This window comes from Geobacillus sp. ZGt-1 (genome assembly GCF_001026865.1).
In the GTDB taxonomy this organism is placed as follows: Bacteria; Bacillota; Bacilli; order Bacillales; family Anoxybacillaceae; genus Geobacillus; species Geobacillus thermoleovorans.
This window is the reverse complement of record NZ_LDPD01000006.1, coordinates 173,188-219,104: the sequence shown is the minus strand read 5'-3', so window position 1 is coordinate 219,104 and position 45,917 is coordinate 173,188. Positions and strand designations below refer to the sequence as shown.

Sequence of the window (45,917 nt, the reverse complement as noted above, 5' to 3'; positions counted from 1 at the left end):
CTCACCGAGGAAAACAAGGGGGTGACGATCGGTGGCTAAGCCGATTACCACCATTCAAAAGCGCCAAATGACGGAGGAAGAAAAACGAACTGAAGCGCTGGCCAAGCTAAAAGCCGCTGTCGGCGACAGTGAAGAGGCAGTTCGCGAGCTCTTGGCGTTCATCGAGCAGCTCCATGAAAGCGGCCTGCTCGAAGCGGCCAACGCCTTGTTAAAAGCGCGGGAAGACGTGGCGAAAATCGTCGTCGGCCAGCTCAACCAAAAACCGGTGACAACGATGATCAACCATGCGTTCGCCATAGCTGGCCTTGTTGCTTCACTTGATCCGGAGAAAACGGCGAAACTGCTTGAGCACATCGCCGCCGGCGCGCTGGAGGCGTACGAACAAAACTCCGCCGAAACAAAAAAAATCGGGTTGTTTGATTTGCTTAAAGCGCTCAATGACCCGGACATCAACCGCGCGATCCGCTTTTTCCTGTCCGCTCTCAAAGCGATCGGCAAACGGTTCAGAAATGACGGCTAATCGATCGGCTTGCAGAGAAAAGGACAGTTGACCAATGAGCCGCCAAAAGAACGGATGGTGAACCGATCTTCCATCAGCATGGAATGCTCCCCACTTACACCTATATAGACGTTGAAGTGGGGAGCTTCTCGGTCCGAGATGATCAACAAAACGTCCCGCCTCATGCGGGGCGCTTTTCGTTTTTGGTTGAAGCGCTTCCCTTTTCGTCTGACGAACGGCTTGCTTCCTGTTTCTTTTTCTCACTCCACTGTCTATCAATCGTTTCCTTTTTTGAATCGTTGTGAAATTGGTCGTTCCGCCTCTCGCCAACGATTGTCGCTCTATGATACACTAGCCATAACCTTGTTTGTCTCTCGCCTCCTTTCGGCCAATGCCTCAAACGGTTATTGGCTGAACACAAGGTGGGGCATACTAATAGTTGCATGAAAAAGAAAGATGTGCTCCGGCCGAGAGACAACAGACAGTTTCCATCCGAACATGCAACGATGCTGCAAGAAGGAGGCGCCTTCACGTTGGATACAGGCACACATGTTTTGATGGGGGTGGCGCTCGGCAGTCTTGCTTCACTTGACCCTGCGATCGCCCATGATCCGCTCTTATCCCACGCTGTGTTGATCGGCGCGCTCGCTGGCTCGCAAGCGCCGGATATCGACACGATTTTCAAATTGCGCAACAACGCCCAATATATTCGCAACCATCGCGGCATCACCCATTCGATTCCCGCCGTCGTTCTTTGGCCGTTGCTCATCGTCAGCGTGATGGCTGCCATCTATCCGAAAACGGATTGGCTTCGCGTTTGGCTTTGGACGTTTGTTGCCGTCGCCTTGCACGTATTTGTTGACATTTTTAACTCTTACGGAACCCAGGCGTTGCGTCCGTTTACAAAAAAATGGATCGCCCTTGGCGTGATTCATACGTTTGATCCGGTCATTTTTGGGCTTCATTTGGTCGGCGTCGGCGGCTTGTTTCTCGGCGCCCATCCCGGTTATACGTTTCTTGTCGTCTACGTGCTTATCGCTGCGTATTATGGGCTTCGCTTCCGCCAGCAGGCCAACATCAAACGGCTCGTGCACGCCTCGATCGCCGGGGTGACCGAGATCATCACCGTACCGACATGGCGGCCGCGCGAATGGCATTTAGCCATTTCAACCTGCGACAAATTTTACGTCGCCCGCGTCAAACGCGGCGAGCTCATCATCCTTGACCGCTTCCAAAAGCGTGCGCTTCCCGACCATCCGGTGATGAACGCCGCCAAACGCGACGAAAATATCGCCGCTTTCTTATCTTTTTCCCCGGTTTACCGTTGGGAAATGAACGAATACGATGATTACTACGAAGTGCGCTTTACTGATTTACGCTATCGAAGCAAAGGGTATTACCCGTTTGTCGCTGTCGTCCAGCTCGACCGCGATCTCAATATTGTCAGCTCATACACCGGCTGGATTTTCAGCGAAGGCAAACTGCGCAAAAAGCTCGAACTTGCTCCAAACGGCTGATGGGCTCCGCCCCAATCATTGCCACACATAAGCGCTACAGGGTGTCCCATAATAAAAATACGTGTTGGCCATCCAACACGAGCACGCCGTTAAGGAGGGAATGTGCCGTGCGGAACAAAGCGCACAACTTCCCGAACCAAAACAACAACAAGCTCGAAGGCGAACCGCGCGCCAAGGCCGAGTACGCCTCGAAGCGGGCCGACGGCACGACCAACACCCACCCGCAAGAACGGATGCGCGCCTCCGGCGAACGAAGCGATTTCTTTTAACATGAAGGGGGAGCGCGGCATCGTTCGCCGCACTCCCCCGGCACATTCCGCAGCGAGGTGAACAATCATGGGTCACCATCGGCACAAAAAATTTTATGACAACTTTTATTCGAACCCGTTTCAGCAGCCGTGGGCCAATCCAAAACACGCCCACTCGCAAGTGAACGGCGAAACGCAGCAAACGCTTGACCTCATCATTTTAGAGCGGCAGACGCGCAAGCAGTCGTAGCGGAACAACCTAGGGAGACACCCTCCCTAGGTTTTTAGGCTCGCTTTCCGTCCGACTGTGAACTTGTCCCGCCCGTCATGATTGAGGCAAATTCGGTTTACGAAGCAGTGAAATCGGCAGCGCCTCCTCCTCTCCGTTTCCTTTCAACCGCCATCCCCAGGCAAACACTCCTTTTAAATAGCGCACTTTAAAATACTCTCCAGGCGCCCCTTCAATTTCATAAATCTCCCCAGGATGAAAATCAGCTGGATTAAGCATATACGCCTTCGCCATGGCGATTTTCCGCTCGTAGACGGCGTATTCGTTCACCATCCCCATCTGCTCCGCCTTGCGTGCCTTTTCCGTCAACATGGCGATTTCTTGTTGCAGTTCTTCTTTCGTCATTTCGCTGTACCGTTTTTGTTCTCCTTTGATCATAGGCAAGCCTCCTTTTTGAGCATTCCCGATGGATCGTTTTCATCCACATGGAACTCGGCAAAAGGCTCAGAACATCTCTTGATTTATGGAACTGGAACGATTTTGTGATCAACATTTAACAACAAAACTGATAATATATCCCATTTTTTCAAATCCTTTCATTCGAGATCACTCGTCATTACCGTGCATGCGCAGCCATTCATTGATCAAGTCAAGTGCGAATCCTTTTCGGTACAGGGCTTGGCGCATCTTTTGCTCATAAAGCGGCCGCGGGTGGTGCGCATAACGGCGGTGCGCTTTCTCCGCCTGAACACTGAGCGCCTCCCGTTCTTCTTGTTCAGTATGAGTGCCGCCATCCGCCAAAACGGCGGCAATCACCTCATGCGGAAATCCTTTGCGCATCAGCTGCTGCCGCACCCGTTCCAAAAACGCGCGAGCCGATTCATCCCGGCGCTGTTTTTTCGCTTTTTCGTAAAGCGAGCGGGCGATGGCCATCTGTTCATCCAACGTATACTCCGCCAAACTCTGCTCGATCAAGCGGTCGGGAACGCCGAGCCGTTCCAGTTCGGCGCGCACAAGAAGCGGCCCTTTCGCCGCCGTCTTTTTTTGCGTGCGCACATAAGCGGCGGCAAACGCCTCGTCATCGACATACCGCTCGGCGCGAAGTTTTTTGAGCACTTCATCAATCACCGAATCCGGAGCGCCTTTTTTTCGCAAGTGTGCGGCGACCTCATGCTCCGAACGCATCCGGTGCGCCAAAAAGTAAAGCGCCTGTTGATACGCCTTTTTCACCTCATCGGCATACACAATATGTTGAAGCAGGTCGTCGCTGATCTCCATCCCTTTTTTCAAGCGGAATTGAAGCAATACATCTTGATCAACTGTCAATCTCAACGACGGTGCGCCGTCACGGTGCACGACAATCCAAAATCGTTCAGCATTTTGTTCGGTTGCGGCAATGTCGGCAATCGTTCCCATTGTTTGTCCCCCTTATCTTTTATCGTATCATAAGCAGGAACTTCTGACACCAAAAGCGAAGTCATAAAATAAACCAATGGAAGGGGAATCAAGATGCGCATCGCCATCAACGGCGGCACTGGGCTGATCGGCCAGGCGCTCGCCCGCCATTTTTCCAAACAAGGACATGAGATCTACATTTTCACCCGCTCTCCCAAACCTTCCGAAGGCAACATTCATTACCTTTCCTTCGACAACCACCGAAAGCCTGAAGCTGTCGATGTCGCCATTAATTTAGCCGGGGAGCCGCTCAATCGAAAACGTTGGACGGCGAAGCAAAAAGAGATCATCCTTGACAGCCGCCTTCGCGCCACCGAAGCGATGGGCCGCTGCATCGATTCACTGTCCCGCCCCCCGTCGTTGTTTATCAACGCCAGCGCCATCGGCATTTACGGCACTTCGGACTCCGCAACATTTACCGAGCAAACGACCGATTACGGCGGCGACTTTCTAGCCCAGACCGTCCAAGCATGGGAAGCATCGGCCCGTCCGATTGAGCAGCTTGGCATCCGCACCGTCTACGCTCGCTTTGGCGTCGTGTTTGCCCGACATGGCGGCGCCTTGCCGATGATGATCAAGCCGTATCTGCTGTTTGTCGGCGGCCCAATCGGCAGCGGACGGCAATGGCTGTCGTGGATTCATCTTGAAGACGTCGTGCGCGCGGTCTCGTACATCATCGAACACGAGGAATTGTCCGGCCCCATCAATTTCACCGCGCCCCATCCAGTACAAATGGAAGAATTTGGACTGACCGCCGCCCGGCTTCTTCACCGCCCGCATTGGCTTCCGGTTCCCGCTTGGGCGCTTCGCCTTCTCCTTGGCGAAATGAGCATGCTTGTCACCGAAGGGCAACGCGTCATTCCAGAGAAGCTATTGCAAGACGGCTTCCGCTTTTCGTTTCCAACGTTGGAAGGCTGTCTCACCGATTTGCTTTTGCCCCATGACCGACAAAAAATATCCAAAAAAAATTAACAAAAAAACAATTCCCTTTTTTCTTCCGATCGTGTATGATAAAGGAGACCTTAGGCTAGTTGTCGTCATAATCGCATACGGACAGGAACAAGGGGAAGGCAAATGGTGCGTCACCAGCGCTCGCGCTGGTCCTAGTGGGTTCGATTCCCACCCCGAAATTTTTTTAATGAAGTTTTAATAAAAAAATTTCGAGGGTGGGTTCCCGCTGGGAGGCTGCCCTCGGCATCCAAAGGAGGGATTGGCCATGTTGAAAAAACGCGAGCTGCAAGACTGTCATGCGCTGTACGAGCTGATGGTGCACCCGGATGTCTTCCCTTTTGTGCGCCAAAAAGCCGGCTCGTATGAGGAGTTTTTGTTCATGACGAAACAGCTCATCGAGGCGGAAGAACGAGGCGAGCTCATTTCGCGCACGATTTTGGACGAATGGGGAAACCCGATCGGCACGATCAGCCTCTTTGACATTCAAGACGGCGCCGGCTTTTTAGGAACGTGGCTTGGCAAACCGTACCACGGGCGCGGCTACAATCAGCGCGCCAAGGAAGCGTTTTTCCACGAACTGTTTTATGAGCTTTCCATCGAAACGGTGTTTTTGCGCATCCGCAAAGTCAATGTGCGCTCGATCAAAGCGGCGGAAAAACTGCCGTACGTCACGCCGGCCAATGAAACGCGGCGGGCGCTGCTCGAGCAAATCGGCGCGGATGTATACAATTTGTACGAAATTACAAAAGACAACTACACGCTCTATACAATGCGCCATCCTTCCTTTGCCCACAATGAAGAACAGCGCAAAGAGGCATAAGCCGCGCAAGAGCGCATCTGATGCAAAAAGAGGCTGTCCAAACGGACATCCTCTTTTTTACGCATAAAAACGGCTGGTTTTGCGCAAAATGGAACTAAAGGAATATTGATGCAAAGCGAGGGAACGAGCGATGGCGGAAAAACGAAAACGTGAAAAAGTGAAGCATACGTTGACAAGCGCCCAAGAAGTAAGCTATGCCCGCGATTTTAAAATGGCGGACCAAGCGGGCGGTTACACTGCCAAAAAAGCGCGCCATTAGAAATGATTGCTATTTATATGGCGGCGCCGTCCATGCCATGCTAATGAATGAATCGTACGATTCACACTTCTTTATAGGGGGCATGGACGATGGGCCGATCTCGCGGACAACGGACGCGCGACAAAAACAAGGCAACTTTGCCGCAGGTTCCCAAACAATTGAAATCTGACGGCATTGACGTCGAATATTCGGCGGAATTTGCCGACCATGAAGACCTCGAGGCGCAGGCGCGCGCGGCCGCTGCTGGCATCCGCCGGCAAGAGCGCAAACAGTAATCGAACATGGCGCCCGCTTTGATGGGGCGCCTTTTTCCTGTGAACCGCTTCCACTTCGCTTTGCTTGGAGTGAGAGACTTTCTTTGTGAAACGCGTCTCTCAAGCCGCGCTACACCGTCGCCTCGCCCTCGAGCTCCAACACTTGGCTGTACCGTTTGTAAAACCGCCCCAACTCCCCTTTGTAATTGTCTTTCCACGGTTTTTCCTTGCCGCAATAATGGATAAAAACGGTGTTTTCCTCAATCCAAGCTAAATCGTGTTTCGGGTTGGGCAAAAGCTGCAAAAAGTCATAATAGCGCGCGTCGTAGTTGTAGCGGTAGCAGTCGACCGGTTTAATTTTGTCCCAGTACAACCCATTTAACACGTCTTGGTCAGGAAGAACAAGCTTGAACCGGTTGTCGCGAATGAACTGGTAAATGTCCGCAAGCCGAACGTGTTCGCGCATCATCGCAATGTTCATCATCATCACACCCGTGTTGAAATACCCTTTCGCGTTCGGCGTTTTTAACCGCAACTTGTTGAACAAGTTTGCCACCTTCGTCGAATGGGTATGCTCAGCCGCAATGAACAAGTTCCCTTCGAAATCCATGTCATACAGCTCATCCATCGGGTTGATCGCCACAATATCCGGATCAAGGTACAAGACACGGTCGACGTCTGGCGGCAAAAACAAATGCGCCGCCAGACGGTAATACATCTCCACCGTATAGTGGCGGAAAACAGGCGCATCATGAAACAGTTGCGGATCAACGTAAATCGGCACGAGCTCATGCCCCTGCCGGCGAACAAACTCGCCAAGCGCCTGAATCTCTTCCTCGGCAATGCGCGAGTAAAGCAAGTAAAACGTAAACGGGCGCCGGTTGTTGCAAAACAGCGAATGCATCAAGACTCTCAGCGGCGGAAGATAATTGGCGTCTGTCGTCACTAACACATGGAACACGCACCATCACTTCCTTTTTTGCGTCATCGATTCCCCTTTCTCTACAATTATATAGAAATTTAGGTGAATGTTGCGCTCTTTTCATGCCAAATTGTCCGACCGCGCGATCGATTTCTTTTCATTCATTTGTATCGAAGAGCTATTCACGCGGCTACGTGCATCTTCTCCTCGCCAGCCGGCTTTCGCTGGCGAATTTCTTGTTCGACTATTTACAATTATCAAACAAATCACTATAATAAACGTATAAGCCGTCTCCTGCCAGCTTGGCCGCTTGTGCAGACCGGACGGCCCCTGCCATCTGTCCGATAGCCCCGTTGCCTGACAGGCAGCGTTGGCAGCTTTTATGCATCGACCACAAAAAGAACTGTACGGCCTGACGGCATCTCCGCGCCGGAATGCCTTCTCAGTCCGTTCAAGCCGGTTCCTATCTTGCACGCTGTATAGGAACCGGCTTTTTGCATGTAAACAGAAAGGAGGGAAATCGATGCCAGGAGCGCTCGATGGCGTGCGCGTGCTCGACTTGTCGCGCGTGTTGGCTGGTCCGTATGCGACGATGATTTTAGGCGATTTAGGCGCTGATGTCATCAAAGTCGAAGCGCCCGGGGGGTCGGATGACACCCGGTTTTGGGGGCCGCCGTTCCAAAACGGCATGAGCGCTTACTATACCGCCGTCAATCGAAACAAACGAAGCATCACCGTCAATTTAAAATCGGCAGAAGGACAAGAGACGATTCGCCGCCTCGCCGAAACAGCTGATGTCCTCATTCACAATTTTAAGACCGGAACGATGGAACAGTGGGAACTTGGCTATGAATCGTTGTCACGCCTCAACCCACGTCTCATCTACTGCTCCATCACCGGGTTTGGCGAGACAGGACCACTCGCTCCATTAGCCGGCTACGACTATATCATTCAGGCAATGAGCGGCTGGATGAGCATTAACGGCACTGCGGACACCGGCCCGCTCAAAGTCGGCGTCGCCGTCACGGATGTGTTCACCGGCCTGTATGCCGCCATCGCGATCGAAGCGGCGCTTTTGGCCCGCGAGAAAACGGGGCGCGGGCAAAAAATTGATCTCGCACTGTTTGACTGCGCCGTGAGTGCGCTTGTCAATGTCGCCGCCAATTATTTGTTATCCGGCGACGTCCCGAAGCCGCTCGGCAATGAACACCCGAACATCGTGCCATACTCAACGTACATGGCAAGCGACGGTCCGATCGTCATCGCCGTCGGCAATGACCGACAATTTCAAGCGCTTTGCTCGTTGTTGTCCGATCACTCGCTTGGAACCGATCCGCGCTTTCAAACCAATCCCGGCCGAGTCGCCCATCGCGAAGAGCTAAACCGGCGGCTGAACGAGGAAATCAAGCGGCGGACGCGGGCCGAGTGGCAGCGCCTTCTCGCCGAGAAAGGCATTCCATGCGGACCGGTGCAGACGCTCGATGAACTGTTCCGCCATCCGCAAACGGCGGCGCGCAAGATGACAGTCACGGTGCACCATCCAATCGTCGGTCCGTTAACGCTTGTCGCCAGCCCACTGAAACTGTCTGACACGCCGGTGTCTTATCGGCTGCCGCCCCCGCTGGCCGGCGAGCATAACCGCGAGGTCGAAGCTGGATGGCAAGGCAAACCGGCCGCTGAAAACGGTCCGTACGACAAAAACCAATGAATAAACCGTTGTTCTCCTCAACCGCTTCAGCGCCCGCTGAAACAAGGGAAACGAACGTTGACACGAAAACCATGAAAAACAAACAGTTGCATAGGGGGATGGAAACGATGATGAACTTCGACTTTACACCCGAACAAGAAATGCTGCGGCAAACGGTGCGCAAATTCGTCGATAAAGAAATTATGCCTTATATCAAAGAATGGGATGAGCGCGGCGAATTTGACCGCAACATTTTCAAGCGGCTCGCTGAGCTCAATTTAATGGGCATCTGCATTCCCGAAAAATATGGCGGCATGGGCATGGATTACAACTCGCTTGCCATCGTCTGCGAAGAGCTCGAACGCGGCGATACGGCGTTTCGCACCGCCGTATCGGTTCACACCGGGCTGAACAGTTTGACGCTCCTTCAGTGGGGAACTGAAGAACAAAAGCAAAAATATCTCGTCCCACAAGCGCGCGGGGAAAAAATCGGCGCATTCGGCCTGACCGAACCGAATGCCGGCTCAGACGTCGCTTCCATCCAGACGACAGCCGTCCGCGACGGAGATGACTACATTTTAAACGGACAAAAAACATGGATTTCCCTCGCTGACATCGCTGACCATTTTCTCGTATTCGCCTATACGGACAAATCGAAAAAGCACCGCGGCATTTCCGCCTTTATCGTCGAACGGACGATGCCCGGCTTTTCGTCGCGCCCGATTAAAGGGAAACTTGGCATCCGCTCTGGCAATACGGGCGAGCTGTTTTTTGACAACGTCCGCGTCCCGAAAGAAAACTTGCTCGGGGAAGAAGGCGAAGGATTCAAAATCGCCATGTCAGCGCTTGACAACGGCCGCTTCACCGTCGCCGCCGGCGCGGTCGGCCTCATTATGGCATGTCTTGAGGCGAGCGTGAAATACTGCCACGAACGAAAAACATTCGGCAAAGAAATCGGCCGCCATCAGCTCGTCCAGCAAATGATCGCCCGCATGGAAGCTGGTTTGCAAATCAGCCGCCTGCTCGTTTACAAAGTCGGCTTTCTCAAAAACGAAGGCCGGCGTTGCACGAGAGAAACATCGCTCGCCAAATGGATCGCCTGCGACTACGCGAACCAGGCGGCCGACGATGCCGTGCAAATCCATGGCGCCTACGGCTATTCGAACGAATACCCGGTCGAGCGCTACTTGCGCAACTCGAAAGCGCCGGTCATTTACGAAGGAACACGGGAAATTCATACGATCATGCAGGCCGAATATGTGCTCGGTTACCGCCAAGACAAACCGCTGCGCAAAACGCTGCCGGCATGGCGGCCGGCTGAAAACTGAATCACCAACGAAATCATGGGCGGCCAAGCCGCTGACCCGCACCAAAACGCCGCTGCCCCCCATCAACCGATGAGGGGCAGCGGCTTATGGCTCTTTCTCCTCCATTTTGCAATATTGTTTGTACAAATCTTTTAGCGCCGCGCACAGAGCAGAATGGGCTTTCCCTAAATACCCTTCGTCAAGCTCGGCGAGCAGACCGTCGATGCCATCGCGCAGCGAATGGCCGCGAAGCAGGCGGGCCACGTAATCGCGCCCATGTTCAGTAGCCAGTGTGCATGATGCCTCCACGATCACCCCGTATTTTTTATCAATTTCCGCTGTGATCGTCAGCGTATCGTAAAGGCTTTTCGCCGCCATTCCGGCCGGCAGCCGCGCATGACCGGCGATAAACTGCGTTTTCATCCGCTTTCCCTCTTTCCTCGTCTTTCCTGTTGCTGTTATACCAGCTGCTATCTTATTTCGCGGCGTGCATCCATTTTCCCTGCCTCATTTGGCAGTCAACGAAAAAAAGCCGCCGGCCAGACAAACCCGGCAAGCGGCATATCGTTGCTTTTTAGCGCTGCTGTACCGACGCAAGACGGCCTGCCTCCCAGTTCACCCACGCCCCGCTGTCTGGGTCAATCGAGGCGAGACGGAGCCAGCCGTTTTGGACTTTGCGCCGAAATTCGCTGTTTTCATCGAGCAACCGCTCGATATAGGAAAACGGCGCTTCAATGATGACGAGCAACCGAAGCGGAGAGTGGAACCACTCACGGTCAGATGCGGCGACGGACTGCCACGGCAAGCCGGCTAGCAAGTCGCTTCCGTTCCCTTGCATGACGCCGATGCCGCCGGTCACCGTCTGGGTCGTTTTGTCGCCGCTTCCATAGTAATTCGGTGCCACTGTCGAAGCATAATATTGCAAGTTGATCCACTGCCCAACCGTGGCCGGCCCAGCGATGATGCCGGCCAGCGCCTCACCGGTCGGATCTTCGCGCCAATCGTAGCTGTGCAAAAACACCCGGCCGTCTAAATGAACGCCCTTTGTCAACGCCCGCCGCCCAATCAGGAAAGCGGCGTTCCCCGCCAATCCCCACTCCGGACGAATTTCACTCCAGTCGACGGCGCGGCGTCGGGCTTCGGCAACCGGATCGCGCGGCATGGCGCCGACATGCGGCAGCTTCGCCATCCGCTCAGCATTGGCTTGGCGGCTGACGCCGGCAAGCGCCTGTTTCAGCTGTCGAAACGCCGCCTCAGCCGCTTCGGACAACGGCGGCACTTCCACCCAACGCAACTCGTCAACGGTCGTGATATGTTCAGCGGCGACGAACACTGTCTCATCCGGGATGACGATTCCCTCTTTCGCCAATCCATCCCGCACGTGCGGCAAGTTGGCCAACGCGGCGAATACGCGGGCGTTGAACGCCCCAGCCGCGCCGCCGCACGCCCCGCAATCGAGCGCGGACGCATACGGGTTATTTGTCGTCTCGCTCTCATGGCCGCAGACGACGACAAGCGGGGCAAATGAAGACGTCAGGCCGATGTTCACGAGAAGCTGTTTTACGTATTGCACTTGCTCTTCTTTTGTCAACCCGATCGGCAGCCCAGTCGTTTCGTCATGCCCTTGGCAATCAAGCGACAGCGTCGTCTTCGGTTTTTGTTGCGCCGACATTTCCGCCTGATGAATGACTTGCCCAGCCCAAGCCGGCGCTGCGCTGCGGGCGATCGTATGCAAACCAAGCCAAGGGCCGCTCATTTCCGGAAGCAGCAAACCAGCCAGCAGATGCTGCTTGATTTTTTTAAACGTCCGGCCGACAAAGCGGAACAGATCGCGCCGCCGGCGGTACGGCGCCGCCGTTTCGGGAGAAGCGGTTTCGTTGATTTCATGCCGCGGCGCGACGATCGCCGGGCAAGACGGATGGGCGTCATCGCCGTCAAGCACGCGCGTTTGGATCGGCAAGCCGAAAAAGCCAGCGCAACCGTACGTTTCAAACGGGCCGACCGCCTCTACATGACGGCGGAACGGCTCGGAGCGCACATCAATGCAAAACAATAGCTGCGCTGCCGCCTGCTCTTTTGGCTCCTCAGGTTGACGGGTGAGAACCGCTTCTTTCAGCTTCGCTTCATACGTATCTTCCCACGCCTCAAGCCAAAGATGGCGGCGGCCAATTCGCCAGAACCGATCGGCGAACACCAGACGAGCTTGGCGGTCTTCGAGCGGAAGGCGCCGCCAGTCGTCCAGCGTCATGCCGCCCCAGTGGATCCAGGCGGCCAACAGCGGCCCAACCGCACGATCGTCTTCGTTTTCTTCCTCCTTCAGCGGCAGATGGGGCGCTGTGAACACCCACTCCAGCGACAAACGAACGGCCAAGTAGTTGATCAGCCCGCCGATTTCGTCACCTGCACGGCGCGATTGCCAGACCATCATCCCCGCCCAGCCGGGCAGAGCTAATAAATGCGCTTCTAAATAGGCCACGGCTTCCTCATCCTGCACCCCAAGCTGCTCAAGCGCCCGTTGCAGCGCCTCCTCTGGATGGTGAGGCCAATCGAAAAGCCGTTTCCGCTCCTCCTTGGACAAGGACGGATCAAGAGGCGCCAAACGACGCCAAGACCCGTAAAAGCCGTGTTCACGATGCGGCAGCGCCCACACCGCCTCTCCCCGATCGTAAAACAGCTTGCACCATTTGATCATTTGTTGATCCAACCGCTTTTCCAAACCAAGGCGCACAGACCGCGTGCGGATGGAAACAGAGCGCAGCGGCATAGCGGCGGCCAACTCGATCAGTTTCGGCATCTGAAGCGCTTCTTCGGGCACCGCATCGTTCCAAAGGAGGGCGCGGCATAGCCGTTCCGCTTCATGGCGCGGCGCAGGAAGCGGCTCGTCATCCAACCATCGTTGCAGACGCCGCTCGATGAAGGAAACGTCAATCTCCCCTTTGGATAGCGCCGCATGAAAAACGGCCATTGGCGGATACAAGTCGATGCCGTAAGCTTCTTGCAGTCGGTCAGCCGCGTCGACAAACGACTTGTTTTCCATCCCCATCCACGGATGGCGGGCGATAAACGCGGAAATCGGCCAAAGCGGAGCGATCACCTTCGCCGCTTCGCTGACGATCGCCTCGAGCGGACAAGCGGCTGCTTTTTTTGCCTCCGTTGACCGTTCAAGTGATATGACGCTTCTACTCATGAGCCATCCCCTCCTTTAGATAGGACGCCAAATAACGCGGGTGTGCTTCGGTCGCCGCCGGACGCGGTTCACCAAGGTGAACAAGCCACATGTACAGCTGAATGGCAAGCATGGAACTGCGCCGGTTCGCGATCCATACAGCAACCAGCGCCGCGGCAACAAACAGAGCGCAGACAAGCCATTCGAACGAAGCGGGCGGCAGAAACGCGGACGGCATCCCGTTATGAAGCAGCGCCATAAATTGATGGCGCACCGTTTCGGACGCCAACGCCAAAGCAACGACAACCGCAAAGCCCAGCCAACGGCCTTCGCGAAAATCCGTAAGCCGTCCCCAGGCAACCGTTGCCGAGGCCGCAAGCAAAAGCGCGCTCAACAACCGGGCCGGTTCGTGCGGAGCCGCCTGCCAAAAGCCCCACCCAAACAGCACGCCGAGGATGATGCCGCCCGGCCACGAACTGCCTGTTTTTCGTAATCCTGCCCGACCGACTCGCGGCACGACGGACCCGGACTGCAAAAAGAGCGTCGCTTTAAACAACCCGTGCAACACTAAATGCACTACTGCGGCCCCGTAAGCGCCCAGGGCGCATTGCACAAGCATGACGCCCATTTGCGCCATCGTCGAACCGACGAGCTGGCGCTTATAGTCAACATGAACAAAGCTAACGCCCGTGCCAATCAAAATCGAGGCAAAAGCGATCAGAAACAGCGCCACATGCGCCCACGTTTCGTTAAAGAGCGGAGAAAAGCGCCAAAGCAAGAGCCCCCCAGCGTTGACAAGACCGGCATGCATCACCGCTGACACCGGCGTCGGCGTCACGGCTGATTCCATCAGCCAGCGATGAAACGGCCATTGCCCAGCTGGAATGACGGCAGCCAACATGAGCNATCCGCTCATCACCGCCCTTTCCCATAGAGCGAGACGAGCTAAACGTTCCGCCGACAACGCCGAGACGAGCGTCCATTCACCGACTCTCGCCCCAAGCCAAACAGCGGTGAGGGCCACAGCAATCCAACTTGCCAAAAACAGCATGCCCATCTGCCAGGCAACGAACTGAGCCGGCTCCCATTCTTTTTTCAACGCGGTCAACGCCACAAGCCCCACAAGCGGCAGCCCCCAGCACACTGCGATCAACCGCAAGTCGCCGGCCGCCCACGTGAGCGAAGCGGCAAATGACGTCCATGTCAAGAGCGAGAAATACAGCCGATAGCGGCGGTCGCCGTGCAAATAGCGAACCGCAAACCGTTGAATCGCCCAGCTGAGAAGCGAAATATAAACGGCGGACAGCCAGCTCGTCGCATCAAACCGCCATGGGCCGATGTCGACCGCGCCGCCGGCGCCGATCCATCCGAATAGCGCTGCCGCCCCCGGCAACAGCAACAGCCAAACGTGCACATGCACATATCGTTCCGACACGCGCGGAAACAGCCACACGATCGCACTTAGGAAAACGACCGCAATCGCCGCCAGCCATCCCCATGCGAACCATTCGTTCCCCATTGCCATCTCCTCCCCTCATCTGCTTGCACATCGTTCGAGAGAAAAAAGAAAAAACCGGCTATGTCAATCAGGCAAAACGGCCGAAAAAGGCCGTTCCATTGCCTATCGATTGCCCATAGCCGGTTTACCTTCAACCAATCATCGCTCGATTGTTTGAAGATCTCCCGTTCGTTGTCGCGCGGCAGGCGACGGTCGGTTTCCCTTCAACGAACCTAAGCCCACGTAGGTTTTTTGAAGGGCTCCCGACAGCATCGTCCACTATTTTATTCTATACTTACTATACAAAAGTTGTTTCAATTATACAATAACTTTGTTGATTTGTCATGGAAAAATTTATTTTGTCAACTGTTTCTCCAAATCGTTGAACAGCTTAAAGACAATAATCCGCTCACCCGTTCGGGTGCTTAAATCGGTATGAAAGCTTTTTACTTTTTCACCCGTGATTTCCAAAATCATCTTCTTCAAATCATCGACGCCCGATTCCACCAAACTCGTCCGCGACCGTTTCACCGCCAGCATCCCTTCCTTCGATTCACAAAGAGCGTACTCAGCAGGTGTCAAGATGCCATGCAGGGAAACGATAATCATATCACGCAAAATATCGGTTTTCACCGACACCGAGCCGCGGCCGAGAAAATCTTTTTCCCATTTCGTCAACGCTTTGCTGATTTCCGATTCCATCCAACCTTTTGACTTGTTCATGCCCTGATCCCCCTAACCAACCCGCGGCTTCCCGCCGCCATCCGCCACGTTGCACTGATAAACATTATTATAGCCGTAATTGGTGGATAGCGCTAGAGCAAAATGGGCAAGGCGCCGACAGAAAGCGGATTCATTCGCGTTTTGCCTGAGGCATGAGGCATCGTCTATTGGAACAAGAGCAGCGGCCCCGCACCGATCGCGCCTGGGTCGATACCGGCACACGGCCGCCCCTGTTGAAACAAGAGCGTCCGTTGTTCCGTTGGCCAGCAGGGAAAACAAACGCCCTTGCCTCACATCCTGCGGCCCTATTTTTTGTTGCAGCTGGGAAAAACAAAAACCAAGCCATTCCTCCTCCCCAATAACCCCGTAATCCAACCTGCACGGAAACGTCGCCAAGAAAAAGCAAACCGGCTTTCTCCTTTCCAAGCTGGCTACTGCTGGATACACCGGAGCGACCGCAGCCGGTTCAGCGCCGCCGCCAGCTCGAAGCGGCGCGGGCGAGCGAGTTCACCCGGATTCCCTTTTCGGAACGAAACTGAGCCTAGCCCTTGACGGTCCCATTGTTCTTCGATCGCATCAAGTAGTTGGCGGATGGTTTTCTTCCCGTCGAGCCATCCTTTTCGTTCCATATACAGCAGCGCCGCGGCAATCGCCCGAGTCTGGCTGTCATCGACCAGCTGCTCAAGCGCATAAAGCAATAGATCGGTTTGCCCGTACTGAATAACGTGCCGTCCGCGCGCGACGGCTTTTGCTTTTTTTCCTTTTTGGCTGTTCAAACTTTCGGGCAGGGGAATGCGCTCGCGAATGCGGCCGAACGACTCTCCGCCTTCCGCTTTCCGTCCCGACGGCATCTCTGCAGCGATCCGCTTCGCCTCCCCGGTCACATCAAACGGGACGTACTGCTCCATTTTGATCACGCAATCAGCGATATCCAAGTAATCCCCCAACCCGCCGACGACAAGAACCGTCGAAATGCCGTAATCGCGAAATAGTTGACGCGCCTTGTCGATATACGGCGTGATTGGTTCGGCTTCTTTCGCCACGAGCGCCTGCATGCGTCCATCGCGGATGAGCAAGTTCGTTGCGCTTGTATCTTCGTCAATCAAAAACGCCGATGCCCCCGCTTCAATCATTTCGATCATGCTCGCGGCCTGTGAGGTGCTGCCGCTCGCGTTTTCCGTCGAAAACTGCGTTGTCTCTTTGCCGTACGGCAACGCGCCAATGAGCGGCGAAATGTCAACACTGGCGACGCTCCGGCCGTCTTCGGCGCGAATTTTCACCGCCCCGCTGTCGGTGATGACAAACTCCCGCCCGTCGCCGGCGATATGGTCATACACGCCGTGCTCTAACGCCTGAAGCAGCGTCGATTTGCCGTGGTAGCCGCCGCCGACAATCAGCGTAATCCCTTTGCGGATGCCCATGCCTTTCACCGGCTCGGTGCAGTGCGGGATCGGGATCGCGATCTCCAGCTCTGGCGGGCTTTGAAACGGTACGGCCTCGCATTGCAGCGGCTTGTCGCTCACTCCGCTCTCCCGCGGCAAAATCGCGCCGTTTTTGACAAACGCCACCAAACCATGCTCGCGCAAATAACGGCGAATGGCGTGCTGCTGATCGGCCAGCTCCACCGCCGGGCGGATGTCTTCTTCCCGAAGGCCGTACACCGCTCGCTCAATGACGGATGGAATTTGCTCGAAAAAGATGGCCTCGGCTTCTTTCGCCAAAATGCGCCGTCCATTCGCCGGCAAACCGACCGATAAACAAACCGTAATCGTCTCGTCAGCCACTTGCACCGCCGTCCGCTCGAGCACTTTTTGCCCCGGCGCATCAATCAAGACGAGTCCACTTTTTCCCGACCCGCGCGCCCGCAGCGGCCATTGCCGCAATTCGCGGTGGACGCGGCGCAAAAGCAAATCCTCACAGCGAATGCGGCGCGGTTTCGTATCGGTCCACTCCGCTGCCAGCGCCGTTTTCGCCCGCGGCACGATCACCCGCACCTTGGACGGTTCGGCAAACGGATCGCCTTGCACATGGTCAATTGCAAGCGTAAACGTTGGGAACCGATACGTACCTTCGATCGCTTTATATGCCTTATAGCCTTTTTGGTCGATCGACCGCAGCCGTTGTCTCAGTGTTTCCATCCAACCATCCCTTTCTTTTTCCCTTGACTCCTACTTCTAACAGACACCTTTCAGAATTGGATCCAACTCCAAGAATGCCCAGCCATGCCTAATGGATTCTGCGTGACACTTCCATAGCAATGTTCAGTCCTTGCCTTTGTTCTAAAACGACCCCTATGCACCATTTTGATTGTACCGCAAACCCATCCTCTTCATCCATCACCAGCAAAAACAGCGGCCCGCCTATTCTTAGGGCGAGCCGCCTGCTGCCTAACGGTCTTTCATCCCCGTATAGATCCAAATCGCTTCTTTGAAAAACTCAGCCGCTCCCGGATGCACTTGGTCATAGTAAGCTTTGAACCGTCCGTCCTCGACATACAAACGCGCCAGTCCGGCATGCGCTTCCTTGGAATAATGATCCCACCAGAGGCCAAGCCACTGGCGGTGCAAATCCGCCGCCCGTTGCGCCGCCTCTCCAGCCGGGTTGCCATCTTGCATCGCTTCTTTCAATGCCTCAAGCACATCTTGACTGAGCCGTTCCGCTTCATCAAACTGTGCCTTCGTCATCTTCCGCAGTCTGTCGTTGGAACGATCGACCTGTTCATCGCCATACTTCTGGCGAATTTCTTCTCCATATTTCCGTTCGTTTTCTTCAATCAGCTGCTCCTTGAACGCAGCAAACTTTTCTTTGTCGCTCATCATGATTCCTCCTTCTTTAGCGGCAATCGTTTTTTCAACGCTCGCAATCAACGCATCCAGATGGCGTCTTTTTTCCAACAGCTGTTGGCGGTGCTCCCTTAGCGCTTTCAATTCATCAAAGGACGGGGAATGAATGATTTGTTTGATCGTTTCCAAATCGACGCCAAGTTCACGATAAAAGAGAATTTGCTGCAAACGATCGACTTCGCGCGGCCCGTACAGCCGATAACCGGCTTCGCTCCATCGCGCCGGCTTCAGCAAGCCAATCTCATCATAATATCGAAGCGTCCGACTCGTGATCCCCGCCAGTTTCGCCAGCTCATGCACCGTGTACTCCACTTCCCTCACCTCCCTATTCATGACGATACACCTTGACGCAACGTAAAAGTAAAGAGGAAAAAAGAAAAAAGGGCTCAAGCCCAGCCCCCCATTGAACAATCGCTGTTTCATTTGTTAAAAGCGATGCCTTTCATCAATTTTTCCTCGTTTCCTCGATATGCGGCATCTTCGTTATCACAATCGAATGGTTCAAATCGACGTTAGGCAACAGCTGTGGTTCGCTAGTTGTTTCCATCGCCCCTGCTTGTTTCACATGAGGAGAAAGCGGCTGATCAACCGAATCGCGGATGATGATACGCTGGCGAAACGACGCATATGGTTCTTTTGTTTTGTCCGTCTCAGCCAATTGCGAAGGAAAGACGGCATCACATACAAACAACATTCCCACCACGGCAAAGAGAAGAACACTTCGCTTCACTCACACCACCTCTATCCAAATTAGACGATGCAAAAGGTGATTCGTTTCTCCTTTGCCGCTAAACGAAAACGCCATCACCATTACGTCCCGCAAAACGTCCGGTACGGGCGGTCGGACGGCGGAGGCAGTTCCGCGTATTTCTCTTGTTCCGGCGAGTAGGCGTACGGGTCAGACAGCGCTTCAAGGAAACGCTCCATCACGCTGTAGTCGCCGTCATGGACCGCGGCGGCCAACGCCTCTTCAACCCGGTGGTTGCGCGGGATCACAGCTGGATTATGGCGGCGCATCCGCTCATACGCTTCTTCCCTTGACACCGATTCTTGGCTGAGCCTTGTCTGCCAGCGCTCCTGCCACTCCCGGAACTCAGCGGAATCAAACAGCGCCATTCCCGTATACTCGCCTAACGTCAACGCCCGGAACGTGTTCGTGTAATCAGCGCGATGCGCCTCCATCAGCCGCAATAAATCCGCAATGAGCTCCTGATCCCCTTCCTGCTCCTCGGCAAGGCCGAGCTTCGCCCGCATCCCGCTAAGCCAATGGTGGTGATACCGCTTCGGATACTCATCAAGCGCCCCTTGGGCAAGCGCGATCGCTTTTTCTTCATTCTCATCAAGCAACGGCAACAAGCTTTCCGCAAACCTTGCCAAATTCCAGCCCCCGATGTACGGCTGGTTTCCGTACGCATACCGCCCTTCCGTATCAATCGAACTGAACACCGTCTCCAGGCTGTATGTGTCCATAAACGCGCACGGCCCATAGTCGATCGTTTCCCCGCTGATCGTCATATTGTCCGTGTTCATCACCCCGTGGACAAAGCCGACAAGCTGCCATTTCGCGATCAGTTCCGCTTGGCGTTCGATCACTTGTTCAAGCAAAAACAAATAGCGGTTCTCAGCTTCCTCAAAGCCAGGAAAATGGCGCCAGAGCGCATAATCGGCCAGAGCGCGCAACTCCTCTATCGTCCCCCATTGCGCCGCGTATTGAAACGTCCCGACGCGCAGATGGCTCGAGGCGACACGGGTCAACACCGCCCCAGGCAATTCCGTTTCGCGCATAATGGTCTCTCCCGTTGTGACGACCGCAAGACTTCGCGTTGTCGGGATGCCAAGCGCGTGCATCGCCTCGCTCACAATGTACTCCCTCAGCATCGGCCCAAGCGCCGCCCGCCCATCGCCGCCGCGCGAATACGGCGTCCGGCCCGAGCCTTTCAGCTGGATGTCCACCCGCTCCCCGCTTGGGGTGACGTGCTCGCCCAGCAACACCGCCCGTCCGTCGCCAAGCATCGTAAAATAACCGAACTGATGCCCTGCATACGCCTGCGCCAGCGGCTCAGCTCCGCCTGGAATTTGGTTTCCACCGAACACAGCCACCCCATCTTCACTTCGCAACGCTTCCTCATTCAACCCAAGCTTGACTGCCAACGAACGATTGAGCACCGCAAGCTTCGGCGCGCGCACCGGCGTGGGGAGGACTTTGCTGAAAAAGCGCTCTGGCAGCCTTGCATAACTGTTGTCGAACTTCCATCCTGCGTCCAACATCGTCATCTCCTTTGCGGCCAAAACAGCCTTTTTATATGAGTTTATTGTACGGCAAAGCGGGCGGCATGATAAACCGAAAACGCGCGATCCTAAACCAAAAACCGAACCGTCAACGTTCGACGAAAACCACCATATTTTCTCTTTCTTTCTCGCCCCGTTTCTTTGTATAATACCTGTGAGGAGGTGAGAAAAAGTGGAAGAGAAAACAATCATTCAAGCGGTGCTTCAAGCGCTCGAACAGCATTCTGACAAAATTAGCTCGAAAATGCAGGAAATGGAGCAACGACTGCATCATGAAATGCAAACGATGGAACAGCGACTTCACCATGAAATGCAAACAATGGAGCAACGACTCCGCAGTGAAATGCAAGAGATGGGACAACAGCTCCGCAACGAGATGCAAGAAATGGGACAACAACTCCGCAGCGAGATGCAAGAAATGGGGCAACAGCTTCGGGCAGAAATCCACGCTGTTGAGACTCGGCTTGAGGCCAAAATCGACTCCCTTCGTGAGGAAATGCAACAGATGAACAGACAACTGAACGAACGAATCGACCACCTTGAAGAAGAATTAACAGATACTCAAGCCTCGGTCGAAGTGTTGACAACAAAAGTGCTCCACCACGACCGAAAACTTCGCCAACTGACCAAGCAAGCGTAACTCCTCTCAGTTAGCCAGCCATTTTCCCTGTCCACCGCACGTCAAAAACCGCTTCCGTTTCATCTTCCATGTTCATCTTGATGAAACGGAGCGGTTTTGGTGTTCACAGAACACCTACTCCCTATCAAAAAATGAATCGCGTTCGACATAGCATACTCTCAATGCATAGCGCTTGTGCCACTCACACGCTCCTCATTTCACCAAGCCATGCCGAAACGCGTAAATGACCGCTTGCGTCCGGTCTTGGACGCCGAGTTTGGCGAGGATGTTGCTTACATGCACTTTCACCGTTTTAAGTGAAATGAACAATTCATCGGCCATTTCTTGATTCGTTTTCCCTTGCGCCATCAACAAAAGCACTTCCATCTCCCGGCTCGTGAGCTGCTCATGCGGCAGGCGCTCTTCTTGTTTCCGATAGTTTCGCATCACTTTTCCGGCCACTTCCGGTTCGAACACCGATTGCCCGTGGAACGTGGCGCGAATGGCGTCGGCAATTTCGCTCGCTTTCGATGTTTTCAATAAATAGCTCGTCGCCCCTGCTTCAAGCGCGGCAAACACGTTTTCATCATCCAAAAAACTCGTCACGACAATGATTTTCGCCTCCGGCCACGCGCCGATGATTTCGCGCGTCGCCGCAATGCCGTCCATCGGTTCCATCACGAGGTCCATTAAAATGACATCCGGACGCAACTGGAGGGCGAGCTCCACCCCTTTTTTACCATCTTCCGCCTCGCCAATCACCTCCATATCTGGTTGGGCGGATAAATACGCCGACACGCCAAGTCGCACCATTTCATGATCATCGACAAGCAGTACCTTAATCACGGTCATCCCCCCTGTGCAAAAGCGGCACTTTCACTTCCAACCTCGTTCCTTGACCTTTTAAGCTGACAATTTTCAACATCCCACCGATTTCCGCCGCCCGCTCATACATGTGCTGCAACCCGTACGAGCCGCTTTTCGAACGTTCCACATCAAAGCCAACGCCATCGTCGGTGACGCGCAAAATGGCAAACCCGTCCCGTTCGATGAGCAATACTTCCAACGACTTCGCTTTCGCATGGCGCAGCGTGTTGGAAAGCGACTCTTGCAAAATGCGAAACAGATGATCTTCCACCCCTTTATCGAGCGGAACGTCTTCGATGTTCCATTTCATCTCGAGCGGCACTTTGCCCGCCAATTCCGTGAGCAGTTCGGTCATCCCTTCTTGAAGCGATTTGCCTTTCAGCTGCACCGGCCGCAAGTGCAGAAGCAGCGCCCGCATTTCCAATTGCGACTGGTGAATCATTTGCTCGACCATGGCCAATTGTTTGCGCTGCCGTTCATCATCCGGCGGCATCGTTTCCATAACGGCTGACATCATCATCGAAGCGGCGAACAATTGTTGGCTTACGGAATCATGCAGTTCCCGCGCCAGCCGCGTGCGTTCTTCGGAAAGAATGCGTTCAACGAGCCGTTCTTCCTGTTCGGCCTTTTCCGCCGCTAACTTTTGCACGCGTTTCGTTTGCGCGCGCCATTGCGCTTGCAGCTTCACGATTTGCCGCCAAAGCTCTTGCAGTTCCGGCGGCGGCTCTTCCCGATGCAACTCCCCCATCTCTCCTTGTTCAATGTGCCGAAGCGCCTGCACAACCGCTTGCCATTGCTGGCGAAAGAAGGAATCAAGCATAAGTCCAACAGCAATCCCCATACACAGGCTTACAGCGAACACAAACAACAAAAACGGCAACCCCATCACAGTTTGATCCCACAAAGACGACCACATTCCAGGCGGAAGGAAATAGAGAAAGGAAATGAGCAACGCCACAGCAAGCGCAAGCGCAAGCAAAACAGAAGCGAGCATCGGTCGGCTCATACGCGTGTCACCTCGACATTGCCAATGATCATCGAGGTGACGATTTTTAGCTTTTGCTCCGCTTGATCATACGAAGAAGTTTGATAAATGAGCGTCTCGTTGAACATTTTCTCCTGTTCCTTGCCAAACAGCGAGGCAACACCAAAAATGGCGGAATGAACGAGCCGTGTTTCAATTTCGTACGGAACGAGAATTCGAATGTTGCCGATCAACCCTCTCACGATAATGACCGCTTCCCCTTTCGGAAGCACAGTATAGCTGACATCAATGACCGTATCCCCGATCCCCGTTTGGATATTGACATCATTCCACTCATACACCCGTTCTGGGGTCGCTTGCCGGCCAACCCATACATTTTGAAACAGTGGTTGACGGCGCACGATTTCCTCTCCCCCATACGAGTTCTCAGCCATAGTCGGGCGGATCACCGTCGGATGCCGCTTCGACTGAAACAATTGCCAAAGGGCATAACCCAACAGCGCGACCATGACAAAACGAGCGGCCATCATCGTTAAGACATGAATGGCCAACATGATGCAGCCAAGCCAAAACAGCCATTTTCCTTTCCGCCGATGCCATTTTTTCCTTCCAACATAAATCAAACAGACCGATATACTTAACGAAAACAGCACGCCCGGGCGAAAAAACGAAATTTCGATTGCAAAAAGGAGCAGTGTCACCAAAACAACCCAACTGACATAGTCAGTTTTCTTCCGTTGATCAAGCATGTGGGGAGCCCCCTGTTGTCCAAAATGAAAAAGGCGTAACCATGTACGCCTTTAGCATATCCGGTTATTTTCCTTCCTGCAACTGCTTTTCCAGCTGAGCGATGCGCGCATCGATCGTGCTTCGGTAATAATCGGAACGAACTTGCCGCTCAAGGCGGTCAAGGTAGACTTCCGCATCAGCAAACGCCGCCAACGCCGGGCCGGCGTCCCCGTTGACCACCCGATGGATGCGGTAGTGCGCCCGAGCCGCATTCTCCCGCCCCATCAGCTCCATGCGCCGCATTTGCATATCTTTCAGCTTATGCTTCATTTCTTCATATTTCGCTTCTAACTCAAACAGCTCACGGCTCGCTTGCTCGAGCAGCTGTTTTAAGCGGGCCGCCCGCTCCGCGTATTGCGCTTGTTCGCGCCGCGCAAATTCGGCCAGCTCCATTTCCCCGGCTTGCGCCGCCACCTCCGCCTGCTTGCTTCGTTTTTCCACCATCTGTTCGGCTTCGCGATGTTCGCGGGCAAATTGCTCTTTCAGCACATATTGGCGCTCGAGCAGCTGCCGCACCCGCTCGACTTCCTGTTCACATTGGCGCAAATAGTGATTGAGAAGCGCGATCGGGTTTTTCTTTTCTTTTTCGTCAAGCCATTCATGGAGATCGGCTTCAATGATCGTTTTCAAACGTGAGAACACACTCATCATCGATTCGCTCCTTTTCCATTGATTTCATGAATAATGCTTTTGCAGCTCCGCCCATTGTTTTTCAAAGTTGACAAACGGGTCGTCTGCTTCTGGAACGACGCGCTCGTCTTTCACTCCATTCCATTTTTTATACACGACATACAACACATACGCCGCGACAAGCGCGATGAGCGCTGGCACATTCGAAGCGCTGACAACTAACGCTGCACAGCCAATCAATGCCCACACGATTTTCCCGAACGTCGACGGGGCTTTCAAACATTTCTTGAACGCATAGTACAGCACCGCCAGCGTGATTGCCAACCCGACAAGCGGCCCAAGATGAAACAGCAGCACAAGCAACGCCACCGCGCCGGCAACGAACAGCCCGATCTTTTTTGCCATCCTTTCGCCTCCTTTCGTCTTCCATCGTACCGCAGACAACCCGAATCCCATCATGTTCCAAAGATATATTTTGTCTACGACTCGAGGCGTATTTTTGCTAAGATATAATGCCTCAGCTTCCCTTTTGCTGAATTCGAAGCGGCCAGCGTCTTATTTTTCCAAATAAAAAAATCCCTTCTAACGGCGAGCCCTGTTAGAAGGAATTTCTTGTTGATGCAATAGGTGAGGCAAACGTTTCACTTGATGGCATGACCCTCCTCCACATCATGGCCATGATTGAAAAATGCGCGCTCAGCCTTGCTCTGGTTTTCTATGAGAATGTGCGCTCCTTGAGTTGCCATTTTCATGATGGAGGGAGAGCAAAAATTGCTCATGGACATCTGTATGTTCAAACAAAATAAAGGAAGTTCCGAATTTCTTAATGTTTTCTACCATGCCGGCATGATCAGGATGGAAGTGTGTCACGAACAGATATTTTATTGCCTCTGGCTTAATTCATTTTTCTCTCATTTCGATCTTTTTTCCTTGCTTTTCCAAGGGTTCCCCCACTTTTTCTCCCTCTCTTCTTTCTCCCAAAAAGGAGTGGAAGAACCCGATTTCATTTTCCATTGACACTCCACACGGCTGAAGACGTGTGGAGTGTCAAAATTGCAGCGTTAATTTCGCCACCGCTTCCACATGCGCCGTGTGCGGAAACATGTCCACCGGTTGGATGTAGTCGACGCGATATTGTGCAGCCAAGGCATCGAGATCGCGGGCGAGGCTGGACGGGTTGCATGAGACGTAGACGACTGTTTTCGGGCGGACGTGGAGAATCGTTTCAAGCAACGCCCGGTCGCAGCCGACGCGGGGCGGGTCGACGATGATGACGTCCGGCTTCCAGCCTTCGTTCACCCATTTTGGCAGCCAATATTCGGCTTTGCCGACGACATAGTGCGTGTTGGTGAACCCATGCTTTTTGGCGTTGTTTTGCGCGTCTTCGATCGCTTCCGGAATCGTGTCCATGCCGCGCACTTCTTTGGCATCGCGAGCAAGCCACAAACCGATCGTGCCGACGCCGCAGTAAGCGTCAACGATCCGCTCCGTTCCGGTGAGGGCGGCCGCTTTTTTCACTTCGTCGTACAATTTCACCGTCTGCAACGGGTTGAGCTGGAAAAAGGCGCGCGCCGACAGTTCAAACGACAAATCGCCGAGCGTTTCTTGAATGTATTCGTCGCCGGCGAGCACTTCTGTCTCGTCGCCGAAAATAAGCGACGTTTTTTCGCCGTTGATGTTTTGCACGATCGATTTCACTTCTGGAAGACGGCGGCGGATTTCCTCGATCAACAGCTCTTTGCGCGGAATGTCTTTTGTCGCTGTCACAAGCACAAGCTGGATGTCGCCGGTATGAAAGCCGACGCGGGCGACGATCGTCCGCACGACGCCCATTCTTGTCCGCTCGTTGTAAATCGGGATGTGCAAGTCTTGCAAAATCGTTTTCACGATGTTCGTGACGCGCGTCGTTTGCGGATGCTGGACGCGGCATTCCGATAAATCGATGAGCCGGTGGGAGTTGAGGCCGTACAGGCCGGCGAGCACCTTCCCTTCCTTCATTCCAACTTGAAACTGGCTTTTGTTTCGGTAATGCCACGGGTTGTCCATGCCGATCGTCGGGCGGATGTCAAGCTTGTCGACATCGAGGCGCCGGGCATGGCGGCGGAGCGCCTGGATGACAATGTCGCGCTTCGCCTCGAGCTGCGCCTCGTACGCCAAGTGCTGCAACTGGCAGCCGCCGCACTGGTCATAGAGCGGACAGGGCGGCTTGATGCGGTTTGGCGAGCGCTTGCGGATGCGCTTGATTTTCGCCTCGGCGTAGGTTGGGTGGATGTCCGTCGCCTCAACGATGACTTCTTCACCCGGCAAGGCGCCGGGGACGAAGACGACTTGTTTTTGGAAATAACCGACCCCTTCGCCGTTAATGCCGATCCGTTGAATCGTCACGGGAAATTGCTCGCCTTTTTTGATTTTGATGTTCATTTGTTGCTTTGCCATATCGGTCCCTCTCATTCAATGCTTCGCCATAAATAAAGCGCCGCATAGCTGGCGTACGGCTTCCATCGTTCGCCAAGCGCCGCCATCTCTTTTGTGGTCGGCCGCTTCGGAAGCCCGAACCATTTTTCGACCGCCCGCTGCAAACCGATATCCGCCGGCGGGAAGACGTTTGGGCGGCCGAGGCCGAAGAGGAGGAAATTTTGCACGGTCCACGGACCGATGCCGCGCACGGCGGTCAGCCTCTCCATCACCTCGCCGTCTTCCATCTGCTCGAGTTCATCAAGCCGCAGCTTCCCCTCGGCAATGAGGCGCGACACATTGACGATATATTCGGCTTTCCGCCCGCTCAGCTGCAAGGCGCGCAAGTCCTCGTACGAGCGGGCCGCGATCTCTTCTGGGCGCGGGTAAAACCAAACGCCGTCCCGCTCCTCGCCGAACGTTTTCACAAACCGCTCTGTGAGCCGATAGCCGACTTTGAGATGAAGCTGTTGGTGGATCAAACATTTGACGAGGCAAAAATACAAATCAAAATCAAGCACCAACGGCAGCCCCTCATAACGGGCAAACAGCGGCGCCAGCTCGGTCGCCTGAAAGTAGCCGTGCACCGAGGCAAGGGGCGTCCGCCATTGAAACAGATGAGAAATCCGTTCGATGATCTCCTGTTGCCGCTCGGGATGCGGCCCCGACACGATAAAGCGCGGGGCGTCTTTCGCGCCGATGCTTTCCACCACGACAGGCACCTTTACGTCATCGAGATGAAGCGGCACGGTGACGCGCTGCCGCTCTAGATCAACCGCCAGCAGCGGATCGAGCGCCAATCGCTCCAACGCATGCGCAAAATCGTACGGCGCGGGCACGGTAATCGTTTGCTTCCACATCGTTCTCACCTTTCTCATTTGTCCGTGCCCCTATTATAACGAAAAACGCCCCGTCGAACCAACTTGTTGGCAGGACGAGGCAGCGGCATATGGTTCGGTTGACAGAACGAGGCGGGTTTTCGAATGGTCCAACACACAACGTTTCGTACCACTTTTGCGCTCAAGTGATGAAAGCGGCTTATGGGCGAAACAGCCGCGGATGGAGGCCCATCTTTTTCACCATCAACTCATCTAAGCTGGCAAACGTATACCCTTGTTTGCGCAAGTCGTCGATCACCTTCGGCAGCGCTTCGGCATTGTCTTTGGACACGGAATGCAACAGCAAAATCGCCCCCGGATGGATTTGTTTCATGATTTGGTCGTAAGCATATTGCCAGCCGCGCTGGCGGTCAGTTTGCCAGTCGACGAACGCAAGCGACCAAAAGACGTGATAATAGCCAAGGTCGCGGGCGAGAGATAACGTCCGTTCGCTGAAAATGCCGCGCGGCGGGCGAAGGTACGCCATCCCTTTTTGCCCGGTCAATTCCTCGGTCTTTTCTTTTACTTTTTCCAGCTCTTCACGGAACCGCTCTTCGCTTGCCGCCGTCAAATCGGGATGGTGCCATGAATGGTTGCCGATGATATGCCCTTCCGCCGCCATCCGTTTGACTAAATCGGGCGCTGTTTGCAAATAATGACCAGTGACAAAAAAGGCGGCTGGCACATGTTTTTCCTTTAACACGTCCAAAATTTGCGCCGTATAGCCGTTTTCATACCCGTTGTCAAATGTTAAATAGATCGTTTTTTCGCTCGTGTCGCCTAAATAAAAGGCGTCATATTTGGCGAGCAGTTCATCGAGCTCTTTTCCCGCCGATGGGGGCTCGTGGTTTTCGCTTCTCTTAAATCCCCAATGGATCGGCGCATTGCTTATGGCAAAAGCAGGGGCGGGAAAAAGCGCGAGCGCTAAAACGAGAGAAATGAGCCATCTCATGCCTAGTTCCTCCTTGGCCGCCATCTTTTCCTCTTTCTTATTGTTTTCACCCCTGACCGCTTTACGCGCGCCATTTTTTGCAAAAAAAGGCCCCAAAAGCAAACGCTTTGGGGACAGAGAAGAAAACGGGATCAGCTTGTTTGAATACCAATAGCCATGTGCTTGAAATTCAGCTCTCCTTCTTACTTGAACACCGGCTCTTTGAACTGAGCCAGCTTTTCAAGCGACGATTTTTCCACATCTTCATGCAAGCTGTTGCCGTGCGAATCCATCGTGACAACAGCAGTGAAGTTTTCGACGCGCAAATGCCACATCGCTTCGGGGATGCCAAACTCCAGCAAATCAACGCCTTCCACGGATTTGATGCAATCGGCGTAATATTGCGCCGCGCCGCCGATCGCGTTCAAATACACGCCGCCGTGTTCTTTTAACGCTTGCAGCGTCTTCGCGCCCATGCCGCCTTTGCCGATGACAGCGCGGACACCGAATTTTTTCATGATGTCGCCTTGGTACGGCTCTTCACGGATGCTTGTCGTCGGGCCGGCAGCTTTGGCGTGCCAGCGGCCTTCTTCATCTTTTAACATGACCGGGCCGCAATGATAAATGATTTGCCCGTTCAAGTCGACCGGCGCGTCATGGTCCATCAAATATTTATGAATGGCATCGCGGCCGGTGTAAATGACGCCGCTGATGCGGACGACGTCGCCGACGCGAAGCTGGCGCACTTGTTCTTCCGACAGCGGCGGAACAAGGTCGATGACGCGTGTGTCGCCTTGTTCAAGCGCCGCGGCTGCTTCCGCTTTTTCCAACTCTTTTGCAAAATCGACGTCTTCGCCGTCTTGGTACAGCCATTCGATGATCTCACCGGTCGCCGGGTCGATTTTCACGCCCATGCGCCGAAACGCCCAGCAGTTGTAGGCGACCGAAACGAAGAAGCTCGCCGGGATGCGGTGCATAACGCCGATTTTACAGCCAAGCAGCGTCGATTCGCCGCCAAAGCCCATCGTGCCGATGCCAAGTTTGTTGGCGTTTTCCATAATGTATTCTTCGAGTTGGCGCAATTCTTCAATCGGATTGACATCATCGACCGGACGGAACAGCTGCTCTTTCGCCAACTCATAGCCCGATGAGCGGTCGCCGCCGATGCCGACGCCGATAAAGCCGGCGCTGCATCCTTGCCCTTGCGCTTGGTACACCGCATGCAAAATGCATTTGCGGATGCCGTCAAGGTCGCGGCCGGCGCGGCCGAGCCCCTCGAGTTCACACGGAAGGCTGTATTGAATGTTTTTGTTTTCACAACCGCCGCCTTTTAAAATAAGGCGAACGTCAATGTAATCGTTTTCCCATTGTTCAAATTTGATGACCGGCACGCCTTCCCCTAAGTTGTCGCCGCTGTTTTTGCCGGTGAGCGAGTCGACCGAGTTCGGACGCAGCTTGCCGTTTTTCGTCGCTTCGACAATGGCGGCGCGGATCGCTTTTTTCATTTCGATTTGATTCACGCCGACCGGCACTTTGATTTTAAACGTCGGCAAGCCGGTGTCCTGACAGATCGGCGACACGTTTTCGTCCGCCATTTGAATGTTCTCGACGATCGTATCGAGCGCCATGGCCGCCCGCGTGCCGGCGTTTTCGCGCACTTTCGCTCGAGCGATCGCTCGGCGAACGTCCTTCGGCAGCTTCGTTGATGTCTCAACGATCAAGTCATACATGCTTTGCTGGAATTTTTCCATGCTGATTCCACGCCCTTTCCTTTTGGATCGCCCTATTGGCAGTTGTCTCATCTTCTTCTATTATACTGCTTTTTCTCGGTTATGGAAAAAATCTTTCTTTTCTGTCTCATCAGTCCCCCGCCCGCCTCATAGGAATGGGATAGAGGATCAGCGGCCAAAACGATTGACAAGCGGAGTGACTGTTGCCGATAATGAACGTTGGGACTTTGAATGGAAAGAGGAGAAGACCATGCGCTCATCCACCATGCCAGCCATTACACCGGCGTATGACCCTTGGGAAGCGTACGTCGATATTGAAGAATATGGAAAACTACAACTGACGAATATTGAGTTTACCACAACGACGCTTTGCAATATGCGCTGTGAGCATTGTGCTGTTGGCTATACGTTGACAATGAAAGATCCCGAGGCGCTGCCGCTTGATATGTTGCTCCGCCGGCTCGAGGAAATTCCGCATTTGCGGTCATTAAGCATCACCGGCGGCGAGCCGATGCTGTCATTAAAATCCGTCGAACAATACGTCGTTCCCCTTCTCCGCTACGCGCACGAGCGCGGGGTGCGGACGCAGCTCAATTCGAACTTGACGTTGGATTTGTCTCGCTATGAACCAGTCATTCCGTATTTGGATGTGCTCCATATCTCGCACAACTGGGGGACGATCGACGACTTTGTCGAAGGTGGTTTTGCCATGATGGAGCGGAAGCCGACGCGCGCCCAACGCGAGAAATACTTCCAGCGCATGCTTGACAATGCAAAAGCGCTGGCAAATGCCGGCGTGATGGTATCGGCGGAAACGATGTTAAACAAACGAACCGTCCGCCACTTGGAAACGATCCACCGCCAAGTTGTCGAGGCAATGGGCTGCCGGCGCCATGAAATCCATCCGATGTATCCGAGCGATTTTGCCAGCGCTTTGGAGACGTTGAGCTTGGACGAATTGCGCGAAGCGATTCACCATTTGCTTGACATTCGCGACGAAAACGTCTGGATGCTGTTTGGCACGCTGCCGTTTTACCCGTGCAGCGACAACGAAGAAGATGTGCGCCTATTGAAGCGGCTGTATGAAAGCAAAAACGTCACCGTGCGCAACGATCCAGACGGACGTTCACGGCTCAATGTCAATATTTTCACCGGCGATGTCATCGTCACCGATTTCGGTGATGAACCGCCGCTTGGCAACATCATTCACGATTCGCTGCCAGACGTGTATGACAAATGGCGGCGCTCAAAGCTTGCTAGGGAGCTTCTTTGCCACTGCCCGTCGGCACGCTGCCTCGGACCGAACGTCCTTGTGAAGCAGACGTATTACCGCGGCGTCGATTTTACGAAGCGGTCCGCGCGCATTGGCCGATAAAAAACGTCAAGGAGCTTTTCCTTGACGTTTTATCTTGGCTGTTCACTCACCACATATGACATGTACAGGCGATCCTGCACCGGAATCCACGCCCCAACCCCTCTTGTCGTCACGTTTTTGACGACAATTTTCTTTTTGTTTCCTTTGAGCACGACGTACACTTCCCCGTATGTTACTTTCCCTTTTTCATTCACCGCCGGAGCGTACGCGTACAAATAACCTATTTTTTTCGCCGGTACGTTGTACGGTTGGTCTTTTTTCGTGCCAAGGCCGACAACCGTGCTGAAAGAGAGCGGCAAGTTCGTCTTTTCCATCGCTTTGTTTAACATCATCCGCTTAACCGCGTCTTCATTCGGCACTTTCACCGTCAACCCGCCGCGGACGTATTTTTGCATTTCTTGTTTATAGTACAACTTTTGCGCCGTATCGCCGCCGCGGTTATCAAGGAAATTCGTGTTGACCTTTTGATATTCCCAGTTCGTCGACGTTTCGATCGACTGGTAATTGAGCGGCCATTGGCCTAAATAAATCGTCGCTCGATAGCCAACGGCCCATGGCGTGTCGGTCGCCGAAGATTCATTAAAGAGATGGATCAATTCGGGATTCTCAATTTTCACATTCGCCGATCTTAACAGCTGTTTTGTAAACGAGCTCGGTTCCAAATGCGGCAAATCTTGCGTCGGGTTCGGATACGTATTTTCTTTCGATATATCAATCACCGCACCGGGCGCCGGTTTGCCGGCAGCCGCCAGCGCCGAAAACGCCGCCGCATAAAGAAGAAGCACGCTCACGAACAGCGAAACAGCCCACTTTTTCATCGTCTTCACTCCTTTCTTCCCACGTTATTCACTGTTAGTTTCTTTCAAAATGCGCCGTTTATCCGCGGCGGCGAAAATTTTCCCCGTTTGGCGCCCCACTTCCCGCACCCGCAAAAAAACACCCGGACGGCGAATACCCGGATGCAGTCACTTACAGCAAGTAAAAACCGATGCCCATGATCGTATAGGCAGCGAGCAATGTTGCTCCTTCAAACCAGTTCGTATCACCATCATTTGACAGCACGATCATCAAAAGGACGGAAGCAGCCATCGCCACCAGCTCAGGAAGTGAAAAGACAAGCGGCATTTTTTCCGGAAACAAAAGCGAAACGAGCACAAGCACCGGCGCAACGAACATGGCGATTTGCAATGTCGAGCCGACGGCAATTTCCACCGCGACATTCATTTTGTTTTTGTACGCCATAATCACCGCGGAAGCGTGCTCCGCCGCATTGCCGACGATGGCCACGATGATGATCCCGATAAACAGCTCGCTCCAGCCGAATGACTCGGCGACCGTTTCAAACGTATGAACGAGCCGTTCCGATAAATAGGCGACCGCAACCGTCGCCAGCGCCAAAATGGCGGTCGCTTTCCCTTTGCCCCATTCGGGCTCTTCATGTTCTTCCACTTCTTCTGATTTATGCTGATATACGCCGCGATGGGTGACAAGCCGGAAATAAAGGGCAGCGGCGTAAAGCAAGATCATGATGATCGAAATGCCAACGCTCAACGCGACTTGTTCGCTGTGATTCATATGCATGGTAAACACTTCCGGAATGACAAAAGCGATGAAGATAGCAAAAGTCAGCAGCCCGGCATTATGACGAGCATCATAAATGTTGAATTCTTGCCGCTTATATTTTAGTCCGCCGACAAAAAACGATAGCCCAGCCACCAAAAGCAAGTTCCCGAGCACCGAACCAGTTAAGGAAGCGAGCACGACGTCAACGAGTCCAGCCTGCAAGGCAAAAATGGAAATGATCAGCTCGACCGCGTTGCCAAACGTCGCGTTCAACAGCCCGCCAATGCGCGGTCCGGCGACGATCGCCAAGCTTTCCGTCGCTCGCCCCATATAGCTGGCGAGCGCAATGATCGTCAAACAGTACAGCACAAACATCAAGACAGTCGGCCAATGAAGAAACCCGCCGATGACCGACACCGGCACGCCGATCCATGTCATCCAAGCAAACACCTTGTTCATTTCTCTTCCACCTTTCCTCTTGATTGTTTTCGTTGCATTGACCGCCGTTTCTATGTACGATGGATAAGGGCATTCATTCGCCCTGGGAAACATCCGGCCTCGCTTGTTTGATCAGCCGGCGATTTCAACTGAAATGGGGATGCACGATGCGTTTTGCCATCTTAACCGGGATTGTCGCCGTCTCCGGTCTGTCGCAAGGGATGTTGCTGCCGCTTTTGGCGATGCTTCTTGATGAAAACGGCGTCTCTTCGTCCGTTAACGGGGCGCACGCCGCCGCCCTGTATATCGGTGTCTTGACCATTTCGCCATTTTTGGAACGGCCGCTGAGACGCTATGGCTATCGGCTCCTCATTCTCCTTGGTGGTTTCATTGTAATATGTTCGCTTATTCTTTTTCCACTTTTTCCTTCTCTTTTCTTTTGGCTTGTTCTTCGCTTTGCCATCGGCATCGGCGATCATATGCTTCATTTTGCGACACAAACGTGGATTACGGACTTTTCGCTGCCGACTGAACGCGGACGGCGATTGTCGCTGTATGGGTGGGCGTTCGGCCTCGGCTTCACCATCGGCCCGCTGTTGGCTTCACTCGCTTCGGTCGAGAAGGCGCTTCCGTTTTATTTAGCTGCTCTCCTTAGTTTCGCCGGTTGGATCGGCGTCTTTTGGCTGCCGAACGAAAAACCAAAGCCGCTTGAACGTTCTTCGTCGGCGGCCGGTCGGTTTATTGGCGCTTGGAAACAGGCATGGCCAGCGCTTTTGTTGCCGTTTGCCTACGGTTTTTTAGAAGCGGCTGTCCATTCCATCTTCCCGCTGTACGCCTTGCGTGAACGGATGAGCGCTGAGCAGATCGCCTTCATCTTGCCATGCTTCTCGCTTGGGGGCATCATCTTTCAGCTTCCGCTCGGAGCGCTCAGCGACCGGTTCGGGCGGCGCGAGATCATCACCGGTGCACTCTTGGCCGGCGCCGGTTGTTTTTTGATTGCCCTCACTGTCGGTGCGTCCACGGTTGGGTTGGCTGCTTGTTTGTTCACCGCTGGCATGTTTACCGGCTCGCTCTTCTCGCTCGGCATCGCCTATATGACCGACCTGTTGCCGAAAGAGCTGCTTCCCGCCGGCAATTTGTTGTGCGGGATGCTATACAGTCTCGGCAGCATGACGGGCCCGCCGCTTGCCGGCAGCGTGGTTGATCTCTCTGCTCGCGCCTTTTTCCTTGCGGTCAGCGCTGTCCTCCTCGTTCCGGCCATTTGCCTCGTCAGCCGCCGGGAACAGGAAACAGCGGCTTGACCGTTTTTTGTTTTTTATTTTTTATTTTTTTCAAAAAAATCGTTGACCATTTTGTTCCCTCTGTTATATAATAAAACCAAGATATCAAGTTTCTGTTTTAAAACAGTATAAAGGAGTGGCGATCATGAGCAGAACGGAACGGAAAAATATGATCGAGTTTATCGAAAAAGTGCGGGGATTGTCGCGCGAGGAACTCGCCTATATGACCGATGCAGAAATTGAATACATTTATGAGCGCTATTACCACCATCACGAAGAAATCGTTGAATAAAGCGGCGGCGGCTCGATGCGCCTGTGTTTGCATGAAAGGAAAGGTGCCCTCCAAAAAGGGAAGGGCACCTTTTTTTGATTTCCATCTATACACATAAAACGACCGCCGGGGCACAATATTACAATATGTTGTGCTATGTTGAACGAAGAACCACCTTTTGAGGCAGCTTCTTTCAATGATAGCCGTTTTGGCCGTTGGCACTGCCACTCGTCTTATGCTTTGGTCTGTTTTTTCCTTTTTGCTTCGTGCCCCCGTCTTTTTTCGTATGTTTCGTCATCTTGATCCCCCCTATGCCAAGATCCCCTGCATTGTTACGATATCCCGCCTCGGCACCGTTTATGCACGCTAACGCTGCCGTCTTTTCCCTTCGCGCTCACAGTCAAACATGGCGTTGAGTTCCCCGCCCAAGACAAGAATCATGCCGGACAAATAAAACCAAACCATCAACACGATCATCCCGCCAAGGCTGCCATACATCGCCGTGTAATCGGCAAAGTTGTTGACATAATACGCGAACGCCAGCGACGCCGCAATCCAGCCGGCGGTGGCAAACAGCGCGCCGCGCACGACGTTGACGCAGCGAAGCTGTTTGTTCGGCGCGAAATAATAAAGGGCAGTAAAGACAGCAAACAATAACAGCGAACTCGTCACCCAACGAAACGCGTTCCAAACCTCCAAAAACTGTTGCGACAACCCGAGAGCAGAGAACAAAAACAGCCCGATTATCCGCCCGAAGACCGGAAGCACGAGGGCAACGATGATGACAACGATCATGCCGAGCGTCAACACAATCGACAGCCCGCGTACGATCCAAAACGGCCGGTCTTCTTGCACATCATAAGCGCGGTTGAATGCCCTCATAATGGCACTCATGCCATTAGACGCTGACCAAATAGCTGCGATGATGCTAAACGACAACAATCCCCCATTTTGCTCATTCATGAGACGATAAACGTTCGTCTCGATGAGGTGAAGCGCCTCTTTCGGGGCGTATTGCCGCACGAGCGCAAGCACATCTTCATGCGGAATCGGCAAATACGCCAACAGCGTCATTAAAAACAACAAAAACGGAAAGAGCGACAGAAGAAAGTAATACGCCAATTCCGCCGACAAACGCGGGATTTCATCTTCCGTAAAACGGCGGGCCAACTCACGGATGAACGCCAAATTTACGACCATCGGCTGCCCTCCTTCCCCGTTTTTCCCTAGACGGGTGCGCCGCCCTCAAAGTCATTTTGTTTCCTCCACACCAAGTCGATGGTCGCGGATGATCCTCTCAAGCAAATGCTCGCACCCTGAGCGGACGAGGCGATACACTTCGGCAAAATTCCCGGTATAATACGGATCAGGCACATCGTCTTTTTCCCGGTCGGGAACAAAGTCAAGCAACCGGGCGAGCACCGCTTTCGAACGGGAGCCAGCCAATCGGCGCAAATCGTTCAAGTTGGCTGCGTCCATGGCGATGATGTAATCAAATTCTTCCAAGTCACGATGATTCACTTGCCGGGCGCGGATGCCGGAGTAGTCGATCTTATTTTCAGTCAAAACCCTTCTTGTCCCCACATGCGGCGGCTCACCGACATGCCAGCTGCCTGTTCCCGCCGAATCAACGGCAATCAGACCGTCAAGCCCCCGCTCTTTCACCAAATGACGGAAGACCGCTTCCGCCATCGGCGAGCGACAAATGTTTCCAAGACAAACAAACAGCACTTTAATCATCCAAACAGCCACCCCTCTCTCTATGTCCACGGTGCTTTCCACCGTTAGTTTTCCTTCATTTCTTTTCATCTAGCCCTTTTTGTCCCTAGAAGGACGGGGATGTAACGAAAAAACAACTCCAGCGGGGGAGCGTGTGCGAATGGGCCAACAACTTTTGTGCGCGTTCACGACAACCATTTTGAAGAAAACGAGGTGTTTCACCAACCTTTTAGACTGGCACTATGCATGTGCACCTACATTTTACCACATCATCCGTTTTTCATCAGAAAAGCAAGCCAGGCAATCTCTCCCCATTCTTCCTGCACCTATGGTACAATACATAGTAACTTGCCATGAAAGGAGTAAACGAATGGATTTATCAAAACGGTCGGCGGAAAACGTCGCCTACATGATCGAACAGTTGAAGCAAAAGTTGAAAGTGCTGAACTTGGATGCCATCAAGCCGTCCCATTTTTCCGAGGAATGGTACGATGAGTTGAGAGACATTTACGAGATGGTGATGAAACGCGAGACGTTCAGCCCAAGCGAAATGCAGGCGATTGTCGAAGAGCTCGGAAGCCTGCGCAAAAAATAACGCTCCCATCTGCTGCTAGGCAGGCAATGCAGCTGTTTCGTATAAAAACAATTCCTATCGAAAAACTATGATTGACATTATCGTCAATTGTGCTAAAATTTTAATCAATTAAATGACATGCGTTGCATACGTTGCTCGGGAGTGAGGGAGGAATTGGCTCAATGAACTCCGTCAACCTGCCGCCTATAGCAAAGTGCCAATTCCAGCTAAAGAAGATCTTTAGTAAAATAAGGGGCACCCTTTCTCCCGCTCTTTCTGATTCATGCAAGGAAGGATTTTCGCCGCCGAATTGCCGTTTGGCCGCTATATATCCGACTAATTACGTGGATTTTCTTTGATTTTGTGAGGAGGAGAAACCGATGCTCACGTATGATCAGTGGGAAAAGGCGGAAAAACCGTCTTTTCCGTCCGATAATGAAACAAAAGGGGCGCTTGACGTCCTTGCTTGGGCGTATCGCGAATACGGCGATGAGATCGTATACGCGTGCAGCTTCGGCATCGAGGGGATTGTGCTGATTGATCTCATCTCCCAAGTCAAACCGGACGCCGAAATCGTCTTTTTGGATACCGGCCTGCATTTTCCAGAGACGTACGATACGATCGCGAAAGTGAAAGAAAAATATCCGTCGCTTCGCATCGTGATGAAGCAGCCGCGCTTGACGTTGGAAGAACAGAAGGCGCAGTTTGGCGACGAGTTATGGAAACGCGACCCGAACAAATGCTGTGAGCTGCGCAAAGTCATTCCGCTGCGCGAGGTGCTGACCGGGGTGACGGCGTGGATTTCCGGCTTGCGCCGCGAGCAATCGCCGACGCGGCGGCATGTCGAGTACATTAACAAAGACGACAAGTTCCGTTCTATTAAAGTCTGTCCGCTCATTCACTGGACGTGGAAAGACGTATGGAATTACGTGTACAAACGCCATCTCCCGTACAATGTGCTCCACGACCGCGGCTACCCGAGCATCGGTTGCGCCCCGTGCACCGCTCCGGCTACAGATCCGAACGACTTGCGCTCCGGGCGCTGGGCCGGCCAAGGAAAGACGGAATGCGGTCTCCATCTCGCTTAAGGAGAGAAAAACGATATGCTCCTTGCCATTGCTTTGATCGCATCCTTTTTCTTCGCCATGAACATCGAGGCGAGCGGCGCGGCGGCCTCGATAGGCGTCGCTGATGAATCGGACGCCATTCCGAATCGTCAAGCTGCTGTTTGACAGCGACGTCTATACGGTCATCGCCATCTTGAGCGTCTGCTTGGCGTCATTAGCCTGAAAAAAGAACGCTTGCCTCATGAACATGGCAGCGGCATTTCACAACATCTATCAATCTAGGAGGTTATGAACATGAGCGTAAGCATCCCGCATGGCGGCACATTGATCAATCGTTGGAATCCGGACTATCCGCTTGATGAGGCGACCAAAACGATCGAGCTCTCCAAAGCCGAACTGAGCGACTTGGAGCTGATCGGAACGGGCGCCTACAGCCCTCTCACTGGTTTTTTAACGAAAACGGATTACGACGCGGTTGTTGAAACAATGCGTCTGTCTGACGGCACCGTCTGGAGCATTCCGATCACGCTCGCGGTAACAGAAGAAAAAGCGAAAGAGCTCGCCGTCGGCGATAAGGCGAAACTCGTTTATCGTGGCGACGTCTACGGCGTCATTGAGATCGCTGACATTTACCGCCCAGACAAAACGAAAGAAGCGAAGCTCGTTTATAAAACGGATGAACTTGCTCACCCAGGCGTGCGCAAACTGTTTGAAAAACCGGATGTGTATGTCGGCGGGGAGATTACGCTTGTCAAACGGACCGACAAAGGCCAATTCGCCTCGTTTTATTTTGATCCAGCAGAAACGCGGAAAAAGTTTGCTGAGTTTGGCTGGAACACCGTTGTCGGCTTCCAAACGCGCAATCCGGTTCACCGCGCCCATGAATACATTCAAAAATGCGCGCTCGAGATCGTTGATGGCTTGTTTTTAAACCCACTCGTCGGCGAAACGAAAGCGGACGATATTCCGGCTGACATCCGGATGGAAAGCTATCAAGTGCTGCTGGAAAACTATTACCCGAAAGACCGCGTTTTCCTCGGCGTCTTCCAAGCTGCGATGCGCTATGCCGGTCCGCGTGAAGCCATTTTCCACGCGATGGTGCGCAAAAATTTCGGCTGCACGCACTTCATCGTCGGCCGCGACCACGCTGGTGTCGGCAATTATTACGGTACGTATGATGCGCAAAAAATCTTCTTGAACTTTACGGCTGAAGAGCTTGGCATTACGCCGCTCTTTTTCGAACATAGCTTTTACTGCACGAAATGCGAAGGGATGGCATCGACAAAAACGTGTCCGCATGACGCGAAATACCATGTCGTCCTTTCCGGCACGAAAGTTCGTGAAATGCTGCGCAACGGCCAAGTGCCGCCGAGCACGTTCAGCCGCCCGGAAGTGGCAGCCGTCTTGATCAAAGGGCTGCAAGAACGCGAAACGGTCGCCCCGTCAGCGCGCTAAAGGAGGATCGCGATGAGCACGAACATCGTTTGGCATCACACATCGGTCACAAAAGAAGATCGTCGCAAGCGCAACGGCCATCATAGCGCCATCCTTTGGTTCACCGGGCTGTCCGGCTCCGGCAAATCGACGGTGGCCAACGCTGTCTCCAGACGACTGTTTGAGCTCGGCATTCAGAATTATGTCTTAGACGGCGACAACATCCGGCACGGGCTCAATAAAGATCTCGGCTTTTCCGCCGCCGACCGGACGGAAAACATCCGCCGCATCGGCGAAGTGGCAAAGCTGTTTGTCGACAGCGGCCAGTTTGTGCTGACGGCGTTCATCTCGCCGTTTGCCGAAGACCGGGCGCTCGTCCGCCGCTTAGTCGAAGAAGACGAGTTTATCGAAATTTACGTCAACTGCCCGCTTGAAGAATGCGAAAAGCGCGATCCGAAAGGGCTGTATCAAAAAGCTCGCCGCGGGGAAATCCGTGAATTTACGGGCATCGACTCGCCGTACGAAGCGCCGGAAGCACCGGAGCTGACGATCGAAACACACCGTTATTCGGTTGACGAATGTGCCGAGCAAGTGCTCGCCTACCTGCGCGAGCGAGGAATGATCCCGGCCGCGAAAACAGACTGATTCCCCCGTCCTCTGCCAAAAAAGAACGGGAGGTCATTTGACAAGGTCGTTTTCATCCCAAGGCAGACCATTTACAATAAAAGCAGCCGAGCATCCATGCCGCTTTCCAGCGGCTGGCTGAATCATGCACGAAGGGGCTGAAACAACGATGGGCAAAGTATATCTTGTCGGCGCCGGCCCCGGCGACCCGGAACTCATTACCGTCAAAGGATTAAAATGCATCCAGCAAGCGGATGTCATTTTGTACGACCGTCTCATCAATGAAGAGTTGCTTTCATATGCCAAGCCGGACGCCGAACTCATCTTTTGCGGCAAGCTGCCCGGCTTTCATGCCATGCAGCAGGAAACGATCAACCATGCGCTCGTCTGGCATGCCAAAAAAGGAAAAACGGTCGTCCGCTTAAAGGGCGGCGATCCGTTCGTGTTCGGGCGCGGCGGCGAAGAGGCCGAGGCGCTGGCCAAACATGGGATCGAATTTGAGATCGTTCCCGGCATCACCTCCGCCATCGCGGCGGCGGCTTATGCCGGCATCCCTGTCACCCATCGCGCGTTCAGCTCAAGCGTCGCCTTTGTCACCGGGCATCGGCGCGACGGAAGTCGTGACGAGATCAAATGGGAAAGCCTCGCCAAAGGCATCGATACGATCGCCATTTACATGGGGGTTCATCACTTGCCATACATTTGCGGCCAGCTGATGAAATACGGCAAAGCGCCGGAGACGCCGGCGGCGGTCATCGAATGGGGAACGACAACTGCTCAACGCACCGTCACCGGCACGCTCGCGACGATCGCCGGAATCGCCGCCAAGGAAAACATCCAAAATCCGAGCATGATCATGATCGGAGACGTCGTCCGGCTGCGCGCCAACATTCAATGGTTTGAGCCGTTGCTTGCGTCATCCGCAGCCGCTGGCGCAACATCGTGAGGCGATGGCGATGGAAGCTGTTTTATATGTCAGCCACGGCAGCCGCATTGCCGCCGCGCGCCATGAAGCGGCGCGTTTCGTCGAACAGTGCCGGAGGGCCATCGATATTCCGATTCAAGAGCTATGCTTTGTCGAGCTCGCGGAACCGGACATTGTCACCGGCGTTGACCGTTGTGTCGCCCAAGGGGCGACACGCGTCATCGTCGTTCCGCTTCTCCTTCTTTCTGCAGGGCATGCCAAACACGATATTCCAGCAGCATTGGACATCGCGAGACGGCGCCATCCGTCCGTTGATATCCTCTGTGGCGCTCCGTTCGGCGTCCATGAAGCAATGATCGACATCATGATCGACCGCATCAGCGAACAGTCCGCACCGCTTGACGGTGAATCGATGATCCTTCTTGTCGGCCGCGGCAGCAGTGATCCAGACACGAAGCGCGACATGTCCGCCATCGCTGCGCTTTTAAAAGAAAAAACGAACGTGCCGCACGTGGACGTTTGTTTTCTCGCTGCCATCCGCCCGACGCTTGATGAAGGGCTCGAACGGGCCCACGCATCGGCGTATCGGCGTGTGTTTGTCGTCCCGTACTTATTGTTTACCGGCGTCTTAATGAAAACGATCGAACGGAAGTTGCAGGGGTTCTCTGTTTCCGACAAGCAGTGGCATTTATGCTCTTACCTAGGCGATCACCCGCGGCTTGTGCTGCTCATTCAACAACAAGTATTATCGCTATCATCCGTAAAAAAAGGAGCTTGAACCATCAAGCTCCTTTTTTCATGTATTTTCCGCCTCATCTATTATATGATGGAAGCAGAACAACCGTAATGAAGGAGGACTCATCGGCGTGAAAAGAGTTCATGTCATCGTGGAAGGGCGCGTGCAAGGCGTCGGGTTTCGATACTTCGTCCAACACGAAGCGCTAAAACGGCAGCTGACCGGTTGGGTGAAAAACAATGATGACGGAACAGTGGAAATGGAAGTTCAGGGGAATGAAAGCGCCCTTCAACTCTTTTTGGACACCATTGAAGCCGGAACGATGTTTGCCAAAGTCGCCCGCATGCACATCGAGCCGCGCGATGTCCGCTCCGATGAAAAACAATTTCGCATTATGTACGGGAGCGGCTTTTGACAACTAGGCTCATCCCCTCAAGCAGCGGCCTTCCCGGCTTTTTCGGCCATCGGGCCGGCAGAAGCGCCGGCCCGATGGCCAAAATCCGAAGGGACAGCGTCTTCCTTGCTTTTCTGATCGCCAAACCAAAAGCGGTTCTGCCTTTCCCGCGCTTCTCGCCGCTCACGCCGGCCGCAAATGCGGCGCCGCATAGTGGAAATATGTCTCCAAGATGGCCATGTTCGCCTGCTCATTTTTTCCCCGCGCTTCGCGACAAAGCGGGTCGAACATGTCGACAGCGGAGGGCGGGTATTCGCCGCATATGTCCACGCCGAGCACTTTTTTATGGAATAAGAGCAACCGCAGGCAGGCGAGCAGCTGGGATAGCGGAATCACTCCTTGATCCCAGTTCGTGACCGCGTCTTCGCGGCGAAGAGCGTCTTTATCGATGCTGATATAGATGCTTCCGGTCGGGATGGCCTCGATGAGCGCTTTTGGCCATTCATCATGATCATCAAATGGAAGAACAGTCATGTTCGGAGATAAACGGAGTTGATGCGAAGAAGCAGTTGGGCCAACGATAACGACTTTTTGCAACCGCGGATGCTTAAGTGCATAGGAGACCCATGAGCCGCACGAAATGACATCATCCCCTCCTTCAGCATCCGTATGGCGGTCAAAAAGCACAAGCGTAAACGGTTCGTTGATTTCTTTAAGCAATAAATACGTGACATAATGATAGTTGCCGCTGCCGATCAGCACCGCCCCGCGCTTCCGCCGCCGCTCAAGCCGCCGCTCAATTTCAGCAAGCGCCGCTTCGCTGCAATACAAATTCGTCTCCGGCACGTCGGCAAGATCGACCCATTCGTGCGGAAACTGAAACAGCCGCTTTTGCGGTCGGTACACGCCGTCAAAATTCAGCATCGTGACACCATTGCCTTGAACCCCCATCGATCATCACCCTTCTTTCGTTGAATCAGCATTCAACGCTTTGTAGGTGCGGATGAGTCCAAGATGTGTCTCTTTTTTTATTATACAATAGGAGTCGAAATATTTCCGCTCACACGCCTCGGTCATGTACAATAATAGAAAAACAAACAGCAAGGAGGGAGCCGCTTGCAACCGATCGACACGGCAGCTGTACAAGAGGCGCTGAATCGTTTTGCCAATCGTGACGTGTATATTCATTTGGAAACGACGAACGGAGCATACGCCTCCCATCATAACGAAGGTTTTTATTCCGTCGGCGCCTACATCCGCAATGCCTGCATCCGCTTCACCCGCGGCAAGATCACCGGCCCCGGGCCATATCGCGTCGGACTGAAGCTTGATCTTGGCTGGGTGTACGCCGAAGGGCTGACCCATTGGGAATGGACAGAAAAAGGACAGTTGCTGCTAGCAGGCCATGATGATCAAGGGAAATTGGCCGTGGCTCTCGAACTGAGCAACGAACCGTTTGTGTAAGGAGGGAGTTCCGTTGAACGAACGACATGTGCTCGTTGTTTTTCCCCACCCGGACGATGAAGCGTTCGGTGTGTCGGGAACGATTGCCGAGCATGCGCAAAACGGCACGCCGGTGACGTACGCTTGCTTGACGCTCGGAGAAATGGGGCGCAATATGGGCGTGCCTCCGTTTGCCAACCGCGAAACGCTTCCACACATCCGCAAGCAAGAACTGGAGGAAGCATGCCGCATTCTTGGCATTCATGATTTGCGCCTGCTCGGCTATCGCGACAAGACGGTCGAGTTTGAGGATGAAGAAGAGCTGGCTGACCAGATCGCCGCCATCGTGGCAGAAACGAATCCATCGCTTGTCATTACGTTTTACCCCGGCTACAGCGTCCACCCCGACCATGATGCGTGTGGAGCCGCTGTCATCCGCGCCTTAAAGCGCTGGCCGAAAGAAGAACGGCCAACCGTCCATTGCGTTGCGTTTGCGAAAAACTGCGAACAAGACCTTGGCCAGCCGGATGTCGTGCGCGATGTCAGCTCGGTGATCGATACGAAGCTGGCCGCCATTCGCGCCCACCGTTCGCAAACCGAAGGACTGATGCAAGCGGCATCCAAACGCGGCGATGCACTTGCTTGGCTCAAAACAGAACGGTTTTGGACGTATCGGTGGGATGACTAAACGTATACAGGCGCCGGCCGCACCTCCAAGCTGGCTGANCCGGCACGGCCGGCCCGCCGCCGAAAAAAGGAAGCCCGCCTTTCACGTGAGGCTTGGGCGCCTTTTTCGTTGGCATAGGCAGTGAAGAAAACACCAGCCCGCCCAACCGGATCCGGAACAGGCATTGTTTCCGCTGGAATGTTTCAGATGGGTTGCAATCCGAAAGCGGCCTCGGCGGCCAGATCCCCTTTCAGCACGGTGATGGCTTTTCCTTCGAGCTGAACCCTCTCGCCTGCCACCATCACCCGCACAATGCCGCCGCGGGCTGAAGCTTGGTAGCCGACTAACGTCGTTTTCCCAAGCTTGTCCGCCCAATACGGCCCGAGGCAACAGTGGGCGGAGCCGGTAACCGGGTCTTCCGGCACACCGAGAGCTGGAAAAAAGGACCGCGATACAAAATCCACTTCTTCTGCCGCTGAACGGCTTGTCACAATGATGCCGCGCGCATCTACTTCTTGAAGCAGGCGGAAATCCGGGGTCAGTCTGCGCACCTCCTGTTCTGAGCCGATTTCCACCAAATAATCGAACCGGTTGCGCCCGATAAACAGCGGTTCAGCTGGCAAGGCACCAACAAGCGCAGCAGGAGGCGACTCAACCCGCACTGGCGTTTCGTTCGGAAAATCGAGCCGAATCCAACCATCGTTGTTTATAGCCGTCAATACTCCGCTGTTCGTGAAAAAGGCAATCGCTTCATCTCGGCGGTGTTCCCCTCGCTCCCACAGCACATGGGCACTCGCCAAAGTTGCATGGCCGCACAAATCAACCTCTGCTTTAGGGTTGACACTCCACACGGCTAA

General features: G+C 53.8%; 49 protein-coding genes and 2 pseudogenes. 23 read left to right on the top strand and 28 right to left on the bottom strand.

Features of this window, described 5'->3' with window-relative positions; genetic code table 11:
* Positions 1-31 precede the first annotated feature (31 nt).
* The 4 genes from VU18_RS01945 (at position 32) to VU18_RS17130 (ending at position 2,514) form a co-directional block, all read left to right on the top strand.
* Complete coding sequence (locus tag VU18_RS01945; RefSeq protein WP_011229962.1) at positions 32-520, top strand: DUF1641 domain-containing protein; 489 nt, start codon at positions 32-34, stop codon at positions 518-520.
* A gap of 512 nt (positions 521-1,032) precedes the next feature.
* Positions 1,033-2,016, top strand: coding sequence for a metal-dependent hydrolase (locus VU18_RS01940; RefSeq protein WP_011229960.1), 984 nt, complete (start codon positions 1,033-1,035; stop codon positions 2,014-2,016).
* 107 nt (positions 2,017-2,123) lie between these two features.
* Complete coding sequence (locus VU18_RS01935) at positions 2,124-2,285, top strand: small, acid-soluble spore protein K (RefSeq protein WP_011229959.1); 162 nt, start codon at positions 2,124-2,126, stop codon at positions 2,283-2,285.
* 67 nt (positions 2,286-2,352) lie between these two features.
* Positions 2,353-2,514 (top strand): YpzG family protein, encoded by a 162-nt coding sequence (locus tag VU18_RS17130; protein WP_011229958.1) that lies wholly within the window; start codon positions 2,353-2,355, stop codon positions 2,512-2,514.
* Between the two features lie 75 nt (positions 2,515-2,589).
* Here VU18_RS17130 and VU18_RS01930 read toward each other — a convergent pair whose 3' ends face one another.
* The gene (locus tag VU18_RS01930) at positions 2,590-2,931 is read right to left on the bottom strand and encodes a YfhH family protein (protein WP_011229957.1); all 342 of its coding nucleotides are present in this window, start codon (positions 2,929-2,931) and stop codon (positions 2,590-2,592) included.
* 168 nt (positions 2,932-3,099) lie between these two features.
* Positions 3,100-3,909 carry a recombination regulator RecX gene (gene recX, locus VU18_RS01925; RefSeq protein WP_011229956.1) on the bottom strand — a complete coding sequence of 270 codons (810 nt, stop codon included), beginning with the start codon at positions 3,907-3,909 and terminating at the stop codon, positions 3,100-3,102.
* A 93-nt stretch (positions 3,910-4,002) separates the two neighbouring features.
* Between recX and VU18_RS01920 the strand changes: the two genes are divergently transcribed.
* The 4 genes from VU18_RS01920 (at position 4,003) to VU18_RS01910 (ending at position 6,253) form a co-directional block, all read left to right on the top strand.
* Positions 4,003-4,920 (top strand): TIGR01777 family oxidoreductase, encoded by a 918-nt coding sequence (locus VU18_RS01920; protein ID WP_014194913.1) that lies wholly within the window; start codon positions 4,003-4,005, stop codon positions 4,918-4,920.
* A 244-nt stretch (positions 4,921-5,164) separates the two neighbouring features.
* A complete protein-coding gene (locus VU18_RS01915; protein ID WP_047757546.1) occupies positions 5,165-5,719 on the top strand; it encodes a GNAT family N-acetyltransferase in 555 nt (184 codons plus the stop codon).
* Between the two features lie 130 nt (positions 5,720-5,849).
* Positions 5,850-5,978 carry a YfhE family protein gene (locus VU18_RS17125; RefSeq protein ID WP_078172606.1) on the top strand — a complete coding sequence of 43 codons (129 nt, stop codon included), beginning with the start codon at positions 5,850-5,852 and terminating at the stop codon, positions 5,976-5,978.
* 89 nt (positions 5,979-6,067) lie between these two features.
* A complete protein-coding gene (locus VU18_RS01910; protein WP_011229952.1) occupies positions 6,068-6,253 on the top strand; it encodes a YfhD family protein in 186 nt (61 codons plus the stop codon).
* Positions 6,254-6,362: 109 nt separating this feature from the next.
* Here the strand turns inward: VU18_RS01910 and VU18_RS01905 are convergent, their stop codons facing one another.
* Positions 6,363-7,193, bottom strand: coding sequence for a glycosyltransferase family 8 protein (locus VU18_RS01905; RefSeq protein WP_011229951.1), 831 nt, complete (start codon positions 7,191-7,193; stop codon positions 6,363-6,365).
* A gap of 484 nt (positions 7,194-7,677) precedes the next feature.
* Between VU18_RS01905 and VU18_RS01900 the strand changes: the two genes are divergently transcribed.
* Entirely contained in the window at positions 7,678-8,862 is a 1,185-nt protein-coding gene (locus VU18_RS01900; RefSeq protein WP_047757545.1) for a CaiB/BaiF CoA-transferase family protein, read from the top strand.
* Positions 8,863-8,969: 107 nt separating this feature from the next.
* Entirely contained in the window at positions 8,970-10,169 is a 1,200-nt protein-coding gene (locus VU18_RS01895) for an acyl-CoA dehydrogenase family protein (RefSeq protein WP_047757544.1), read from the top strand.
* 84 nt (positions 10,170-10,253) lie between these two features.
* Here the strand turns inward: VU18_RS01895 and VU18_RS01890 are convergent, their stop codons facing one another.
* The 9 genes and pseudogenes from VU18_RS01890 to VU18_RS01850 all read right to left on the bottom strand — a co-directional run bounded on the left by VU18_RS01890 (position 10,254) and on the right by VU18_RS01850 (position 20,646).
* Entirely contained in the window at positions 10,254-10,571 is a 318-nt protein-coding gene (locus VU18_RS01890; protein ID WP_011229948.1) for a DUF3870 domain-containing protein, read from the bottom strand.
* 151 nt (positions 10,572-10,722) lie between these two features.
* On the bottom strand, positions 10,723-13,335 hold the full coding sequence (locus VU18_RS01885; RefSeq protein ID WP_047757543.1) for a DUF2309 domain-containing protein: 2,613 nt from the start codon (positions 13,333-13,335) through the stop codon (positions 10,723-10,725).
* A pseudogene (locus VU18_RS18775) lies at positions 13,328-14,219 on the bottom strand (NADH dehydrogenase subunit 5); the annotation flags it as partial. The gene VU18_RS01885 and the pseudogene VU18_RS18775, both read right to left, overlap by 8 nt.
* 1 nt (position 14,220) lies before the next feature.
* Positions 14,221-14,833: pseudogene (locus VU18_RS18770) on the bottom strand (NADH-quinone oxidoreductase subunit L); the annotation flags it as partial.
* 333 nt (positions 14,834-15,166) lie between these two features.
* The gene (locus VU18_RS01875) at positions 15,167-15,535 is read right to left on the bottom strand and encodes a DUF2294 domain-containing protein (RefSeq protein WP_011229945.1); all 369 of its coding nucleotides are present in this window, start codon (positions 15,533-15,535) and stop codon (positions 15,167-15,169) included.
* A 431-nt stretch (positions 15,536-15,966) separates the two neighbouring features.
* On the bottom strand, positions 15,967-17,673 hold the full coding sequence (locus tag VU18_RS01865) for an ABC-ATPase domain-containing protein (RefSeq protein ID WP_011229943.1): 1,707 nt from the start codon (positions 17,671-17,673) through the stop codon (positions 15,967-15,969).
* 249 nt (positions 17,674-17,922) lie between these two features.
* Positions 17,923-18,711, bottom strand: coding sequence for a MerR family transcriptional regulator (locus VU18_RS01860; protein ID WP_031206060.1), 789 nt, complete (start codon positions 18,709-18,711; stop codon positions 17,923-17,925).
* A gap of 112 nt (positions 18,712-18,823) precedes the next feature.
* Positions 18,824-19,072 (bottom strand): hypothetical protein, encoded by a 249-nt coding sequence (locus VU18_RS01855; protein WP_020279781.1) that lies wholly within the window; start codon positions 19,070-19,072, stop codon positions 18,824-18,826.
* Positions 19,073-19,188: 116 nt separating this feature from the next.
* Entirely contained in the window at positions 19,189-20,646 is a 1,458-nt protein-coding gene (locus VU18_RS01850; RefSeq protein WP_021321826.1) for a YdiU family protein, read from the bottom strand.
* Positions 20,647-20,839: 193 nt separating this feature from the next.
* On the opposite strand from VU18_RS01850, the gene VU18_RS01845 reads away from it, so the two are divergent.
* Positions 20,840-21,307, top strand: a complete 468-nt coding sequence (locus VU18_RS01845; RefSeq protein ID WP_011229939.1) for a hypothetical protein — start codon at positions 20,840-20,842, stop codon at positions 21,305-21,307.
* Between the two features lie 192 nt (positions 21,308-21,499).
* Here the strand turns inward: VU18_RS01845 and VU18_RS01840 are convergent, their stop codons facing one another.
* The 10 genes from VU18_RS01840 to VU18_RS01795 all read right to left on the bottom strand — a co-directional run bounded on the left by VU18_RS01840 (position 21,500) and on the right by VU18_RS01795 (position 30,571).
* Positions 21,500-22,132: a response regulator transcription factor gene (locus VU18_RS01840; protein ID WP_013146334.1), complete on the bottom strand. Its 633-nt coding sequence runs from the start codon at positions 22,130-22,132 to the stop codon at positions 21,500-21,502.
* Positions 22,125-23,159, bottom strand: coding sequence for a sensor histidine kinase (locus VU18_RS01835; RefSeq protein ID WP_047757541.1), 1,035 nt, complete (start codon positions 23,157-23,159; stop codon positions 22,125-22,127). The genes VU18_RS01840 and VU18_RS01835 overlap by 8 nt, the downstream gene beginning before the upstream one ends.
* Complete coding sequence (gene liaF, locus VU18_RS01830; protein WP_020279776.1) at positions 23,156-23,887, bottom strand: cell wall-active antibiotics response protein LiaF; 732 nt, start codon at positions 23,885-23,887, stop codon at positions 23,156-23,158. The genes VU18_RS01835 and liaF overlap by 4 nt, the downstream gene beginning before the upstream one ends.
* Before the next feature lie 64 nt (positions 23,888-23,951).
* Positions 23,952-24,575, bottom strand: a complete 624-nt coding sequence (locus VU18_RS01825) for a PspA/IM30 family protein (RefSeq protein ID WP_011229935.1) — start codon at positions 24,573-24,575, stop codon at positions 23,952-23,954.
* Positions 24,576-24,602: 27 nt separating this feature from the next.
* Positions 24,603-24,962, bottom strand: coding sequence for a hypothetical protein (locus tag VU18_RS01820; RefSeq protein WP_011229934.1), 360 nt, complete (start codon positions 24,960-24,962; stop codon positions 24,603-24,605).
* 291 nt (positions 24,963-25,253) lie between these two features.
* The gene (locus VU18_RS21190) at positions 25,254-25,442 is read right to left on the bottom strand and encodes a hypothetical protein (protein WP_352512494.1); all 189 of its coding nucleotides are present in this window, start codon (positions 25,440-25,442) and stop codon (positions 25,254-25,256) included.
* 162 nt (positions 25,443-25,604) lie between these two features.
* Positions 25,605-27,008: a 23S rRNA (uracil(1939)-C(5))-methyltransferase RlmD gene (rlmD, locus tag VU18_RS01810; protein WP_020279474.1), complete on the bottom strand. Its 1,404-nt coding sequence runs from the start codon at positions 27,006-27,008 to the stop codon at positions 25,605-25,607.
* A complete protein-coding gene (locus VU18_RS01805) occupies positions 27,005-27,871 on the bottom strand; it encodes a DNA-3-methyladenine glycosylase (RefSeq protein WP_014194896.1) in 867 nt (288 codons plus the stop codon). The genes rlmD and VU18_RS01805 overlap by 4 nt, the downstream gene beginning before the upstream one ends.
* A gap of 178 nt (positions 27,872-28,049) precedes the next feature.
* Entirely contained in the window at positions 28,050-28,841 is a 792-nt protein-coding gene (pdaA, locus tag VU18_RS01800) for a delta-lactam-biosynthetic de-N-acetylase (protein ID WP_047757539.1), read from the bottom strand.
* Positions 28,842-29,023: 182 nt separating this feature from the next.
* Positions 29,024-30,571: a fumarate hydratase gene (locus VU18_RS01795; protein ID WP_011229930.1), complete on the bottom strand. Its 1,548-nt coding sequence runs from the start codon at positions 30,569-30,571 to the stop codon at positions 29,024-29,026.
* A 229-nt stretch (positions 30,572-30,800) separates the two neighbouring features.
* Here VU18_RS01795 and yfkAB point away from each other — a divergent pair, with 229 nt between their 5' ends.
* Positions 30,801-31,925 (top strand): radical SAM/CxCxxxxC motif protein YfkAB, encoded by a 1,125-nt coding sequence (gene yfkAB, locus VU18_RS01790; RefSeq protein WP_011229929.1) that lies wholly within the window; start codon positions 30,801-30,803, stop codon positions 31,923-31,925.
* Between the two features lie 29 nt (positions 31,926-31,954).
* Here the strand turns inward: yfkAB and VU18_RS01785 are convergent, their stop codons facing one another.
* Both VU18_RS01785 and cax read right to left on the bottom strand, forming a co-directional pair.
* Positions 31,955-32,743, bottom strand: a complete 789-nt coding sequence (locus VU18_RS01785) for a YfkD famly protein (RefSeq protein ID WP_011229928.1) — start codon at positions 32,741-32,743, stop codon at positions 31,955-31,957.
* 151 nt (positions 32,744-32,894) lie between these two features.
* Positions 32,895-33,947 carry a calcium/proton exchanger gene (gene cax / locus VU18_RS01780; protein WP_011229927.1) on the bottom strand — a complete coding sequence of 351 codons (1,053 nt, stop codon included), beginning with the start codon at positions 33,945-33,947 and terminating at the stop codon, positions 32,895-32,897.
* Positions 33,948-34,093: 146 nt separating this feature from the next.
* On the opposite strand from cax, the gene VU18_RS01775 reads away from it, so the two are divergent.
* Together VU18_RS01775 and VU18_RS01770 are read left to right on the top strand one after the other, a co-directional pair.
* Complete coding sequence (locus VU18_RS01775; RefSeq protein WP_011229926.1) at positions 34,094-35,227, top strand: MFS transporter; 1,134 nt, start codon at positions 34,094-34,096, stop codon at positions 35,225-35,227.
* 124 nt (positions 35,228-35,351) lie between these two features.
* Positions 35,352-35,498, top strand: coding sequence for a BH0509 family protein (locus VU18_RS01770; RefSeq protein ID WP_011229925.1), 147 nt, complete (start codon positions 35,352-35,354; stop codon positions 35,496-35,498).
* Positions 35,499-35,843: 345 nt separating this feature from the next.
* Here VU18_RS01770 and VU18_RS01765 read toward each other — a convergent pair whose 3' ends face one another.
* Entirely contained in the window at positions 35,844-36,677 is an 834-nt protein-coding gene (locus VU18_RS01765) for a YihY/virulence factor BrkB family protein (RefSeq protein ID WP_011229924.1), read from the bottom strand.
* A 51-nt stretch (positions 36,678-36,728) separates the two neighbouring features.
* Entirely contained in the window at positions 36,729-37,217 is a 489-nt protein-coding gene (locus VU18_RS01760) for a low molecular weight protein-tyrosine-phosphatase (RefSeq protein ID WP_013146347.1), read from the bottom strand.
* 349 nt (positions 37,218-37,566) lie between these two features.
* On the opposite strand from VU18_RS01760, the gene VU18_RS01755 reads away from it, so the two are divergent.
* The 7 genes from VU18_RS01755 to VU18_RS01720 all read left to right on the top strand — a co-directional run bounded on the left by VU18_RS01755 (position 37,567) and on the right by VU18_RS01720 (position 42,971).
* A complete protein-coding gene (locus tag VU18_RS01755) occupies positions 37,567-37,791 on the top strand; it encodes a DUF1128 domain-containing protein (protein WP_011229922.1) in 225 nt (74 codons plus the stop codon).
* Between the two features lie 359 nt (positions 37,792-38,150).
* On the top strand, positions 38,151-38,858 hold the full coding sequence (locus tag VU18_RS01750) for a phosphoadenylyl-sulfate reductase (RefSeq protein ID WP_011229920.1): 708 nt from the start codon (positions 38,151-38,153) through the stop codon (positions 38,856-38,858).
* A gap of 273 nt (positions 38,859-39,131) precedes the next feature.
* Positions 39,132-40,292, top strand: coding sequence for a sulfate adenylyltransferase (gene sat / locus VU18_RS01740; protein ID WP_011229919.1), 1,161 nt, complete (start codon positions 39,132-39,134; stop codon positions 40,290-40,292).
* 12 nt (positions 40,293-40,304) lie between these two features.
* Positions 40,305-40,916: an adenylyl-sulfate kinase gene (gene cysC / locus VU18_RS01735; RefSeq protein ID WP_011229918.1), complete on the top strand. Its 612-nt coding sequence runs from the start codon at positions 40,305-40,307 to the stop codon at positions 40,914-40,916.
* 148 nt (positions 40,917-41,064) lie between these two features.
* Positions 41,065-41,841, top strand: a complete 777-nt coding sequence (gene cobA, locus VU18_RS01730) for a uroporphyrinogen-III C-methyltransferase (protein WP_011229917.1) — start codon at positions 41,065-41,067, stop codon at positions 41,839-41,841.
* A 10-nt stretch (positions 41,842-41,851) separates the two neighbouring features.
* Positions 41,852-42,598: a sirohydrochlorin chelatase gene (locus VU18_RS01725; protein WP_013146355.1), complete on the top strand. Its 747-nt coding sequence runs from the start codon at positions 41,852-41,854 to the stop codon at positions 42,596-42,598.
* 88 nt (positions 42,599-42,686) lie between these two features.
* Positions 42,687-42,971 carry an acylphosphatase gene (locus tag VU18_RS01720; protein ID WP_011229915.1) on the top strand — a complete coding sequence of 95 codons (285 nt, stop codon included), beginning with the start codon at positions 42,687-42,689 and terminating at the stop codon, positions 42,969-42,971.
* A gap of 162 nt (positions 42,972-43,133) precedes the next feature.
* Here the strand turns inward: VU18_RS01720 and VU18_RS01715 are convergent, their stop codons facing one another.
* Positions 43,134-43,901 (bottom strand): arginase family protein, encoded by a 768-nt coding sequence (locus tag VU18_RS01715; RefSeq protein ID WP_021321836.1) that lies wholly within the window; start codon positions 43,899-43,901, stop codon positions 43,134-43,136.
* A gap of 165 nt (positions 43,902-44,066) precedes the next feature.
* Between VU18_RS01715 and VU18_RS01710 the strand changes: the two genes are divergently transcribed.
* Positions 44,067-44,414, top strand: a complete 348-nt coding sequence (locus tag VU18_RS01710; RefSeq protein ID WP_011229912.1) for a YojF family protein — start codon at positions 44,067-44,069, stop codon at positions 44,412-44,414.
* 13 nt (positions 44,415-44,427) lie between these two features.
* Positions 44,428-45,081, top strand: coding sequence for a bacillithiol biosynthesis deacetylase BshB2 (bshB2, locus tag VU18_RS01705; protein WP_011229911.1), 654 nt, complete (start codon positions 44,428-44,430; stop codon positions 45,079-45,081).
* Between the two features lie 182 nt (positions 45,082-45,263).
* On the opposite strand, the gene VU18_RS01700 is transcribed toward bshB2, so the two are convergent.
* Positions 45,264-45,917 (bottom strand): PhzF family phenazine biosynthesis protein (locus VU18_RS01700; RefSeq protein ID WP_152668820.1); only part of this gene is annotated, 654 nt, incomplete at its 5' end.

Coding starts and splice junctions, on each gene's coding strand:
- VU18_RS17130 (WP_011229958.1), top strand. CDS start 2,353: ATGGGTCACCATCGGCACAAAAAATTTTATGACAACTTTTATTCGAAC.
- VU18_RS01930 (WP_011229957.1), bottom strand. CDS start 2,931: ATGATCAAAGGAGAACAAAAACGGTACAGCGAAATGACGAAAGAAGAA.
- recX (WP_011229956.1), bottom strand. CDS start 3,909: ATGGGAACGATTGCCGACATTGCCGCAACCGAACAAAATGCTGAACGA.
- VU18_RS01920 (WP_014194913.1), top strand. CDS start 4,003: ATGCGCATCGCCATCAACGGCGGCACTGGGCTGATCGGCCAGGCGCTC.
- VU18_RS01915 (WP_047757546.1), top strand. CDS start 5,165: ATGTTGAAAAAACGCGAGCTGCAAGACTGTCATGCGCTGTACGAGCTG.
- VU18_RS17125 (WP_078172606.1), top strand. CDS start 5,850: ATGGCGGAAAAACGAAAACGTGAAAAAGTGAAGCATACGTTGACAAGC.
- VU18_RS01910 (WP_011229952.1), top strand. CDS start 6,068: ATGGGCCGATCTCGCGGACAACGGACGCGCGACAAAAACAAGGCAACT.
- VU18_RS01900 (WP_047757545.1), top strand. CDS start 7,678: ATGCCAGGAGCGCTCGATGGCGTGCGCGTGCTCGACTTGTCGCGCGTG.
- VU18_RS01895 (WP_047757544.1), top strand. CDS start 8,970: ATGATGAACTTCGACTTTACACCCGAACAAGAAATGCTGCGGCAAACG.
- VU18_RS01890 (WP_011229948.1), bottom strand. CDS start 10,571: ATGAAAACGCAGTTTATCGCCGGTCATGCGCGGCTGCCGGCCGGAATG.
- VU18_RS01885 (WP_047757543.1), bottom strand. CDS start 13,335: ATGAGTAGAAGCGTCATATCACTTGAACGGTCAACGGAGGCAAAAAAA.
- VU18_RS01875 (WP_011229945.1), bottom strand. CDS start 15,535: ATGAACAAGTCAAAAGGTTGGATGGAATCGGAAATCAGCAAAGCGTTG.
- VU18_RS01865 (WP_011229943.1), bottom strand. CDS start 17,673: ATGGAAACACTGAGACAACGGCTGCGGTCGATCGACCAAAAAGGCTAT.
- VU18_RS01860 (WP_031206060.1), bottom strand. CDS start 18,711: ATGAATAGGGAGGTGAGGGAAGTGGAGTACACGGTGCATGAGCTGGCG.
- VU18_RS01855 (WP_020279781.1), bottom strand. CDS start 19,072: ATGTTGTTTGTATGTGATGCCGTCTTTCCTTCGCAATTGGCTGAGACG.
- VU18_RS01850 (WP_021321826.1), bottom strand. CDS start 20,646: ATGTTGGACGCAGGATGGAAGTTCGACAACAGTTATGCAAGGCTGCCA.
- VU18_RS01835 (WP_047757541.1), bottom strand. CDS start 23,159: ATGAGCCGACCGATGCTCGCTTCTGTTTTGCTTGCGCTTGCGCTTGCT.
- liaF (WP_020279776.1), bottom strand. CDS start 23,887: ATGCTTGATCAACGGAAGAAAACTGACTATGTCAGTTGGGTTGTTTTG.
- VU18_RS01825 (WP_011229935.1), bottom strand. CDS start 24,575: ATGAGTGTGTTCTCACGTTTGAAAACGATCATTGAAGCCGATCTCCAT.
- VU18_RS01820 (WP_011229934.1), bottom strand. CDS start 24,962: ATGGCAAAAAAGATCGGGCTGTTCGTTGCCGGCGCGGTGGCGTTGCTT.
- rlmD (WP_020279474.1), bottom strand. CDS start 27,008: ATGAGAGGGACCGATATGGCAAAGCAACAAATGAACATCAAAATCAAA.
- VU18_RS01805 (WP_014194896.1), bottom strand. CDS start 27,871: ATGTGGAAGCAAACGATTACCGTGCCCGCGCCGTACGATTTTGCGCAT.
- pdaA (WP_047757539.1), bottom strand. CDS start 28,841: ATGAGATGGCTCATTTCTCTCGTTTTAGCGCTCGCGCTTTTTCCCGCC.
- VU18_RS01795 (WP_011229930.1), bottom strand. CDS start 30,571: ATGGAAAAATTCCAGCAAAGCATGTATGACTTGATCGTTGAGACATCA.
- yfkAB (WP_011229929.1), top strand. CDS start 30,801: ATGCGCTCATCCACCATGCCAGCCATTACACCGGCGTATGACCCTTGG.
- VU18_RS01785 (WP_011229928.1), bottom strand. CDS start 32,743: ATGAAAAAGTGGGCTGTTTCGCTGTTCGTGAGCGTGCTTCTTCTTTAT.
- cax (WP_011229927.1), bottom strand. CDS start 33,947: ATGAACAAGGTGTTTGCTTGGATGACATGGATCGGCGTGCCGGTGTCG.
- VU18_RS01775 (WP_011229926.1), top strand. CDS start 34,094: ATGCGTTTTGCCATCTTAACCGGGATTGTCGCCGTCTCCGGTCTGTCG.
- VU18_RS01770 (WP_011229925.1), top strand. CDS start 35,352: ATGAGCAGAACGGAACGGAAAAATATGATCGAGTTTATCGAAAAAGTG.
- VU18_RS01765 (WP_011229924.1), bottom strand. CDS start 36,677: ATGGTCGTAAATTTGGCGTTCATCCGTGAGTTGGCCCGCCGTTTTACG.
- VU18_RS01760 (WP_013146347.1), bottom strand. CDS start 37,217: ATGATTAAAGTGCTGTTTGTTTGTCTTGGAAACATTTGTCGCTCGCCG.
- VU18_RS01755 (WP_011229922.1), top strand. CDS start 37,567: ATGGATTTATCAAAACGGTCGGCGGAAAACGTCGCCTACATGATCGAA.
- VU18_RS01750 (WP_011229920.1), top strand. CDS start 38,151: ATGCTCACGTATGATCAGTGGGAAAAGGCGGAAAAACCGTCTTTTCCG.
- sat (WP_011229919.1), top strand. CDS start 39,132: ATGAGCGTAAGCATCCCGCATGGCGGCACATTGATCAATCGTTGGAAT.
- cysC (WP_011229918.1), top strand. CDS start 40,305: ATGAGCACGAACATCGTTTGGCATCACACATCGGTCACAAAAGAAGAT.
- cobA (WP_011229917.1), top strand. CDS start 41,065: ATGGGCAAAGTATATCTTGTCGGCGCCGGCCCCGGCGACCCGGAACTC.
- VU18_RS01725 (WP_013146355.1), top strand. CDS start 41,852: ATGGAAGCTGTTTTATATGTCAGCCACGGCAGCCGCATTGCCGCCGCG.
- VU18_RS01715 (WP_021321836.1), bottom strand. CDS start 43,901: ATGGGGGTTCAAGGCAATGGTGTCACGATGCTGAATTTTGACGGCGTG.